Annotated in this window: 30 protein-coding genes; 23 read left to right on the plus strand and 7 right to left on the minus strand. The window is 59.4% G+C overall.

All coding sequences use genetic code 11. The features are described 5' to 3' along the window. Nucleotides 1-23 precede the first annotated feature (23 nt). Nucleotides 24-908: a sulfate ABC transporter permease subunit CysW gene (gene cysW / locus FJ426_RS29675; protein WP_140562478.1), complete on the minus strand. Its 885-nt coding sequence runs from the start codon at nucleotides 906-908 to the stop codon at nucleotides 24-26. After that, complete coding sequence (gene cysT / locus FJ426_RS29680) at nucleotides 901-1,764, minus strand: sulfate ABC transporter permease subunit CysT (protein ID WP_140498425.1); 864 nt, start codon at nucleotides 1,762-1,764, stop codon at nucleotides 901-903. Before cysT ends, cysW begins: the two co-directional genes overlap by 8 nt. Before the next feature lie 605 nt (nucleotides 1,765-2,369). Here cysT and FJ426_RS29685 point away from each other — a divergent pair. From FJ426_RS29685 to FJ426_RS29695, 3 genes are all read left to right on the plus strand, one after another. Beyond that, nucleotides 2,370-3,044 (plus strand): hypothetical protein, encoded by a 675-nt coding sequence (locus FJ426_RS29685; RefSeq protein WP_140498426.1) that lies wholly within the window; start codon nucleotides 2,370-2,372, stop codon nucleotides 3,042-3,044. Nucleotides 3,045-3,582: 538 nt separating this feature from the next. Further along, a complete protein-coding gene (locus FJ426_RS29690; protein WP_140525324.1) occupies nucleotides 3,583-4,932 on the plus strand; it encodes a UDP-glucose/GDP-mannose dehydrogenase family protein in 1,350 nt (449 codons plus the stop codon). Then, nucleotides 4,929-5,957 (plus strand): NAD-dependent epimerase/dehydratase family protein, encoded by a 1,029-nt coding sequence (locus tag FJ426_RS29695; protein WP_140561274.1) that lies wholly within the window; start codon nucleotides 4,929-4,931, stop codon nucleotides 5,955-5,957. The genes FJ426_RS29690 and FJ426_RS29695 overlap by 4 nt, the downstream gene beginning before the upstream one ends. Nucleotides 5,958-6,014: 57 nt before the next feature. On the opposite strand, the gene FJ426_RS29700 is transcribed toward FJ426_RS29695, so the two are convergent. Then, complete coding sequence (locus FJ426_RS29700; RefSeq protein WP_140498428.1) at nucleotides 6,015-6,914, minus strand: formyltransferase family protein; 900 nt, start codon at nucleotides 6,912-6,914, stop codon at nucleotides 6,015-6,017. Between the two features lie 433 nt (nucleotides 6,915-7,347). On the opposite strand from FJ426_RS29700, the gene FJ426_RS29705 reads away from it, so the two are divergent. From FJ426_RS29705 to FJ426_RS29745, 8 genes are all read left to right on the plus strand, one after another. After that, complete coding sequence (locus tag FJ426_RS29705; RefSeq protein WP_140561276.1) at nucleotides 7,348-8,331, plus strand: sulfotransferase domain-containing protein; 984 nt, start codon at nucleotides 7,348-7,350, stop codon at nucleotides 8,329-8,331. 17 nt (nucleotides 8,332-8,348) lie between these two features. Beyond that, entirely contained in the window at nucleotides 8,349-9,452 is a 1,104-nt protein-coding gene (locus FJ426_RS29710; protein WP_140561277.1) for a glycosyltransferase family 4 protein, read from the plus strand. Nucleotides 9,453-9,824: 372 nt separating this feature from the next. Beyond that, nucleotides 9,825-11,645 carry a sugar transferase gene (locus tag FJ426_RS32210; RefSeq protein ID WP_140561279.1) on the plus strand — a complete coding sequence of 607 codons (1,821 nt, stop codon included), beginning with the start codon at nucleotides 9,825-9,827 and terminating at the stop codon, nucleotides 11,643-11,645. A 288-nt stretch (nucleotides 11,646-11,933) separates the two neighbouring features. Then, nucleotides 11,934-13,337: a lipopolysaccharide biosynthesis protein gene (locus tag FJ426_RS29720; RefSeq protein WP_246675630.1), complete on the plus strand. Its 1,404-nt coding sequence runs from the start codon at nucleotides 11,934-11,936 to the stop codon at nucleotides 13,335-13,337. Further along, a complete protein-coding gene (gene cysD, locus FJ426_RS29725; RefSeq protein WP_246675631.1) occupies nucleotides 13,338-14,348 on the plus strand; it encodes a sulfate adenylyltransferase subunit CysD in 1,011 nt (336 codons plus the stop codon). Further along, the gene (gene cysN, locus FJ426_RS29730) at nucleotides 14,348-16,279 is read left to right on the plus strand and encodes a sulfate adenylyltransferase subunit CysN (protein WP_140513523.1); all 1,932 of its coding nucleotides are present in this window, start codon (nucleotides 14,348-14,350) and stop codon (nucleotides 16,277-16,279) included. Before cysD ends, cysN begins: the two co-directional genes overlap by 1 nt. A 6-nt stretch (nucleotides 16,280-16,285) precedes the next feature. Continuing rightward, nucleotides 16,286-17,503 (plus strand): glycosyltransferase family 4 protein, encoded by a 1,218-nt coding sequence (locus FJ426_RS29735; RefSeq protein ID WP_140498434.1) that lies wholly within the window; start codon nucleotides 16,286-16,288, stop codon nucleotides 17,501-17,503. A gap of 154 nt (nucleotides 17,504-17,657) precedes the next feature. Then, a complete protein-coding gene (locus FJ426_RS29745) occupies nucleotides 17,658-19,856 on the plus strand; it encodes an acyltransferase family protein (protein WP_140525321.1) in 2,199 nt (732 codons plus the stop codon). Between the two features lie 98 nt (nucleotides 19,857-19,954). On the opposite strand, the gene FJ426_RS29750 is transcribed toward FJ426_RS29745, so the two are convergent. After that, nucleotides 19,955-20,833 carry a sulfotransferase domain-containing protein gene (locus FJ426_RS29750; protein ID WP_140513519.1) on the minus strand — a complete coding sequence of 293 codons (879 nt, stop codon included), beginning with the start codon at nucleotides 20,831-20,833 and terminating at the stop codon, nucleotides 19,955-19,957. 437 nt (nucleotides 20,834-21,270) lie between these two features. Here FJ426_RS29750 and FJ426_RS29755 point away from each other — a divergent pair, with 437 nt between their 5' ends. Both FJ426_RS29755 and FJ426_RS29760 read left to right on the plus strand, forming a co-directional pair. Beyond that, the gene (locus tag FJ426_RS29755) at nucleotides 21,271-23,427 is read left to right on the plus strand and encodes a nucleoside-diphosphate sugar epimerase/dehydratase (protein WP_140557992.1); all 2,157 of its coding nucleotides are present in this window, start codon (nucleotides 21,271-21,273) and stop codon (nucleotides 23,425-23,427) included. 20 nt (nucleotides 23,428-23,447) lie between these two features. Beyond that, the gene (locus FJ426_RS29760) at nucleotides 23,448-24,902 is read left to right on the plus strand and encodes a hypothetical protein (protein ID WP_140498438.1); all 1,455 of its coding nucleotides are present in this window, start codon (nucleotides 23,448-23,450) and stop codon (nucleotides 24,900-24,902) included. Nucleotides 24,903-25,007: 105 nt separating this feature from the next. Here FJ426_RS29760 and FJ426_RS29765 read toward each other — a convergent pair whose 3' ends face one another. Next, complete coding sequence (locus FJ426_RS29765) at nucleotides 25,008-26,348, minus strand: O-antigen ligase family protein (RefSeq protein WP_181165376.1); 1,341 nt, start codon at nucleotides 26,346-26,348, stop codon at nucleotides 25,008-25,010. 279 nt (nucleotides 26,349-26,627) lie between these two features. Between FJ426_RS29765 and FJ426_RS29770 the strand changes: the two genes are divergently transcribed. Continuing rightward, nucleotides 26,628-28,925, plus strand: a complete 2,298-nt coding sequence (locus FJ426_RS29770) for a polysaccharide biosynthesis tyrosine autokinase (protein WP_181169651.1) — start codon at nucleotides 26,628-26,630, stop codon at nucleotides 28,923-28,925. A 36-nt stretch (nucleotides 28,926-28,961) separates the two neighbouring features. Here the strand turns inward: FJ426_RS29770 and FJ426_RS29775 are convergent, their stop codons facing one another. After that, nucleotides 28,962-30,092, minus strand: a complete 1,131-nt coding sequence (locus FJ426_RS29775) for a glycosyltransferase family 4 protein (protein ID WP_140498441.1) — start codon at nucleotides 30,090-30,092, stop codon at nucleotides 28,962-28,964. Nucleotides 30,093-30,158: 66 nt separating this feature from the next. Beyond that, the gene (locus FJ426_RS29780; protein WP_140561284.1) at nucleotides 30,159-31,379 is read right to left on the minus strand and encodes a glycosyltransferase; all 1,221 of its coding nucleotides are present in this window, start codon (nucleotides 31,377-31,379) and stop codon (nucleotides 30,159-30,161) included. Nucleotides 31,380-31,522: 143 nt separating this feature from the next. Between FJ426_RS29780 and FJ426_RS29785 the strand changes: the two genes are divergently transcribed. The 9 genes from FJ426_RS29785 to FJ426_RS29825 all read left to right on the plus strand — a co-directional run. Continuing rightward, nucleotides 31,523-32,884 (plus strand): polysaccharide biosynthesis/export family protein, encoded by a 1,362-nt coding sequence (locus FJ426_RS29785; RefSeq protein WP_140513511.1) that lies wholly within the window; start codon nucleotides 31,523-31,525, stop codon nucleotides 32,882-32,884. Next, nucleotides 32,881-33,543: a sugar transferase gene (locus FJ426_RS29790; RefSeq protein WP_140513509.1), complete on the plus strand. Its 663-nt coding sequence runs from the start codon at nucleotides 32,881-32,883 to the stop codon at nucleotides 33,541-33,543. The genes FJ426_RS29785 and FJ426_RS29790 overlap by 4 nt, the downstream gene beginning before the upstream one ends. Next, nucleotides 33,540-34,217: a PIG-L deacetylase family protein gene (locus FJ426_RS29795; protein ID WP_140498445.1), complete on the plus strand. Its 678-nt coding sequence runs from the start codon at nucleotides 33,540-33,542 to the stop codon at nucleotides 34,215-34,217. The genes FJ426_RS29790 and FJ426_RS29795 overlap by 4 nt, the downstream gene beginning before the upstream one ends. Before the next feature lie 22 nt (nucleotides 34,218-34,239). After that, complete coding sequence (locus FJ426_RS29800) at nucleotides 34,240-35,415, plus strand: DegT/DnrJ/EryC1/StrS aminotransferase family protein (RefSeq protein WP_140513507.1); 1,176 nt, start codon at nucleotides 34,240-34,242, stop codon at nucleotides 35,413-35,415. Then, nucleotides 35,412-36,422, plus strand: coding sequence for a thiamine pyrophosphate-dependent dehydrogenase E1 component subunit alpha (locus tag FJ426_RS29805; protein ID WP_140561286.1), 1,011 nt, complete (start codon nucleotides 35,412-35,414; stop codon nucleotides 36,420-36,422). The genes FJ426_RS29800 and FJ426_RS29805 overlap by 4 nt, the downstream gene beginning before the upstream one ends. Nucleotides 36,423-36,425: 3 nt before the next feature. Then, the gene (locus tag FJ426_RS29810) at nucleotides 36,426-37,358 is read left to right on the plus strand and encodes a transketolase C-terminal domain-containing protein (protein ID WP_140561287.1); all 933 of its coding nucleotides are present in this window, start codon (nucleotides 36,426-36,428) and stop codon (nucleotides 37,356-37,358) included. Between the two features lie 6 nt (nucleotides 37,359-37,364). Further along, a complete protein-coding gene (locus tag FJ426_RS29815; protein WP_140561289.1) occupies nucleotides 37,365-38,459 on the plus strand; it encodes a NeuD/PglB/VioB family sugar acetyltransferase in 1,095 nt (364 codons plus the stop codon). A gap of 327 nt (nucleotides 38,460-38,786) precedes the next feature. After that, nucleotides 38,787-39,971 carry an acyltransferase gene (locus FJ426_RS29820; protein ID WP_140498450.1) on the plus strand — a complete coding sequence of 395 codons (1,185 nt, stop codon included), beginning with the start codon at nucleotides 38,787-38,789 and terminating at the stop codon, nucleotides 39,969-39,971. A gap of 97 nt (nucleotides 39,972-40,068) precedes the next feature. Next, the coding region (locus FJ426_RS29825; protein ID WP_140825681.1) for a cysteine hydrolase at nucleotides 40,069-40,634 on the plus strand (566 nt) is incomplete at its 3' end.

Here is a 40,634-nt window from a genome sequence, read left to right on the forward strand (position 1 = left end):
TTTCCACTTTTGGGCGACATGCATCAATGTCCACGCGCGGCGGCGATCTCGGCGCCGTAACGCATCTCGAGCAGTGTCTTCAGGACCAGCGTCACCAGCGCCAGGCCGGCCAGCAGCGAGGCGACGGCAAAGGCGCCGACGGCGTTGTATTCATTGTAGAGGATCTCGACATGCAGCGGCATGGTGTTGGTCAGGCCGCGTATATGGCCCGACACCACCGAGACCGCGCCGAACTCGCCCATGGCGCGCGCATTGCACAAGAGCACGCCGTAAAGCAGCCCCCATTTGACGTTGGGCAGCGTCACATACCAGAAGGCCTGCCAGCCATTGGCGCCGAGCGACAGCGCGGCCTCCTCGTCGCCATTGCCCTGTTCCTGCATCAGCGGGATCAGCTCGCGGGCCACGAAGGGGAAGGTGACGAAGACGGTGGCCAGCACAATGCCGGGCACGGCGAACAGGATGACGATGCCATGCGCCTTCAGCCAGGCGCCGAGCAGCCCCTGGGCGCCGAACAGAAGCACGTAGACCAGGCCCGAGATGACCGGCGAGACCGAGAAAGGCAGGTCGATCAGCGTGGTCAGGAAGGCCTTGCCCTTGAACTCGAACTTGGCGATCGCCCAGGCGGCCGAGATGCCGAAGACGACATTGAGCGGCACCGAGATCGCCGCCACCAGCAGCGTCAGCCGGATCGCCGAGCGCGTGTCGGGATGGGCAAGCGCTTCGGTGTAGGCGCCGACGCCCTTGGCGAAGGCTTCGTTGAAGACGATGATCAGCGGCAACAGCAGGAAGATGCCGAGGAAGGCGAAGGCGATCGCCATCAGCACGGCCTGCGCCGGGCGGCTTTCGGTCACCGCCGCCGAGCGGCTGTCGTGATGAGGCTCGTAGGATTTGATCTCCGGATCAGCCATAGCGCTTGCGGCTCCATGTCTGCGCCAGGTTGACGATGAGCAGCATCAGGAACGACAAGGCCAGCATGATCGCGGCGATGGCGGTCGCCGCCGGGTAATTGTACTCCTCCAGCCGGATGACGATCAAAAGCGGCGCGATCTCGGACTTGTAGGGCAGGTTGCCGGCGATGAAGATGACCGAGCCGTATTCGCCGACGCCGCGCGCGAAGGCCAGCGCGAAACCGGTGACGATGGCCGGCGCCAGGCCGGGGAACAGCACCCGGGTGACGATCTGGAAGCGGCTGGCGCCGAGCGTGGCGGCGGCCTCCTCCACCTCCTTGTCGATCTCCTCCATGATCGGCTGCACGGTGCGCACGACGAAGGGCAGGCCGATGAAGACCAGCGCGATGACGATGCCGAGCGGGGTGTAGGCGACCTTGAGCCCAAGCGGCAGCAACAGCTTGCCGATCCAGCCATTGGGCGCGTAGAGCGTGGTCAGCGCGATGCCGGCCACCGCCGTCGGCAGCGCGAAGGGCAGGTCGACCATGGCATCGACGATGCGGCGGCCGGGAAAGCGGTAGCGCACCAGCACCCAGGCGACCAGCGTGCCGAACACGACATTGACGGCGGCCGCGACAAAGGCGGTGCCGAAGCTGATCTCCAGCGCGTTGATGGTGCGCCGGTCGGTGGCGATCGCCCAGAAATCGGTCCAGCCGAGCGCCGCGGAGCGCCAGATCAGCCCCGACAGCGGAATGAGGATGATGAGGGTAAGGTAGGCAAGCGAGAAGCCGAGCGTCAATCCGAAACCCGGAATGACGCTCGGCTGTCGAAACCGCCAACCCGCCCGAGCGGGTGCTGTGATGGCCACTGCTGTCATGGAGTTCCGGATCGCCCCACTCTTCAAGCCAGATTGCCCTTCGCTATGACTTCAAGAGCCTTGGGCGTGCAAGTTCGTTGAAAGATATGGTGCCTACTTCCATTCGCCCAAAGGCGTGTGGATTTTCTTCCTTCGTCGTCATTCGGGCTTTCTCCGGCTCTTCTGACTACTCCTTACTGCGCAGGTCTCCAGGTCTGGTTGGACGAGCACCATCACCGAAATGATAGGGTACGCGTATTCTTCAATCGTCGAAAAATTAAGCCACAAGCCTTGCATGTCGCGACCAGCGTTGGGTCCCGAGCATCCACCGCGCGCATACCGCCCGGCAGACGGCGTTCGGCGGATCGGACGGCAGAATTTGCAGACGTCGTCTTGTGGACCAGGCGACGCCGACAATGACGAAAGCGAAGCTATGGCAGCAAGTAGTAGCGAACACAATCGCGCGCGGATCAGCCGACAGTCGGAAGTGGGACCCTTGCTCAAAAGAATAGGTTGGCCACGCCACTAAGATATCTCACGCGTTCCCGTGGTGGCCTTCTACGCAATACAAAACCAACGCATCATGGAGCGCATATCAGATTAGAAATCCGCCTGGGGAGGAGGATATGAAAAACATCTCAAATGACCTGATGGAAATTGCCGGCCGAATTCGCCCTGCGCGGGAAGCCTTCGCGGAGGCGGACAGGAGGAGGGTCGAATCCGCTTTGGAGGCAGGACGACTTCTTTGCCAGGCCAAGGACGACTGCCTGCACCAGCAATGGATGGCTTTCCTGAGATGGGCCGATATGGATGAACAAGAGGCTCGAAAGCTGATGCAGCTTGCCCGCGCGGGACTGACATCGTGCGTCGTTTCGGAAATCGGCGGCATCGATGCGGCACTGGCCTATCTTGTGGAGGCAAGATTGCCCGAGCCGGAAGAGTGCCTGACCGTGGGCCGCGTAGGCTGGCCGGAAAAGAACACGCCCTTCGCGATTATCAAACCCAATGCCGCGCATCCCGGCTATTACGATATCGCCATTGCCGACATGTGGGCCAATCCAGCAACGGTTTTCTCATCGAGAAAGCCGCTTCGGGGGGAAAGCATGAGGCAAGCCGACGGGTCGTTCTTCAACAGCCTCTGGCATATTGTCGATCGTGAATTGGATGTCCCGCATTCGCAGCGCGAGTTCCAGATGATGCCGGCGGATCTGTTCTCGCGAGATGGTGCCTTCCTCTTCGCCAAGCCTGTCTCCGCGGCTGACAGTGCGACGGAAAGCGAGGCCCACAGCTACATTCTTTGAATGTTCGCCGGCAAACGCGACCGCGCAGCCCCGCAACAATTCCATTGCATGGACCGGAAAAACGCCCTGCCGGCCTCGGCGTGCTCTGCCTAGCCTTGTTCGTCACGGCAGAACACTCCAGCGCGCCGTCTCACCCGGACGAAGATCTATCAAGCTCAGGCGAGGCTGTTCGAGGGCAATTTCCTGTCTCGGCTCCCGGACGGCAAGTTGAAGCGAGAACCGAGCTACCTCTAGGAGCATGGCAAGAAGACCAAACGGCAGCCGACCGGAATTTTGACGGAAAAATGAACTCAAGCAATCGACGCGCCAATGAAGCGCCGTCAGCCGGCTTGCAGCCGAGCGTGGCTACGCGCCAGATCATCTCGTCTCGTCCATTTGCAATGGCCATCAGCACTTAGCGTTGTCAAACCGTGCCAGACGACCGTCCGGGCCCATACCAGGTCTCGGAAGTGGTAATGTCTTATCCGATTGCGCACTCCATTTTCTTGGCCGCTGCTGGCTTAATCGCGTCAGTTGTCATCATCAGAGTGGCGGTTACATGCGCATCGCGATTGTTGGTTCGGGTTACGTGGGTCTTGTATCGGGCGCTTGCCTGGCTGATTTCGGCCATCAAGTCGTCTGCGTCGATAAGGCGGAGGCCAAGATTGCCGATCTCCAGGCCGGAAGAATGCCGATCTATGAGCCAGGTCTCGACGACCTCGTCGACAAGAATTCCGCGAGCGGCCAGCTCACCTTCACCAGCACGCTTACAGCGGCAGTCGCCGATGCGGACGTGGTGTTCATTGCCGTCGGGACGCCTTCGAGGCGAGGCGACGGCCATGCCGATCTGTCCTATGTCTACGAAGCGGCCCGGGAAATCGCGGCCGCTGTTCACGGGTTCACCGTGGTGGCAATCAAATCCACGGTGCCGGTGGGCACCGGGGATGAGGTCGAACGGATCATTCGCCAATGCAATCCCCTAGCCGATGTGGCCGTCGTCTCCAACCCGGAATTCCTGCGCGAAGGAGCCGCGATCGACGACTTCAAACGACCAGACCGGATCGTTATCGGCCTCCCGTCGGACGAGCGTGGCCGGGAGGTGATGGCGGAGGTGTATCGGCCGCTCTATCTCAACCAGGCACCCATCCTGTTTACCGGCCGCCGCACGTCCGAGCTGATCAAATATGCGGCCAACGCCTTCCTGGCGCTCAAGATCACGTTCATCAACGAGATCGCGGATCTCTGCGAGAGCGTGGGCGCGAACGTGCGCGAGGTAGCGCGGGGCATCGGGCTCGACAATCGCATCGGCTCAAAGTTCCTGCACGCCGGCCCGGGCTATGGAGGATCCTGTTTTCCAAAAGACACGCTGGCTTTGGTCAAGACGGCGCAGGACAGCGGCGCGCCATTGCGCCTGATCGAAACGACGGTTGCCGTGAACGACCAGCGAAAACGCACCATGGCGCGCAAGATCGTATTTGCCTGCGGCGGAGATGTCCGCGCAAAGACAGTGGCCTTGCTGGGTCTTACCTTCAAACCCAACACCGATGACATCCGTGAAGCGCCTTCCCTCTCGATCATCCAGGCCTTGATCGATTTTGGAGCACATGTCCGAGTGTATGACCCCGAAGGCATGGAACAGGCGAAAATCGTGCTCGGCACAAGCGTAAGCTATGCCGAAGGCGCCTATGAATGCGCCGAGGGCGCCGACGCGCTGGTCATCGTGACCGAGTGGAATCAGTTCCGCGCCCTGGATTTTGAACGACTGTCCCGCACGATGTCGAAACGGGTGGTGGTCGACCTGCGCAACATTTACCGGCGGGAAGACATCTCCAAGCACGGCTTCGAGTACGTGAATATCGGTGAGGGAGCGGTCGGAGACAAGGCAGTTTTCGCCGCGGCCGCGGAATGAGGTATCTGGTCACCGGCACCGCAGGATTCATCGGTTTTCACCTTGCGCGCCGGCTGCTCGACGACGGTCATCGCGTCACCGGCTTCGACGGCATGACGCCATACTATGACATCGTCCTGAAGCAGTCCCGACACGCCCTGCTTGAAAGATACGACGCCTTTCGCGCCCATATCGGCCAACTGGAAGACCTGGATGCCCTTCGCGGCGCCGCGGACTCCGCCCGGCCCGATGTGATCGTGCATCTGGCCGCGCAGGCCGGTGTCCGCTACTCAATCGACAATCCGCGAAGTTACACGGACAGCAATCTCGTCGGCTCGTTCAACGTCCTTGAGCTTGCGCGTGATCTCAAGCCCCGGCATTTGCTCCTTGCGTCCACGAGCTCGGCCTATGGAGCGAACGACAAGATGCCATTCGTCGAAACCGACAAGGCTGATTGGCCGTTAACCTTCTATGCGGCCACGAAGAAGGCGATGGAGGCGATGGCGCACTCCTATTCACATATCTTCGGAACGCCGACCACATGCTTCCGCTTCTTCACCGTATATGGCCCCTGGGGCCGGCCCGACATGGCCCTCTTCAAATTTGTCGACGCGATCGAGAACGGCCGTCCGATCGAAGTGTATGGCGAAGGCCTGATGAAGCGCGATTTCACTTATATCGATGATCTCGTCGAAGCCATCGTCCGACTCGTCGAATGCACGCCTGCGACAGGTCGCGCGGCGTCCGCTCCCGGCGTCGTCGACACGCTGTCACCCGTCGCGCCGTGGCGTGTCGTCAACATAGGCGGCGGCGAGCCTGTCGGGCTGCTGCCTTTCATCAAGACGATCGAGAACTGCCTGGGCAAACGCGCCATCCGCAAGATGTTGCCGATGCAGGCTGGCGACATGCGGGCAACCTATGCCGACCCCCGCCTGCTGGAGGCCCTTACGGGCTTTCGCCCTTGCACCAGCGTCGAGGACGGGGTGACCGCCTTCGTACGCTGGTATCTGGAAGAACGGCCGTCGCGGCCGACAATCGCCGCCTGAAGCGCGCAGACCTGTGCTCCGTGCACGCGCCTAGGTCCTTGGCGCGACACAGGTTGGTCATGCCGAGGCCAGCTTGGCATGTATCCTGGGCCTTTCGCCATGCCAGGATGTCACCTCAATGGCGGCTCCGTCTCCACAAAGCACTGTAAAGCCGCTGTCGGTATGAGTTTGGACCTGGCCGGTCAGCCCGATATGGCGCCCAGGCGGGGCAAACATGCGCGCCTTGTCGATCACGATCTTGGCACCGGCAGTGAAAGTGAAGGCGCCCGGATAGGGATCGCCGATGGCGCGGACGAAACGAAGGACATTCTCGGCAGCATCGCTCCAGTCGATTATTCCGTCATCGGCCGTGCGCTTTGCGCAATAGCTGGCAAGGGATTCGTCCTGCGCGACGCCCACGGCCTTGTCACGACTTATCGCCGAAACGACAAGCGGCGTCATCTCGAACAGTGCCTGCTTGTGCTTGTCGTAAAGCGAGCGCGCGGTCTCGTCCGGTGCCACGGCAAAAAGCTTCTGGAGGACGATAGGGCCACTGTCGACACCCTCGTCGAGCCGGAAGAAAGTCGAGCCCGTCTCCTTTTCATTCGCAATGATCGTCCAGGGGATCACCGCCCTGCCCCGAAAACGCGGTAACGGCGCCGGGTGAAAGCCGATCGAGCCATATCGGGCGACCGAGCGAAATTCGCCGCGGCAGATTTGCGACCAGCCGACCACCATCGTCAAATCGGGCCGCTCGGCTTCGAGCCTGTCGATCGTGTCGGGCGCATTGATGTCCTTGGTCAGGTGGACCGCGGCCCCGGCCAGACGTGCCGGCCCCGCCAGATCGACGAAATCGGAATGGCGTTTGGAAGCTTCGCCCGCAAGGGTGACAAGCAGCGAAGGCGTCATGCCAGCTTCGACAAGGGCATCGAATGCGACCCGAGATCCCTCCACCGCACCGACAAAGGCTATGCGCATGAATTCAAGGCTCCAACTCACCGGCGTGAGCGATAGATGGACACAGATCTCTTCTATTGTCTGCTTCGTTTCTGCGCCCAAGTCCTCCTTTAGAGGTAAACGGCAGCCGGCGATGCATCCCTATGTGCAACTCGTCCCTTCAAAGAAAGCTGGGTATTTAGGGGTTGCGACAGCGGGATTGGAATACGCGATGGACAGCTTCGCCGGCTTGGCATTTCTGGATCGCAGCGCCACTACAGTCGGGAAGGGCGGATCTGATCTGCTACGCATGGCGATCCTGCTTTCTGGACGCCGACGCATTTGTGCTTTCGTCCCGCTACGAAGATTGCGCGGTACCACTCAAGGCCATGGCCGGCAGCCCGCCCATCGCGTCCTTCGACTGCGACGTCATACATGCTGCGCTACGATCCCCAAGGACTGAAGACCTGTCACCATGCTGACGACCACCCGTCTGACATTGCATAAGATCGACGCCCGGATCAGGATGACCTGGGCTGCGTCGGGCGCAGACGCGTTTCTTGTCTCCTATCCCGAATCCGGAGCAACCCAGCTTAGACATATCCTTTCGGAATACTTTCGTCGCCACGCCAACGGCGAAAATGTCCATCTTTCGCCAATGTTCGAGGTTCTTCCGGATTTCGATCTCGATCCGACGAGGGGCATCCCGGCTTTTCGTTACACAGATGAGCGCCATCGTGTGCCGCTCGTCCTGGTTTCGCACCTCACCTATAGACGCTCGCTTTTTCTCAACCGACCCATCATCTTCATGACTCGAGATCCGCGCGACGTAATCGTGTCAGCTTATTTCGATGCCACACGTCACAAACGCTGCTTCGAAGGCACCATGGACGCGTTCATTGCCGATCGCGAACAAGGCCTGCCGGCTCTGATAGTATATCTGAATGATTGGGGTAGAGGTCTAAAGCATCACGTAAGTGCAGTATTGGGCTATGGGGAACTGACGGAAGACCCTATGGGTGCCTGCACGCGTATCCTGAGATTTCTCGGCCACACACCGTGCGTGCGCGCGCTTCAGGATTCTATCGACGCCTCGCGTTTCGATGTAATGCGTGAGCATGAGATGGCGGGCGGCCTAGCGGCCCACGATGGCGAAAGCCAGCATGCGCGTCCCGGCAAGGTCGGCGGCTTTTCCGATCATCTTAGTGATGCGCAAGCCGAACTCATTGAGCAGACCTGCATCGACTGGCTAACTCCAGCCGCGATCGAACTGCTTGCCCGTGGCGGAACGCGGCTCGCATGCGGCTGGTATGAACTTCGCCGCCAATTCATGGATGAACACGGCCAAGGCGAGACGATCAAGAGAGATCTTCCTGTCGTCGAATCCCTTTCCACCAATCCATGCAGCAACTTGGCGGAGATCGCCGAGAAGTATGGAAATAATCCATCGACGTCCTGACGTTAAGAGGGGAGTAAATGCGACTTGCGATTGTGCAGGCGGGCCTGGGTGCAGGAGGGACGGAGCGCGTCGTCAGTCTGCTTGCCGCAGATCGATGCAGGCGCGGAGATGAAGTCCATCTATTTGCTTTCGTGGGAGAGCAAGACAAGAGCTATTTTGCCCTGCACCCGAAGGTCACCGTCCACAGACTTGTAGAGGATGGAGCTTCGCGGCTTTCGAAACTCGGATTTGTCCGCAGCTTGCGGCGCGTGGTCGTGTTGCGCGCGGAATTCAAGCAGCTTCAGCCCACTCTGATCGTTTCATTTCTAACAAAGATTAATATTCTTTGCCTGCTGGCGGCGAAAAATCTTGGCATCCGGGTTATTATCTCGGAAAGAAACAATCCCAAAGCGCAGAAAAAACACGCCGCTTGGCGGCTCGTTTCTGGCATCATACTTCGGCAGGCGGATCGGCTCGTCATGCAGACTGATGCGATTGTCAAGACGCTTCCGGATACGCTCAGAAGAAAAGCCCACGTTATCGGAAATCCTTGCGAGGTCATCGGAAATCCGTGCGAGGCGACCGATGCCTACAAAGACCATGGCAATGAGATGTTTCGCCTGGTCGCCGTCGGACGCCTGGTGGAACAGAAAGGCTTCGACACGCTGATAAAGGCGTTTGCTAAAATCACTACCGAGTTTCCGGCATGGGCGTTGACAATCTTCGGCGAGGGACCTGATCGGGTTCTTCTTCAACGTCAGATCGATGCGTTGGATTTGGAGGACAGGGTAAAGCTTGCCGGCATTACCGAGCGTCCGGGCGAATGGGCGCGCGACGCCTCCCTCTTTGTCCTGCCGTCACGCTACGAAGGCTTTCCCAACGTGCTGATCGAGGCGATGGCGGCAGGCCTGCCCGTCGTCGCAACGGACTGCGATTTCGGTCCATCCGAAATCATCGAACCAGGCGTTTCGGGTCTGCTGGTACCAGTCGACGATGTTGCCGAGTTGGCATCCGCGATGGCATGCCTGATGCGAAACAATGCTCTTCGCCACAAAATGGGTAGATCGGCCCGGAAAACGATCGATCGGTTCTCAATGCAGCAGATTGCGGAGAAATGGGACTCCGCTTTGACGAAATTCTGAAAATGAAGGCAATCGATCACGAACTCAGTTATTCAGGTGCGCGATCTACGAATGAAAAATATCCGATGCCGGACAAGAACACCTCGAGCGTTTTCAAATCTGGCGCACATATCCTGATGTTCATCCGGAGAATGATCTTTGATAGGCGCACTTTACAGCCAATGTAACTAAAAGCGGCGACCTGTCGCGCGTGGAAGGCAATGCCCGCACATCGTCCCTGATTGGGATCGGTCTCAAGACACAAGGCACATGTAGACTTCGAGATTGTGTCCCGTGGCGTGGCCTGGCTTTTGACCACTACGAAGCCTTGCGGTTGGCCAGAGGACGTATCAGCGAGCTGCGGCAGGCATGCCGATGAAAGGAGCATCGCTCATGAAACGCACGTTCGACCTGCTCGGTGCCGCCTGCCTTCTGCTGCTGATGTCGCCCTTCATCGCGGTGCTTTCAATAGCAGTCGCGCTGCTTCTTGGGCGGCCTGTTTTTTTCCGCCAGGAACGTCCCGGCCTGCACGGGAAACCATTCAAGATAATCAAGCTCAGAACGATGACCGATCGTCGGGATCGTCATGGCCGGCTGCTTCCCGATGCTGACAGGCTGACTGGCTTTGGCAGCTTTCTGCGCGCAAGCAGCCTTGATGAGCTGCCCGAATTGATCAATGTATTGCGGGGTGAGATGAGCCTCGTCGGGCCTCGTCCCCTCTTGATGGAGTATCTCCCCCGCTATAGCCCTGAGCAGGCGCGTCGTCACCAAGTCATTCCCGGCATCACAGGTTTGGCGCAGGTGAACGGCCGCAACGCACTTGATTGGGAGAACCGCTTCGTCCTGGACGTCTGGTATGTCGATCACCGGACCTTCGTACTTGACCTGAAAATTCTCTGCCTGACCTTTTACAAGATCTTCACCCGAGAGGGGATCAGCGCCGCGGGACACGCCACCATGCCCGAGTTCATGGGCTCGCAGGTTTTGCAGTCGGGCGGGCCGTTGAGGACGTCTGGATCGCGCCTGCCACGGTTGGCCGCAAGGGTTGCAGCCATCGGTATTCTGCTAGAACTTGGGACTGCCGCTTTCGTTTTTGTTGTCGATCCATATGGGATCAACCATCATCTGGAGATTCCTGATTTCAATGCCGAAAAGACACATCGCCTTTCGATCGGTACGACAGCCGAGCGCTCACTACGTCTATGGCTCACCGACTACGACACTTTGATCCTCGGCGGCTCGCGGGCGCGCGTCGGGCTTGATCCCGCCGGACCGAGCCTAGCTAGGCTGAAGGCCTACAATGCCGCGGTTCCGCATGCGAGCATGGTCGAACTCTATGACATTGGCATGTTCGCCCTGGCTCACGGCGCACCCCGCCGGATGATCGTCAATCTCGATTTCTCCATGTTTGAGGCGGACCGAACGGAAACCCAAGATTTTCCGGAGTCCGGCTTTGCCGGAGTTCCAATGCCTATCGTTTATGCGCGGTCCCTGTTCTCCCCCGAAAGCTTTATCGACGCTTTGCGGACGGTGCACGCCAACAGCATTGGATTTCGGGAGACCGACAAGGAAGACGGTTTTCACCAGATCATGTTGGCACATAATTACAGCTACAGACAGGTGTCCGACCAGAGGCTGAATCGGTTGATGGCGGAGTTTTCGTCTCCCGGCAGCTTCGATTATGACATCACCAGAATCGGCCTGTTGCATGACCTGCTGGATCGTCTCACCGCCGCTGGAGTAGACGTCACGCTCTTCATTTCGCCGATACATGCTCGTCAGATGGAAGCACTCAGGGCCATGGGGCTACTCCCGGTTTACGACCGCTGGCGTGTGGATCTGACGTATACCGTAAGTCAGGTCAACGCATCCAAGACAGCCACGTCTGAAGTGAAACTGTGGGATTTTAGCGGCTATAACTCCGTTACAATGGAAGACATTCCGGATCCGGGCGATCGTCATCAGACGATGCGGTGGTACTGGAGCTCTGCGCGTTACACTCCGGCCTTGGGAGAGTTGATGCTGGATCGCATGCTCGGCCAAGCCTATTCGGGCCCGTCGGATTTCGGCATATCTCTTACCGGATCCAACCTTAGATCAATCCTCGACCAACAGCGAAAGAGGCGCACCATATATGTCGTGCTTCATCCCGAGGAGATTAATAGGATATGGAACCGTTTGCTTTTATTTAAATTTACAAAGCCAAATATCTAGGCAATTTTCTCTTTATTAGTTCGGTATGTCTTATAGTTCTACTTTTTTGTTCCGCATATATTTAGCGATAAAACGGCCATGAAGCTGCTACCGCTAATGGGGTAGGCCATCGGTCGTAGCGGCGATCAGGTCCTAGCTTATTGGGGTTGCGACAGGACCAAACTTGGTCGTGGCGGCTTTCTGGTTTCTGCCGATGATGGATGCATCGGCAGAAACAATCCCGGAGAACGACCAAGGGACGCGTACTGCCGATCAAGAATGAGCGGGGCGACTTTGGCTACGGTTGCGATGATCGGAAGACTGGCTCGACGGGTGCTGCAAGCTGCCAGGCGCAAGAGTGCGGGCCGCACGCGCCTGGCCAATATCGCACACCTTCTGACCGGCAATTTTCTTGGCTCATTGCTGGCGCTTGTAGCCTTTACGCTTTCAGCACGAGCGCTTGGCGTGACGAACTATGGTGAGCTTGCATTGATCATCGCGTTCACAAGGGTCGTCGAGCGCGTTGTCAGCTTCCAGTCGTGGCAGCCAATTATCAAATACGCAGCCGGCATGAACGCATCCGAGGGCCACGAGAATTTGCGCGTCCTCATGAAGTTCGGCCTGCTTATCGATGTCGGCGCCGCTGTCAGCGCCTGGGTCGTCGCCATTGGCGCGGCCCTTCTCATAGCGCCGGTTTTCGGTTGGTCGACGCAAATCGTGCATCTTCTTGTTCTCTACTCCAGCGTTCTGCTGTTTCAGATTTCCGGCGTCCCCGTGGCTGTCCAACGCATGGCCGGCAACTTCCGCCTCCTCGCCTATGGGCAGTTGCTCAACGCCGTTCTGCGTGTATTGCTGTGTCTGCTCGGCGTGCTGCTCAATGGCGATCTCGCTTATTTCACGGCGGTTTGGGCCGGAACGCAGATCCTCGGCTCGCTGGCGCTCCTGACGCTGACCATGCGCGCGCTACGCAGGCAGGGTGTCCACAATGTCCTGGGCGCGCCTTTGGCCGGCATCACACGCCGCTTCCCCGGCATCTGGAATTTCGCGTGGTCGTCGAACATTTCACTCACCTTGCGCGCGAGCGCGCAAGAGCTCGATACACTGCTGGTCGGATGGCTAGCCGACCCGGCCTCGGCTGGCTTGTACCAGATCGCCAAGCGCATAGGCCGCGTCGGCCAGCAAGTAGGCCCGCAGGTGCAAAACGTTCTCTATCCCGATGTCGCCCGCCTTTGGGCAAAAGGCAGCATCGAGGAATTCAAGCGGGTGATCTTTCAGACCGAAGCCATGCTGCTCTGCTTTGGCGTCATTTGCGTCCTGGTCGTGGCGGTGCTCATCCGGCCGCTGCTCGCCTGGACCGCGGGACCGGAGTTCATAGGCGCAGCCAGCCTCGTCATCGTGCAGATGGTGGCGGTCACGTTCGTGCTTTCGGGCTCAGCCGCCCGCTCGGCGCTGCTTGCCATGGGCCGGCAACGTGAGGTGTTGCGCATTGTTGTCGTTGCCACAGCCGCCTTCCACGTGACGGCCCTCCTGCTCATCCCGCGGATCGGCGCGATGGGGGGCAATATTGCCCATATCGTCCTGGGCATTCTGTGGGCCTTCGGCCTGGCGCTTTCGTTGCGACAGGCGCTCAAGACCGCCCATCATCCCGACCGGCAAACCCCGCCCGCGGACGCTCTCAACCAAGCAAGTCTTGCCCCTTCAAAGGCGATCTAGATGTCTCTTGCACCTCAAGCTCTTGCGCCTCAAGCCCAGGCACCTCAAGCCCAGGCACCTCAAGCCCTGGTCACTTTGCCTGCAGCGCAGCGGCGCTCGCCTTCCTCTCCTTCGTCGCTCACACATCTGCAACGACTCGAGGCTGAATCAATCCATATCATTCGCGAGGTCGTCGCCGAACTGCGCAACCCGGTGATGTTGTATTCGGTGGGCAAGGACTCGGCCGTAATGCTCCATCTCGCGATGAAGGCCTTCTATCCGTCGCAACTGCCGTTCCCCCTTCTCCACATCGACACGACGTGGAAATTCAAAGAAATGATCCGTTTCCGCGACGAGACTGTCGCGCGGCTTGGCCTGAAGCTGCTGGTGCGTCGCAACGAGGCCGGCCTGGCCGAAGGGATCACGCCATTTACACATGGCTCGTCGACCTACACGCAGATCATGAAGACGGAGGCGCTGAAATCGGCACTGACCTCGCTCGGCTTCGACGCCGCTTTCGGCGGCGCGCGGCGCGACGAGGAAAAGAGCCGCGCGAAAGAACGGGTGTTTTCGCTGCGCAGCGATAGCCATGGCTGGGATCCAAAGAACCAGCGCCCGGAACTATGGAACCTCTACAACGGCCGGCTGAAACTAGGGGAGTCCGTCCGGGTCTTTCCTCTCTCGAACTGGACCGAAACCGACATATGGCAGTACATCATGAGGGAGAACATCCCCATCGTCTCGCTGTATTTCGCGGCCAAACGCCCCGTGGTGGAGCGCGACGGACAGTTGATCATGGTGGACGACGATCGTCTGCCGCTCCGCCCAGGCGAATCCCCCGAAATGCGCTCGGTACGCTTCCGCACGCTTGGCTGCTATCCCCTCACCGCGGCCACTGAAAGCACTGCCGCGTCTGTTCCCGAAGTGCTCCAGGAAATGCTTGTCGTGAGGACCTCCGAGCGATCAGGTCGGCTGATCGACCATGACGAGGCAACCTCGATGGAAAAGAAAAAGCGCGAGGGGTACTTCTGATGCTGGGTTTTGCTCAAACCGCGGAACTCGAATCTTCTTCGATAGACGAGATCACTTCGCAATATCTTGCTGTCCACGAGAAGAAGAGCCTGCTGCGATTTTTGACATGCGGCAGCGTGGACGACGGCAAGTCGACGCTGATCGGCAGGCTGCTCTACGACACGAAGCTGCTGATGGAAGACCAGCTTGCCACACTTACCCGCGATTCCCAACGCCACGGCACAACCGGCGGCGATCTCGACTTCGCCCTTCTGGTCGACGGTCTGGCCAGCGAGCGCGAACAGGGTATTACGATCGACGTGGCCTATCGTTTCTTCGCCACGGAACGGCGCAAATTCATAGTCGCCGACACGCCCGGCCATGAGCAATACACCCGCAACATGGCTACTGGCGCATCCAATGCCGACCTGGCGATCATTCTTGTCGATGCGCGGCAGGGCATTCTGACCCAGACACGCCGACATTCCTTCATCGTTTCGCTGCTCGGAATCCGGCATGTCGTCCTTGCGGTCAACAAAATCGACCTGGTCGATTATTCGCAAACGGTATTCGACGAGATCGAGGCGACCTATCGAAGCTTCGCGGAACCGCTTGGCTTCGCGTCTCTGGATGCCATCCCGCTGTCGGCGCGTTATGGCGACAATGTTCTTTCGAAAGGCGAGAACCTGCCCTGGTATCGGGGCCCGACGCTCATCGAGCATCTGGAAACCGTCGAGGTGGAACGAGACCGCCGTAGCGCGCCTTTCCGGATGCCGGTGCAATGGGTCAATCGCCCGAACCTCGACTTTCGCGGGTTTGCCGGCACCATCGCCGCCGGCGTGATCCGGCCGGGAGACCGTGTGGTCGTGGCACGATCCGGCGTGACGAGCCTGGTCAAGCGCATCGTCACCCAGGACGGAGACCTGTCGGAGGCAGCGGCCGGCGAGGCTGTCACGCTGACGCTCGAAGACGAGATCGACGTTTCTCGCGGCGACGTCCTGGCGGGGGCGGCGGAGCGCCCGGAAGTGTCAGACCAGTTTGCGGCCCATCTGCTCTGGATGCACGAGGATCCATTGATCCCCGGCCGCCCGTATCTGATCAAGCTCGCCACCAGCGTGGTGGGTGCGAGCGTTACGCAGATAAAACACCGGGTTGACATCAATAATTTTGCAAAACTGGCAGCAAAAACCCTCGAGAAGAACGACGTCGGCTTCGTCAACTTGACGACACAGGCACCGCTCGCCTTCGACCCGTTCTCCAACGTGCACGAAACCGGCGCGTTCATCGTCATCGACCGGATCAACAACCACACGGTCGGTGCCGGAATGATCGACTTCAGTCTGCGCAGGGCGAACAACGTCCATTGGCAAGCACTGGATGTCGACATGAATGCGCGGGCGATCGCCAAAGGTCAAAAGCCCGTGGTGCTGTGGTTCACAGGCCTGTCGGGCTCCGGAAAGTCGACGATCGCGAATCTCGTGGAGAAGCGCCTCCATGCGATCGGCAGGCACACCTACCTTCTGGACGGCGACAATGTTCGCCATGGCTTGAATCGAGATCTCGGCTTTACCGACGCGGATCGCGTGGAGAACATTCGTCGCGTCGCCGAGGCCGCCAAGCTGATGGTCGACGCGGGGCTGATAGCGCTCACTTCATTCATTTCGCCATTCCAGGCGGAGCGGCGGATGGCGCGCGACCTCTTCGGCCCAGGGCAGTTTATCGAGATCTTCATCGACACACCACTGGAGGTCGCTGAAAGCCGCGACCCGAAGGGCCTTTATCGACGCGCCCGAAATGGGTTGATCCAGAATTTCACGGGCATCGGCAGTCCCTATGAGCGCCCGGAAGCGCCACAGATCACGGTTACGCCGGATCTGAGCGCCGAGGAGGCCGCGGAAGTGATCGTCAGCTACCTCGAACGAGGCAGCTACCTCGGAACCGCGACCGGGTAACAGGCGATGGTTGGAGGAGCTAGCCAAGGGCCGATACGGGTTTGCTTTCCATTTATCGGTGATGATGTCGGTGGAAGCCACATCTCGGCGCTCAAGCTCATCCAGAACCTCGATACATCGAAGGTCGTTCCGATTCTGGTGCTTCAGGAAACGGCCGGGCCTCTGGCGGCCTTTCTGCAAATGGAGGGCCAGCCCTTCACGGGTTTTCCGCTGCCGACGACTTCGCCTGGAAAGGGAATAATCCCCGGCGATGTCATGACCTATCTGACCAGTACGCTTCCGCGCATGCGGCGTTTCATCAAGGAGCAGAAGTTCGATATCGTTCACACCAATGACGGCAGGACGCATGTGAATTGGGGCATTGCGGCGAGGCTGGCAGGTGCTCGGCTGGTTTGGCATCATCGCGGCGACCCCGACGCCAAGGGCGCTAACGTGCTTGCGCCGCTCATCGCGCATCGCATGGTGACGGTGTCGCGATTTTCGCGACCGCGGCATCCGATCAGATCCCTCAAGGGACGGCTCAGCGTCATCCATAGTCCCTTCGACCATCCGTCGACTGTGCCTGACAGGATCGCGGCCAAGGCCGCACTTCTGGACGAGCTAGGCCTTGCACCAGGAACACGCGTCCTGAGCTTCATCGGCGGGCTGATCGAACGAAAGCGGCCGCTCCTCTTCATCGATATCCTTGATCGTTTCGTGCGGGAGCATCCGCAAATCCCGGTCGTCGGCTGCGTGTTCGGGAATTCACCCGCGGGCTCGCAAGATCTTGAAGCGGCCGCCCGCGTGCGCTGCGCCGAGCGCGGGCTCGGCCAAACGGTGCGCTTCATGGGTTTTCGCAACCCGATCGAACCTTTCCTCGCGGCAACGGATGTTCTGGTGGTTCCCGCCATGGGAGAGCCCTTCGGCCGAACCCTTATCGAGGCGATGTTTCTTGGGACGCCGGTGGTTGCAACCGATCATGGCGGCAATCCGGAAGCTATCGAGAACGGGCGGACCGGATTTCTGGTCACACCGGAAGACGCCGGGGCCTTCATGGAGCCGCTATCGCGGTTGCTGTCCAATCCGCCGCTCTGGGCCCGGATCAGCGATGCAGCCCGCGACCACGCCTTCTTCTCCTACAGCACGCACCGCCATGTCGAAAATGTCATGAAGATCTATGACAGGGCGCTTTGCTCCCGCAAAGCCGGCTTGGCGACCGACCTAACCAGCGAAATCGGCGGTTAAAGGATTTTCGCAATGCGGGTGAGCACATCGATTTCCTTGTCATCGGAGCCGCAAAAAGCACAACGACCTGGCTGCAGCAGCAGCTTCAGGCCGATCCGAGCGTCAGCACGCCGGCATCCTGATAGACGCATCCAAGGGAAGGGCCTCCTTTGACATGAGTGAGTTTCACGAAAAGTCAGCTGCGCCATTGACATATGGTTCCCTCGGCATTGATCGAGGTCTGCCGTACGAAGCCCATCATCCTGCTCGCAATGCGAATCAAGACACGGGAGCTGCCCAGAGTGGGATCGTGGCCACGACCCCGGCCGGTCAAGTTGGATATCGCCGCGAAATTGACGGCCTGAGGGCGATCGCAGTCGTTCTGGTGATCCTCTACCATTCAGGGCTTCGCGTCGCGGGCCTTGACCCCTTTGCGGGCGGTTTTATTGGCGTTGATGTCTTTTTTGTTATTAGCGGCTATCTGATTGGCTCGATTGTACAGCGGGAAGTCATGGATGGGACTTTCTCGTTCGCCAATTTTTACGAGCGTCGCGCGAGACGGATCCTACCTGCGCTGTATACCGTCTTAGCAGTAACGATCCCCTTCGCTTGGCTATATATGCTGCCGAGTGCCTTTAGAGACTATTCGGCGAGCCTTTTGGCAACCGTGTTTTCAGCCTCCAATCTATATTTCTGGCATGTTGCGAGCTATGACGCAGCCGACAATCTTTTTCGTCCATTAATTCACACCTGGAGCTTGGGGGTCGAAGAACAGTTCTACGTGATCTTCCCTTGCTTTCTTCTACTGGTGTGGAAATTTTCTCGGAAATTTTTAACAGCCATCCTGTGCATTGGGCTCGTCGTTTCGTTCATTCTTGCGGAGTGGATGACGCGGCATTTCCCGGACGCATCTTTTTTTCTACTGCCAACCCGAATCTGGGAACTAGGGTTGGGGGTGTTTCTGGCAAGACGTGAATTGACTGGCGGCCGGCTTGTGTCGATGCGCTCTTCGCGAGTCGCGCCTGCGGTCGGTTTGGCGCTCCTGATCTGCTCGGTGCCGCTGATGAGGCCGCAGTGGCATCACCCAGGACTTGTAACGTTGATCCCGGTTGCAGGAACGGCATTGCTTATCTGGTATACAGGGCACGGCGATCCCATTACACGAGCGCTTTCCTCCCAGCCATTTGTATTTGTCGGCCTGATATCATATTCCCTCTACCTTTGGCACCAGCCGATATTTGCTTTCGGCAGATTGAGTGTGACCAATTCTGTCGATGGAACGATGGTATTTTGTTGGATTTTGATGTCTGTCATACTTGCCACTGCGACTTACCGCTTCGTTGAGATGCCGACTCGCAGCAGAAAGCGAACCAGCAAGCGCGTTATATGGCTGATTGCCTCACTGGGGGCCGTGTTACTCAGCGGCGGCGGATACTACTGGTATGTCCAAAATGGCATGCCAAGCCGTTTTGCGGACGGCCTGGCCCCGATTGCCGCTGCATCCGATATTCGCGAGGCTCAGATCTTTCAGAACGGGAAGAGCTGTCTCAACTTTGCGCCTGAACAGGGCCCTTGTACCTTTCATGGCTCGAATCCCGAGGGCTATGCTCTTGTTAGTTTAGGTGACTCTCACGCTCGCACTCTGCTTGGTCCGATGCGAGACAGCCTCGATGACTACCGAGATATCGCCTCGTTCACACCGCTCAATCGAGGCGGCTGCGTATTTCTCCTCGGTCTGCAAAGGGTTGACGTGGACCAACCGGGTTGTCCAGGCGACTACAATGACAAGAGGCTCGACTACGTAGGCAGGCTGAAGCGACCGATAGCCGTGCTCTTGTGGCGTCTCCCCATTCTCGTGGAGCAGAGCCGTTACAACAATGGCGAGGGGGGAATCGAGCCGGGCGACGATCACCCGCATTTGGCCAAGCTGGGTGAAACCGGGCCCGCCGATCCGGCTGCAGTCGCCACGGCCATTTCCCGCACCATAAACACACTTCTGGAGCGCGGGGTGAAAGTTGTCTTAGTCTATCCTGTCCCGGAGATGGGTTGGAACGTCCCGCAGGTGCTTCTCATGCGGGCCAGACGCCAGAACGATCCTGCAGCTTATATGCAGGCGGACCCGATTTCGGTTTCCTACGGGGATTTCCGCCGGCGAACGCAACGGACATACGCATTATACGATAATGTCGGATCCGATCCAAATCTCGTGCGTGTGTATCCGGAGAAGGCCTTCTGCGATCAACAGCGCTGTTTCGCCAATCGAGGCTCTCAGATTTTTTATCGGGACGATAACCATCTCAGCGAGACCGGGGCGTCCAAGCTCAACGTTTTGATCATGGACGCCATCAAAGCACGGTGGGGAAATGACCGATGACAGGCGAAGGAAGAGCCGTGGACTTTTTCGACCGGGAAGTCTTATGCGACGTCCCAGCACGGAAGCGACAAGGCTTCCCCTTGCAGTAGAGCTCGACGCTATGCCTTGCGGTGGTATATTTCGAAATACGGGTCCAAAGAGCTGGAAATTCTCTCATCCATGTAAGCGATCTCGTCTCTGTTGAAATAGTCGACATAACCGCCAATTTTACCCCGGCGCACCTTAAAACTGTCGGGATTCGACTGGTCCGTCGGGCGCATTCTTTCGTGACCGAAAGCGTCTGCCATTTCGATCTTTCGCAAATTCTCGAAAGAGCCAAAGGTTGTCGCCTCATCGAGGATCATCTCCGGCACGCCCTGAATGCCCAGAAAATCTAGCGCCGTGCGAAGCGCCGATTTTGGAGCTTGGCGCATATGTTCGTAGGACAGCATTTGAAATGCCTTCACCTTATCGCGGTTGTGCGCCCAAGCGTTGTAGAACGCTATGATGGAATCAATGCTGCCGACATCCTGGGCAAGAAACTCACTGATCGTTCCGTCAAACACCTTCATTCGGTGCGTTGCGTCGAAATAATATGAAACAAGCACGTCTCTCGGATCCCGAACCAGAAATAGGATCTTTTTTCCTGAATATTTTGACTTATCGACCTGGATTTCGCTGGGACGCTTAAGGTTTGGGCTGTCGTCGTGAGAAAAGCCGATGCAGGGAATATTCGATGAGATCTTCCAGAAATGCTGGATTTCCATCGGATTCTGCAGGTTAAGGCCGTAGTGTTTGTCGATGACGCGGCCAACCATGGTGCGCAGCCACGTTCTACCGCATTTCGGGTATGAAAGCACAAAGGAGTCTCGCGACCAAAAGATCATCTGGCGGCGCAACGCTCCCAGGGGACCCGAGTAGCGTATTTTCTTTGGAACGACGGCTTCGCCAAGGAAAAAGGTAGCGTCGCGAAGATTGTTCTTCAACTGTCCGAGCATAGAAAGCTTCCTCTGCTAGCGTGAGTTTGGCGCATTGGCGGCGTCAACAATGAAGTGCCCGAAGAACGGGACCGCCGGACCGAAACTCAAGCGACCATTTTAATCTCCGCCATTGTAAGCCATTGCGTCGGTGCAGCGAGACCTAGCTAGCTGGCTGGCCCGGACTGATGGGAGTACCTCTTTGGATTAACGCGGCAAAGTCCGCTTGCAGTTCCGATAGCCCCCCATGCACAAAAGCATGTGTTGCTTAGAAAGCGGGTAAAGCGCCCCATAGCAGCGATAAGATCGTAGCCTCGAATCCGAACGATTGCAGGCCAACCTGTTCTTGATTGAGCAAGGGACTGGCAGGCACGGATTTGTGCCTGCGAGTTCAAACAGCCGCATCTCTTGACGCGCTCTCTTGGGGCGCGGCGGCTAAGCTTTGTCGAGGTCTAGAAATGAGCCAGTCAGATCAGCCGTTTGAGGCAATCAGTCCACTGGGAGGCCAATCCCTTTTGCTGGCCACTGCGATCGCTCTCGGCCGTCTCGTCAGCAAACCGCGGACGATTGTTCATGTGCTGTCTTACTTGCGCCGGCGGGTGACCGGGCGCGCCAAGGCCGTTGGCAAGAACCTTCATCTCTACATCATCGATCTGGCCCTGGCGCTGGCGGCACTGTCGTTTGCTTCATTCATGCGATTGGGCCTTGATGGAGAATTCACCGGTCCGGAAAGCCACGCTTCGTTGCTCTTCGCACTCCCTTGCTTCCTGCTTACATGCGCCGTGGTCTTCCCGGTGACTTGCCTCTACACCCGCAACTGGCGATATGCTTCTGTCGGCGACATGCTCGGTATCGTTCGCGCGGCATTCGTCACATCGCTGGCCTTCGTGTTCCTGATGTTTGTGGCTACACGGCTCGATTCGATCCCGCGCTCGGTGATAGTGATCCAGTTTCTGTTGCTCGTGCCGCTGCTTATTTCAGTTCGCATCCGCTCCAAGCTCGTTGAGCTAAGCCGCTTTGGTCCGACTGCGAACAGAGCGAGAAACGGACGCGACGTGGTCCCTGTGCTGCTGATCGGTGCAGGCGATGCGGCCGATCTTTATATTCGCGCGCTGCAGCGGGATCCGAATGCACGCCATTGGCCGGTCGGCGTGCTCGATAATGGCGCAACGACAGAGGGCTATTTCCTGCGCGGCGTGCCGGTTCTGGGCAGCATCGAAGACTTCGACATGGTCATCGGCGATCTGGAAGGTCGCGGCATCAAGCCCCGCCACGTGATTTTCACCGAAAGGGTGCCTGGCCTCGTCGACCCGATGCTTGAAGCGCTGATCGACCGGGCCGACCGTCTGGGCATCGCTGTCTCTCGCCCCGCCCCGGTCCTGGAACTGCGCAATCCTAAATATCAGAGTCGCTTCGACTTGCGCCCCATCGAACTTACCGACCTTCTGGAGAGGCCGCAGGCGGTTCTTGATAAAGATGCGTTGTCCCGAATGATCGAAAACAGGCGCATCGTCGTCACCGGCGCCGGAGGCTCGATCGGCGGAGAGCTCACGCAGCAGATTGCCGCGCTCGGCCCCACCGAAGTGGTCCTGATCGATAACAGCGAGTACAATCTGTACGCCATCGATCTGGAATTGGCGGAGAAATTCCCTAATGTGCGCCGGAAGCCATATATCTGCGACGTACGCGACCCTGTTCGCCTGGGCGAGATTTTCCGACGCCATCGCGTTGACCTGGTCTTCCACGCGGCGGCGCTCAAACATGTGCCGATGGTCGAGTTGAATCCCTGTGAGGGCATTCTTACCAACGTCATCGGTACTATGAACGTGGCAGAAGCGACCCGCCTTTGCGGCGCCAAGGCAATGGTCCAGATATCCACCGACAAGGTTGTGAACACGACCAGTGTCATGGGCGCTACCAAGCGCCTAGCGGAACTCTACTGCCAGTCCCTGGACCTCGCCTTCACCGCCGGCGATACCCCCGTCCGCTTCATGACCGTTCGTTTCGGCAATGTTCTGGGTTCAAGCGGGTCGCTGATCCCGCTGTTCAAGCGCCAACTCGCCCACGGCGGTCCGCTGACCGTGACCGACATGGAGATGAAGCGCTTCTTCATGACAATACGCGAGGCGGTTGAACTGACCTTGCAGGCATCGGCCCATGGTCTGGAGAAAAAACTCGGACAGGGCGAAATCTTCGTTCTCGACATGGGTGCGCCAATCAAGATCATCGACATGGCGCGCCGCATGATCAAGCTCGCGGGATTTCGGCCGGATGAGGACATCAAGATCAAGATTGTCGGCTGCCGGCCGGGAGAAAAGCTGTTCGAGGAACTCTTCGACGAAAGCGAAAGACGTGTCGACGTTCCGATTTCCGGAGTCTTGGGCGCCGTGCCCAACGCGATGCCGCTTGACACGCTTCGCAAGGGATTTTCGCAATTGCGTCGCTTGGCGAGGGCCGGCGACACTGAGGGAGTGTTAAATCTTGTTGCGGATATGCTTCCCAGTTACCGCAGAGACGAAGCCAAGCCTGCGGCGGTGGTGACGGCGCCATTCGTGCCTCATGTGATCCTCGGTTCAGCCAAGGCAACCACGCGTCCACACGAGGCGGCCGCTTGAGGCCCAGCGGGAGCGCTGCCGTGCTAAGGCATATTGCCTCGGCTCTGTTTGTCGCGCTGTCGTGCGGCACTGCACTGGCCGGGGCGCCTCAATCTCAGCCGACAGTGGCCGAGGCACGGGAGGCGATCGAGGCTGCCGGGGCCTATTTCCGCGATCATCTCGGTGTAGCGGGAACTTATGTATGGAAATATTCCCTCGACGGCCAAAAGAGGGTGGGCGAAGGCGGTACCGTGCCCGCGAGCGTTGGCTGGGTGCAGCCGCCTGGTACGCCGGCTGTCGGCGCTGCGTTCCTGCGCATTTTCGAGGTTACCGGCGACAAGCAATGGCTTCAGTCTGCCCAGGTCGTGGCAACCGCTCTGGTCAAGACTCAGCTGGAATCCGGCGGATGGTTTTACAAGATCGAGACCGACCCGCAAAAGGCGGCGACATGGTGCTACCGCGCACTGAAGGTAGGCGGGAATATCTGTCGCGATATCAAGGACAATCCGCAACGCAACGAGACTGTCCTCGATGACAACAACACACAGAGCGTGCTGAATTTTCTGATGTGGTTCGACCTGGCGAGCGGCGGTTCGGATCCGGACGTCCGTTCCTGCATCGACAGGGCGCTTCATCGATTGATGCGGGTGCAATACCCGAATGGGGCCTTCCCGGTCTTCTTCAAGGGAGCCGCGCCTGGGGCGGATGTAAAGGCTGCGGCCAAGGCGAGTATTCCGGCCAGTTGGTCTCACGAGTGGCAGAAGCCTGATCGTCCGCCCTATTTCATCGTCAATGACAATCTTCCCCGCGATATGGGTCGTCTCTTTCTCAACGCCTACCGCACATATCACGATCCCGCATATCTCAAGACGGCGGAGAAGGTCGGTGATTTTCTCCTTGCAGCCCAGTTGCCCGCGCCACAACAGGGCTGGGCTCAGGGTTACGATCGTTCCATGCAGCCGGTTTGGGGACGCAGGTTTGAGCCGCCAGCGGTCGTCTCGCGCGAAACCGCCGGCAATATCGATTACCTGATCGAGTTGAACGAGCAAAACAGGGATGCGCGGTTGCTGCACGCGGCGACGACTGCAGCCACCTGGCTACAGGCGGCGCGCCTGTCCGACGGCAGTTGGGCACGTTTCTACGAACTCAACACCAACCGGCCGCTTTACATCGATGAGGGCGGCCAAGTGACGTTCGACGACATGGACCTCCTGAAACACTACGGCATGAAAACCGGTGCAGAGATCGAGCCGGTGTTCGCTCGACTCGAGAGTGCAACGCGGGGGCAGAGAGTTTCACGTCAACGACTGTGGATCAGTGCCGCGGATGAGTTGAGTACTGGCGAACTGAATTCAAAGGTGCGTCAGCTCGTCGACAGTCAGGATACCCAGGGACGCTGGGTTGAGGGCCGGTTTATCGAGGGAGAAGACTTCGTCGAGGGCGTGTTCGCCCTCGCTCGTTTCATCTCCGCGCAAGCATCAGAGCCGGCGAAATAGCTTCTATATATCGCTCGCTCTTGCCATGGGGAGACTCTGACCAGATCTTCCGGGTGCGCCGATTTTAGCCTTTGTAGGAGCTGGAAAGCTCGGCTGGTGGGCCCCTTAGATCGGCCTGCGTAGGAAAGGCCGCGAACGACCGTACTTGGAGCGAGTACCGCGAAGAAAGCGCGTGACCGTTCTTGAAGCTGGGCCGTCGCGCAAAATCGCAACACTGGGCGCCATTCCAAGCAGCAGAGGCACGAGAAAGAAACGACTGTAAAGATGCGGTAGCGCATTGGCCAGCGCCGCGAAGAGGAGAACTGTCGTCGCCGTGCAAATGGCGGATACCTTGCCTTCACGACTCCGAGCGGCAAGGATGGCGATGGTGATGCCTGCCACGAGCAGGAGCAGAAAACCGATGAATCCGGGCAGCCCTGCCTCGACCCATATGAGGAGGTAGGTGTTGTGGACCGGGGCGTGCAATTCGCTGACCTGCCGATACTGGTCGGCACCGATACCAAGCAGTGAATTATTGTCCGCTTTGCCAATGGCCTCATGGATGAGCCGCATACGGTCTGCAAACGTGCCAGCCTCATCGAGGTCACCATTCTGCAGCGCATTCAGCACGCGGTGTTGGAAGACCTCGGGCAAGAAGTCGCGGCCCCAGGTAACGGCAATGAAGAATGCGGCGAGCGAGGTCACCGCTAAAGAAATGATGCGGCGCCACGAGCCCGTCGCGACTACGAAGATGGTGACCGCAAAGACAAGGCCGATCAGGCCGGTATTGGATCCTGTCAAAATAATGCCATAGCCAAAAAGCGGCAGTCCGACCCAAAGCCAGCGAGGCCTTATGCAGCCTGACGCCACCAGCCACAACATTAGCGGGACAGAGAGCGCTATCAGCGTTGCGCATTCATTCTCGCGTTCCACCCAACCCTGAAAACGACCATTGCCGCTGACAAAGACGGTGCCGCGTTGCTTGAGGATGTCGATTATCACTATCCCCTGCAGACACATCACGGCGATCGAGCAAAGAAATGATTTCATCAAGAGAACGATTTCGGCCCAGGGCCTCGACACGATCATGAAGGCCAGGAGAAAGTAGGCGTACAGATATTGCGCCGAGATGATGAAGCCTCGCTGCGGATCTCCGTGGATCAGACTGCTTAGCAGCAGCATCCCGCATAGTAGGGCGATGCCGATGTTCCATAGAAACGTCCCCGCGCCCAAGGGAGAGATCGAAAAGGATTTCCCGAGTATGGCTGCGAATACGGCCGCGAGAGCGAAGCCGTCGCTGATGGTAAAATAGAATGCATCAAACCGAAGAATATTGAAGGGCGTGAGAAAGACGGACGCCACGGCGAACCAGAGCCCGAGTCTCCCGGCTACCTCTGGCAACGATGTGACGGCCGGTTTGGGGCCGGGCCTTGTCCAATAATGGCGAGGAGCCCTGGCGTAGTTCATCCTCACTCCTGAATCTGCTTGAGAGTCCTTTTCGCCAGCCCTCATTGGGCCTGCAGTTCAGCCTATCTGCCAAGATAGGGCCCGGGCCGGTTACGCTATCCTTTTGGATGATGTCGCCTTTGCGGCTAAGCCTCTTGAGCGCGATTGCGGCCGCGCAACCATGTTAAAACTGTCGTCGCGGTAAGTCGCGAATTCGATGTTGGGTAGCCTCCAGGTCCGATGTGGCAGGGCCGGCTTGGACCAGTCGAAGACAAACAAAAAGGGGCGGGATCTGTGAGCTTGATAGACGACAACAGCGTGTGGAGCCGTCTGGAACCATTTCTTCAAGAGCCGATCGAGCCGTCGAAGGAACGCACTTTCGGCCCGCGCGAGCTCTACACGCTTTTCCGAAGGCGCCTCCCCTTGATCCTTGCGGTCGTGACTACCGGCACCGCTCTCGCGCTCATCACGGCCGTGGAACTTCCCAAGACGTACACCGCTCGCTCGATGATCGTTGTCGAATCCGACGATCCCAATCCTCTCGACACCGCACAAGCGCAGCCTAATCAACAGCCCGACAAGTCGCGAATGGACACCGAGGCGGATCTGATCACCTCTCGTGTCTTTGCCAGCCTGGTCGTCGACAGACTGGACCTCATCAAGGACCCGGACTTCAACACCTATCTGAAACCAGCCGCGAGCCGAGCTTCCCCTTCGGATTCGGGCCCTGGACTGCTGTCACAGGCCGTCGGCTTGATCGTCTCGATACCGCGAGCGCTATGGAGCCTTGTCGCCGGCGCCGACCCGCAGGATCCCGCGTCGCTGCCATCGAAGGGGGTTCAGCAAGATCGGGCGATTTCATCGTATCTGTCGAGCGTTTCGGTTGACCGGTCCGGAGAGAGCTCGGCGATGACGATCTCCTTTTTCAATGACGACGCGTCGAGGGCGGCCCTGATAGCCAATGCGACGGCCAAACTGTTCGTGGAATGGTCCCGGGACAACAAGCGGCAGGACATCAAGGACGCCGTTAGCTTTCTGAGGCAGCAATCGACGGAGCTTGCGTCACGGATAGCCGCCATAGAAGGCCAGATCGCCCAGTATGCGCGAGAACACGGCGTATCCAGCGATCCACGCGATGATCTGCTGCGCGCCTCGATCCAGCAAAGCAACGAGCAGCTCAGCACCGCTAGAGGTGAATACACGCAAGCGCAGGCGCGCCTCGCCCAGGTCAGGCTGGCGGCCAAGACCGGCGACGCGGGCGCCAACGTCGATCCCCTGCTCTCATCGGACTTCCTGACGTCCCTGCGCAACGACGAAGCGACGGCGATGAGGGATCGCGCGCAACTGGCCAGCAACTACGGGCGCAATCATCCCTTGGTCCAGGAGGCGGATGCAAAAGTAGCGGCCGTCCGCGCGATGATCTCTCAGGAGATGCTGCGTACGATCGCAATCTTGGAAAACGACGTCCGCGTCAACGAAGGCAGGGTCAACCAACTCGCGAAGACTTTGGAGGAGTCCAACGAGCAACTACGGCAAAGGAGCCTGGCGGAAGCGAAGCTTCGGGAACTGAACAACCAATTGTCGACCGAGCAGAAGCTCTACGACCTCGTATCAGGCAGGCTTGGCAGCCTCGATCCGTTTTCCGAGGCGGTCGAGCCCGGCGTGCGGACGGTTTCCGCTGCCGAGATTCCGACGAGCCCTTCCTTTCCCAAACTTCGTTTGATGACGGCAGGCGGTTTCGCCGCGTCGCTGATCCTAGCCCTGATCCTTGTGCTGACGCTTGAAAGCATGGATGTGAGAATACGCGAGTCACAACGGGTATCGAAGCTTATCCGTGCGCCACTGCTGGCGTCGATTCCGCAACTGCCCAAGAAATTCCTGCAACGCGCCACGCCTCCTCTTGAAACCTTGTTGTCGCAACCACGGTCGGCCTTCTCCGATGCCTTCCGGTCGCTGTACATGGCCTGCACCCGGATGAACGGTGGCCGGAGCAAACAGGTGATCCTGGTCAGTTCAGGACTACCACAGGAAGGCAAGACAACGACGGCCATGGGCCTCGCCGTGGCAGCTGGAATGGACGGCGCCCTGACAGCGCTGATTGATCTGGATTTGCGAACCCGCAGCATCCATAGCGCCATGCAGTTTGGGCCCGCCGACAAGACACTCAACGACTACCTACATGGTGGTTGCACCCTGGCAGAGATCGTTCAGACGCTTCCTGAAGTTCCGCGACTGGATGTGCTGGCGCCATCTGCCGACGACCAGACCTTGCCTGAATTCCTCAATTCCAGCCAATTCGCGAAATTGCTGGAGGCGTTCCGGCTCGAATACGACGTGGTGATCATCGACGCGCCGCCTGTGCTCGTCGTCGAAGACGCAATCAGGATTGCCGCCTCGGTGGATACCGTCGTGGTCGTGGCCGCGTGGGACAACACCACGCAAGAGGCTCTCTCCCAGGTTGTCGAGCGCCTGCGGTTCGCCGGCGGTCCATCGATCGGCTGGGTGTTCAACCGCGTCGACCCCTTCCGACAGGCCCGTGGTGCCCTGCGGAAAGCCTATTTGAAACGGCAGCAGATTCGTCGTTATTTTCCTGCTTGACCGCCATCGGCCGCGCGGCCGATCAGGCGCGGCCGACTATATCCCCATCGCCTCGAGCAGGGTTTGGTTCACCTTGTGAACATCGAACCGGTCTTCCGCGAGCTTTCTTGAGTTGGCGCCCATCTTTGCGGCGAGTTCCTCATCCTCGAGAAAAGCCCGCTGCGCCGAGGCGAGAGCTTCCACGTCTCGCGGCTCGACCCGGAAACCGTTCTCGCCCTCGATCACCGTTTCTTGACAGCCAGGGGCGTTGGTCGTGATTATCGGCCGACCGGTCGACAAGGCTTCCAGCGCGCTGCGGGGAATGCCCTCCCTGTAATAGGACGGCAACACGAACACGGTGGACGCGGTCAAATAGGGACCGACGTCGTGTGTTTCGCCGAGATATTCAACGGCGCCTTCCTTGGTCCACTGGTCCATTTCGGCTTTCGAGATGGAGAGGGGACTGGGATCGAAGGGCCCGAGAATCTGAAAGCGTGCAGCGCGGTACTTGGTCTTCAGGATACGCGCGGCGGCAGCAAACTCGGCAATTCCCTTTTCGCGAAGCAAGCGAGCGATCAGAAGGAAGACGGGAGGCCCTGAAGGTGGGGGGCTTGCGGCAAACAGTGTCAGGTCCACTCCTGAACCCGGGATCATGATCACCGGCGTCGTCGCAGAAACCATCCCATGGCGCCGGATGTCGGAAGCGTCGGCGTCATTGTAAGCGAAAACTGCTTCGCAGCCGACCAGAGCCGAGCGGTAGAGACCAATACTCAACCGGCGCAAAATGGTTGCGCGCAGTCCCGTCATGCTGCCGCTGAATATGAAGCCGAAGCCTGTAAAGAGCGCAAACCGGCGCGGTACACGGGCAAGGCGGGCAGCCAATCCACCATAGATGATCGGCTTCATCGTATACGCCAGGACGATTTCGGGCGCCAAGCCGCGGATGAGCTTGTAAAGCGCCTTGAGCGTTCGCAAATCGGCCAGCGGACTGGTACCCGTCCTGGCCATCGGAATCTGTCGGAAGGTCACGCCAATTGCCTTGAGACCGGCGATCGCCCGCTCATCTTCATCGGGGGCGAGCGCAATGACATCATGCCCCGCAGCGACCATGGCCTTCAACAATTCGAGACGAAAGTTGACAAGCGAACGCGTCAGGCTCGCAATGACGACGATGCGCTTGCGGCGCATCGCATAGTCCACAGGGGCGCGAGGAGAATCTCGACCATTCATGTGCACAGCAACCACCAGCCGCTCCTATCGGATATGGCGAAGACGCCCTAGAGCTGCTTCGTAGAGTTCCAGGTGCCTGCCGACGTAAAGGGAAAGCGAGAAGTTCTCCATGACGCGACGACGCGCTTGTTGACCCAAGGCGCGGCGCTCGGCCGGTTCAAGGCTGACAAGCCTGATCAATCCGGCGGCCAGAGCTTCACTATCTCCCGGTGGAACGACCACGCCGCTGTCGCCGACCAGCCAGCCGGAGTCGCCGACCGCGGTAACCACCGCCGGCACGCCGCTGGCCATCGCCTCGCCTACGGCAAGGGAAAATGCCTCGCCCCAAGCCGAGCAAAGCGCGTAGACGTCGAAGCCCGGCATGAGGTCGGCGATGTCAGCGCGGATGCCCGGCGTGGTAATGCGGTCGTCTATGCCGAGCTCACGGGCGGTGCGCCGCACCGGGCCGTCGGCATGTCCCTCCCCGATAAATATGCCCTGAACGTCGTATCCCTGTTCCAGGAGCCGGCTGATGGCGCGGACCAGGCTAACCTGGTCCTTCATGGGATGGAAGCGTGCCACATGGCCGATCATCAGCCGTCCGGGCGGCAAGCCGAACAGGCGGCGCAGCTTCGCACCGGCGTCGGCCGAGGGGGAAAATTGATCGCAATCCGTCCCGTTCGGGATAACCACCCTCCGGCGCGGATCAAAGCCCAGGCGCTCGTGATCATCGGCGGCGACGCGCGAGCAATATGAGATCGCGCTGGTGCGCCTCGACAGGCGGGCCGAGAGCCGTATCAATTGGCGCGTCAATGGTTTCTCGTCGGCGAGATCTCGAACCGTGTGATGGATGCTCCAGATGACCGGCGAGAAATTGAGCCCTAGCATCGAGCCGAGCGTTGCCGCGACGTTGCCGTGATACATCCATCCGTGAAGAAGATCAGGGGCCGCCCGTCTTATCGACCGCGTCAGCCGAACGACATCGCGCGGTCGCGGCCGTTCCGTCATGTCGAGCGAAACGAGCCCCGATCTTGTATATTCTACGTTTGCAGCCACCGGACCGGGTGAAAGCAGGGACAGAACTGAAGTCGAGAAGCGATTTTGGTCGACCTGGCCAAGAAAACGGGCAAGCATGACCTGAGCGCCGCCGACGTCGAGACTGGTAATGGTGTGAAGAACACTTGTGTGCACGCAAGCTTCCCAGCTGTCTGCAACGCTCCGCCCTGAGGAAGCATTCAATCGTCCGACAGTATCCAGCCGCACCATACGTTGGTTGCAGTCGACATCCAGTTAGCCAAATTAGGTGGGAACCAGACCGAAGGTTGTCACCGCTCCACCAAAGGTATGACTCATTGTCCTCGCGCAGGTGTCGCTAGGGTCTTTGCAGGAAAATTCTATGGTGGGCTTCCATGGCATCTTATTGCAATGCGGCGCGGAGCAGGCGATCGACAGGCGCGTGGACCAGTACATTCCTTGCGAAAGCACTGGGATCCGCCAGTATTGCGATCCTTGCGGTTGCAGCGATTCTGATTTCCCAGCTTGATGCCTGGGCCGCGGCGGACGATGACTACAAGGTTTCGGTCGGCGATGTGGTGTCGTTTGACTTCATCGACGACGCGCTTCCCGCCGAACAACTCACGGTCGCCAGCGATGGCGCGATCAACATTCCGCTGATCGGCAGCTTTGAAGTCGGCGGCCTGACGGTGCCCGACGCCTTGAGTCGTATCCGTAAGGCATTCATCGAGCGTGAACTCTTCAATGACCCGCATATAGCTCTTGCGGTGGTGAGCTTCCGCCCGATCTTCGTCCTTGGGGATGTAAAGGCGCCGGGCTCGTTTCCTTACCAGCCGGCACTGAACGTGGAGCAGGCGGTGGCGCTTGCGGGCGGCCAGTCGACCGGGGGAGCCACGGCGGAGGATCGCGTCGTAACACGCGCCCGGTTGCGCGGAGCTCTTGATGAAAGCGTGGTGGAGATCGCCAAGGAGGCGGTCGCCGCTGCGCGCATCAAGGCCCAATTGGCAAACAGCGACAAGATCTCGGAACTGGATCTGCCTGCCAAGATCAAGGGCCTCATGAACGCCAACCTGCTCGCGACGCTGCTTCCTACCGAGCAGCGCATCCTTGAAGCAGATCAACATGCGCTGACGACACGTCGCAAGCAGCTCTCGGCGGGGATCGAAGAAGTGAATGTTGCCCTCGCCAATGTTCAACAGCTTTCGGACATACAAAAGACAGTGATCGCTTCGGCACAGGCGGATCTCGATCGCATCAGGGGCCTTAACAAGAAAGGTCTCGTCACAATCACAGACCTCTCGAACGCCGAGCGCGAAGCGACCACGCAGCAATCCCATCTGCTTGAAATCTACAATCAGGCATCAACGGTGCGCCGCGAATTGAGCCAGTTGCAGCGCGACCTGGATGACGCCACCCAGACCTGGACACACACGGCGTTGACGGATCTCCAGGCCCACAACTCTGAAATCGAGCGCCTGATCGCGGTTCGAGAATCGACCGAGGAACAGATCCTGCTGTTGAGCTCGCTGGCCGCGGAGCAGACACGCAGCAACAACTCCATCACGTTCACCTACCAGATCCGCCGCAAGGTAAATGGCCAGACCGCCACAAAGGTGGCGACCCTCGACGATCCGGTTGCGGCCGGAGATACGATCCTTGTGTCAATAAACCGCCTGGATAGCGCCCAGGACACGACAAGCCGTTCAGCCACTGCCTTGGCGACGACCTCTTCCGTCCAGGTCGGACCGTCGCAATGATCGGCCTCAGCACCCCAACAGCACGTTCCGGCGGCTGGACTGCGCGCGTTCCGCTTGGCCGGGCCATACCAAGCCGTATCGCAGCGGTGATCCTTTTGGTTCTCAGCCTGCCGCTATGGCTCGTGGCTGCTGCCATTGTCTGGGTTAGTGTCGGCCGTCCATTGTTTTTCCGCCAGTCTCGCAGCGGGCTGGAAGGTCGCCCGTTCGTGATCTGCAAGTTTCGTACGATGCACGAAGGGCGAGACGGAAATGGCATGCTGCTCCCCGACGCCTTGCGTGAGACGCCGGCCACGCGGCTGATGCGCTCCGTCCGCATCGATGAGCTGCCGCAGCTTCTCTCGATCGCCAGGGGGGACATGGCCTTCATGGGGCCCCGTCCGTTGCTCCCGGCCACCATCGCCGAATTCGGCGAGCTGGGGCGTATTCGCGGCACGGTCCGCCCCGGCCTGTCCGGATGGGCACAGGTGAACGGCAATACCCGCCTCACCAACAGCGAAAAGCTAGCGCTCGACCTCTGGTATGTGCGCAACCGCAGCCTGTGGCTCGATCTGCACATACTGGTTCTGACTGTCCAAGTGGCACTGTTGGGCGAACGTGTCGACCGCCGCCATGTCGACCATGCTTTGAAGGCTATGCCCGCCGGGACGGTCCGGCCATGAACCCAGCACTCGGTCGACTTCTGGTGATCGCACCGCATCCTGATGATGAGGTCTTGGGGTGTGGCGGCACGATAGCCCGGATGGCTGCGCAAGGCGCAGAAGTTCATGTCGCAGTGGTTACGCGAGGCAGCCCGCCCGCCTTCACAGAGGAGATGACGGAACGGGTTCGCAGCGAGGCCAAGGCGGCGCATGCCTGTTTGGGCGTGCAACAGACGCATTGGCTTGATCTGCCGGCTGCGCAGATCGCCGAGACGCCGCACGCGACGCTCAACAGGGCGCTGCTGACCCTGTTGCGGGATGTCGTGCCGGATACGTTGCTCATCCCTTTCGTCGGTGATGTGCACATGGACCACCAGCTGATCTTCCTGTCATCGCTGGTAGCGGCTCGCCCGACCCAATCTCAATATCCGCGGACGATCATGGCTTACGAGACCGTCTCCGAAACGAACTGGAATGCCCCCTATGTGACGCCGAGCTTCGTGCCGAACGTCTTCATAGACATCGCATCGACGCTGGACCGCAAACTCGAAGCTGCGTCGATGTTCGCCTCACAGATCAGAGATTTCCCGCATGAGCGTTCGATCGAAACCTTGCGGGCGCTTGCGATCGTCAGGGGCACCGCCGCCCATCTGAGGGCGGCCGAGGCCTTTGTCCTTCTGCGAAACGTCATTTGAATCCTAGCTGGAGTATTCTGCGATGAAACGCTGGCCAATCTACGACGAAGAACAAATAACCGATGTGGTAGAGGTTTTGCGATCCGGCCAGGTGAACGCCTGGACCGGCGACCATGTGAAGACCTTCGAACGCGCCTATGCGCGCAGCCTCGGCCGACGTCACGCGGTGGCGCTGGCCAACGGCTCGCTCGCGCTGGATCTTGCGATGAAGATTCTCCACATCGGCGCCGGTGACGAGGTGATCGTCACGCCCCGCAGTTTCGTCGCCTCCGCCGCCTGCGTCATGTTTGCCGGCGCCACGCCCGTTTTCGCGGATGTCGACCCGAGTTCGGGCAACCTTTCCGCCGAGACGATTGCGCCGAAGATAACGGCTCGAACAAAGGCAGTGATCGTCGTGCATATTGCCGGCTGGCCGTGCGACATGGCGCCGATCATGGAACTCGCAAAGCGCAGCGGCATAAAAGTCATCGAAGATTGCGCCCAGGCGCATGGAGCCGAATACAACGGACGACCGATTGGCTCCTTCGGCGACATAGCGGCGTTCTCGTTCTGCCAGGACAAGATCATCACGACGGGCGGCGAAGGTGGGCTTGTCGCAATGGACGACAAGAAATTGTGGCTCGCTGCCTGGAGCCTCAAGGACCACGGCAAGAACTACGATCTGGTCTTTGCCCCCCATAGGGCGACAGGGTTTCGCTGGCTGCATGACAGCATCGGCACCAACTGGCGCATGACATCAATCCAGGCAGTGCTTGGCTTGCGGCAGCTCGAGCGCCTACCCGACTGGACTCGCCAACGCGAGCGAAATGCCAGCATCTGGATGAGGACGCTTGCTGAATTGCCGATGCTGCACGCGCCCCAGCTCGGTTCGGAGCATAAGCATGCCTGGTACCGATGCTATTTCTATATCAAGCCCGAGATGCTGTCCCCCGGATGGTCGCGCGACGAGTTGATTGCGGCTATCAATGCGGCCGGCGTCCCATGCTTCTCGGGAAGCTGCTCTGAGATCTATCTTGAACATGCCTTCGCGGACGCCGGGGTAGCGCCGCCCGAACGTCTGCCGATCGCACGGCAGCTCGGTGAAACGAGTATGGCTTTTCTGGTCGACCCGTCCTGGACGACCGAGGAGACCATGGCTGCCGCGTCGACGGCGCGGTCAATCCTTGTTACGGCTTCGCGCCAGCTCGAGGCAGCATGACAAAGGAACGCGCGATCAGGAAGGATGAAACCGTTCCAGCGTCTTCTCTGGCAGAGCTGCAGATAGTGACGTCGTCAGCAGCGCGGAACCTCACCCTTGCCCCTACAGAGCGTGGTTTGCTCGGATTCGAACTGCCAGCCGCGGCTCGATTTTATCAGCAGATGATGCTCATCCGGCTCGTGGAGGAGCGCTTGCTCGATCTTTTTTCCCAAGGTCTCCTGTTCGGCACGACGCACACGTCCATTGGACAGGAAGCCAATGCGGTTGGCGTGATAAACGCTCTTGACCGGGACCGCGACATTGTCTGGAGCAACCACCGCTGCCACGGTCATTTCATTGCCTATTCGGGCGAAGTCGAGGGCCTGATAGCCGAGATCATGGGGCGTGTAACCGGCATTTGCGGCGGACGCGGCGGCAGCCAGCACCTGTGCTTCCGCAACTTCCACTCCAATGGCATCCAAGGAGGCATCGCACCCGTCGCGGTTGGTAGTGCGCTGGCGCGAAAGGACGAAGGCGCCGTCGCAGTGGTCTTTCTCGGCGACGGCACGATGGGCGAGGGAGCCGTATACGAGAGCCTTAACCTTGCGTCTGTTTTCGCCGCCCCGGTGGTCTTTGTGATCGAGGACAACGAGATCGCCCAGACGACGCCCAAGCATCTGACCGTCTCCGGTTCGATCGTCGCCAGGGCCGAGCCGTTCGGCGTCCGCACATTCGCCTATGACGGCAACGATCCGGTCGCGATATATGAGCTCGCCCAAGAAGCCGTAGGCTATGTACGCGCCGAATCCCGCCCTTGCTGGCTCTACTTGCGAACCGAACGGATCGGCCCCCACAGCAAGGGAGATGATACGAGGCCGGCGGAGCGTCTTGAGCAAGCTCGAGCCAGAGATCCCATACCCCCGATGCGCCGGCGCGTTGCGAACGCCGATGAGATCGACGCCTACTGCCTGAATGTCGTGGACAGCGCGGTCGAATCCGCCGCCGCGGCCGCCTTGGCGCGGGGCTGATCCATGCGTGTCGTCGAATCTATCAACCGCGCGCTACACGATCTCATGGGAGCCGATCTCCGTCTGGTGATTTTGGGTGAGGATGTCCTTGACCCCTACGGTGGCGCCTTCAAAGTCACCAAGGGTCTTTCGTCAGCCTATAAGGACCGTGTCTGGACCACGCCGATCAGCGAAGGCGGCATTGTTGGCATGGCGGCAGGCATGGCCATCAAAGGCCGGCCTGTGATCGTCGAACTCATGTTCGGAGACTTCATAGCCCTTGCTGCCGACCAGATCATCAATCACGTCGCCAAGTTCCGCTGGATGTACAACGATCAGGTTGAGGTCCCCGTCATCATCCGCGCTCCCATGGGCGGACGGCGCGGCTATGGGCCGACGCACTCGCAAAGTCTGGAAAAGCATTTTTGCGGCGTGCCCGGGCTGACGGTGCTTGCCACTCACGAGTATGCCGATCCTGGCACGCTTCTGCATCGGGCCTTCGCGTCGCGATCCCCTCACCTGATCATCGAAAACAAGGTGATGTATTCCAGGCCCGTGCTCGGACCCGACGCGCTTCCACGCCCGGCGGATGCAGATGTCGTGATCCTGACATATGGGGGTTGCGTCGAGCACGCTGTCGCGGCCGCAAAGAAACTCGCGCAAGAGGAGGAAATCGCGACCACCGTGGTGGCCGTCGAACAGCTGTCGCCCTTCCCTGGCGATGAGGTCCGAAGCCAGGTCGGCAACTGCACGCGTGTGGTCGCGGTGGAGGAAGGCTCTCCCGGCTGGGGCTTCGCGTCGGAGTGTGCGCGCGCGCTGATCGGCCGGGTCAGGCACTTCAGCGCATTGACCGGGCCCGATCACCCCATTCCCTCAAGCCGCGACTGGGAGGACGATCTGCTGCCGGGTGTGAACGCCATCCAGGCGGCCTGCATCGACCTGTTCCAGAAAGGCTAAGCGTACATGACCGTGCTTGTCGAAGCCCCGCGGGTTAACGCCAACGAGGACAATCTCCAGCTCATCGAGATTCGGGTCGCACAAGGTGAAAGGGTCGAACAAGGCACCATTCTTTTCGTGCTTGAGACCACCAAGGCCGCAGTCGAGGTAGATGCTCCGGAGGCAGGAACTGTCGGCCTGCTGGACATCAAGGTCGGTGACTTCGTTCCTGTCGGCGCAACGCTTTGCAAAATCATCGACGAAAATTCGAATGTCGTTGTCGGGGAGACCAGCGCGGCCGATGTCGGGGCCAGCGAAGTCGCGATAACGGCTAAAGCCCGCAAGGCCGCATCCGAGCTCGGGGTCAACCTTGCGGACGTCATTCCGTCCAATGGCCGCATTGGCGAAGCCGAGGTGCGCGCTGCTGCCGGTCGCCGATCCGCCGCCAAGAGAGCCGAACCGGGCGAGCCGAGTTCCGTCGCCTTCTCCAGGCGGGCCGTCATCATCGGCGGCGGCGGCCACGCCGCCTGTTTGATCGATGCTCTCGATGGTGCCGGATACGATATCCTGGGCTGCACCGATCAAGCGTTGCCCGCCGGCCACCACGTCTGCGGCGGTATTTCGGTGATCGGCACGGAAGACTGCCTGGAGCGTTTGCTTTCCGAGGGCACGCGCTATGCTTTCATCGGCATCGGAGGCGCCCAGTCAAGCCAGGTGAGGCGGGCAATGTATGAACGCGCCACCGCAATGGGCTTCGTTCTGCCGCCTGTGATCCATCCTTCCGCGATCGTCTCCAAGGCGACCAGGATTGGACATGGCTGCCATATTCTGGCCGGCGCGAGCATCGGTCCGCGCTGTACGATCGGTAACAACGTCATCGTCAATCAGGGGACTATAGTCTGCCACGACAGCGTCGTTCAGGATAATGCGCACCTAACACCAGGCGCCATCCTGGCCGGCGGAGTGGGCATCGGAGCCATGACCGTCGTGGGCATGGGCGCAACGGTGCTCCTGGGCGTCCAGATCGGCGCCGACTGCCTGATCCACAACGGCGCGCACATCAGCGCCAATGTCGCAGACAACACCATCGTCGACGCGCAGGGCCGCCGCCATCTCCGCTAATGCATGTCGCCCAAAGGCGATCTCCGGCTCGAGAAAGCGACATGGCGGGGCGGTTCGACGGGGCGGCTCTCGTGGCTGCGGCCGAGGGTTCGCCAATTCCGATCGGTGTCAGTCAAGCCGTACTTCGGTTGCGGTCCAGCGATCGCCCGCAATCAGCATCGGGCCTGGGTTAAGTCAGTCCCGCAATGCGGCTGTTAGTCATCCGGTGGAGTTTTTCTGCGGCAGCCCACTACTTTTGGGCGGGGGTGTCCTTCGAATTCCCGAGCATTGCGAGACCTGGGATGGTGTACGGTGAAATGGTCTGCGGGATCCAACTTGAAGGCTCAGATGACCGTTGCACATCTCCATCCTCAGAACTCATCGGGTCCGCAGCATTTTCCCGTCGAAGCGTCAGCGAAGCCGGCTGGCGACAATTCGTTCAATGTAGCCGCGCATGGGTTGCGCGGCATTGCTTCTCTTATGGTCTTCTTCGCTCACCTCCTGGGCGGCACGGCGGAGCACGTCTACGCCTCCAATTCGGCCTATGTCGACCGCATTACGCCCTTCTGGAATTTCGGCACCTTCGGAGTCTGCCTTTTCTTCGTAATCAGTGGCTTCGTCATCCTGCCCAGTGCGATACGCTATAGTCCCGCTCAGTTTGCTGCCCGACGGTTCCTGCGCCTCTACCCTCTGTTTTTCGCGCTAAGCCTGCTTTTCATCTTGCTGAACGCAACCACCAACTTTTATCCCGAAACCAACAATCTCACAGCGGTTCTGGCAGGACTGACATTCCTGAACCTTGCAACCCATACCGAGCAATTGACGCCGAACGCGTGGAGCCTGACCTTCGAGGTCTGGTTCTATGTGTTTACGGCAGCGTTCGTTTTCCTGACGGTTCGTCGCCCAACCAGACTCGGCACAATTGCGCTCGGTCTTCTCGCGGCGCTCTTTATCGCCCGGTACCCGATCGCCTTGTATTTTCTTGCCGGCGGGCTGATCCGCCTTGCCTACGACCGATTTGAATGGGTAAACCGGGGCCGCCATCGGCTTGCCGAGAGCGGGGCGCTGGCAGCTTGCGTCTTTCTGGCCAGCCGCGGCCATTATGACTATCACTGGTCCGATTTCCAAAATGCCGAGCTTCCCTTGCTCATGGTCGCGACGGGGCTCTACTTCTGCCTTGCAGTGTCGCGGAACAGCTTGACGGCACTACTCCTTGGCAATCGGCTGCTTCGATACTTCGGAACGGTGAGCTACAGCCTGTATCTGGTGCATCCCTACACGTATCTTCTGACACGCTCGCTGTTTTCCCGCGCCCATCTTTTTTCCGGCAATGTTGTCCTATCGATGAGCGCCTTCATTTTGGCGGCGGCGGCGATCACCTGGGTGCTGACGCATTTCGCGAACCGAACGCTTGAGCTGTGGCCCTATGAGTTTGTCTATCATCAGAAGATCTATCGCTCGGCCTCGCAGCCAAGCGCGATGCGGCTTTGGCTGGCGTCAAATGCCAAACGTGCGGCATGGCTAAGGGGGTAGGATCGCCGTTGCGCGGCGGCCTGCGGCTTTTGAGGCGGATAGATAGCAGACTGGTCGTAACCACTGTTGTTAGGCTGCAAGCAGGGATGAGGACGAAATGCATCCATTTGTCATCGACGCCAAGCCTCAACCTATTTCAATTGATCCCGCTGACGCCGCCGTACTCGTCGTGGACATGCAGAATGACTTCGGCTCCAACGGTGGAATGTTCGACAGAGCCGGAATCGATATCTCCGGGATTCAACGGGCTGTAGGCCCTACTGCCAGCGTAATAGCTGCCGCTCGCGAATTGAGCATGCCCATCGTCTACCTGAAGATGGGATATCATCGCGACCTCTCGGACCTTGGAACGTCGGACGCCCCCAACCGTATTCGACATCTCCAGATCTTCGGGGTGGGCGCGAACATGACAGCCCCGGATGGCAGCGAGAGCCGGATTCTGATCCGCGACACCTGGGGAACAGAGGTCGTCAACGGCCTCAAGCCACAGGCTGGGGATGTCGTCCTCTATAAAACGCGATTCAGCGGTTTCTACGAAACCGAACTCGATTCTGTTCTGAAATCCGCAGGCGTCAAACACCTCATCGTAAGCGGTGTTCTCAGGCCACGGCCTTTAGCTCAGGCGCCCGGATGTAGGCCCACGGCAGCAGGTCGTCGATCTGG

The organism is Mesorhizobium sp. B2-6-4 (assembly GCF_006441495.1).
Classification (GTDB): domain Bacteria; phylum Pseudomonadota; class Alphaproteobacteria; order Rhizobiales; family Rhizobiaceae; genus Mesorhizobium.

What these genes read in the sequence shown, in the direction of transcription:
- cysW (WP_140562478.1), bottom strand. Translation starts at nt 908, where the DNA reads ATGGCTGATCCGGAGATCAAATCCTACGAGCCTCATCACGACAGCCGC.
- cysT (WP_140498425.1), bottom strand. Translation starts at nt 1,764, where the DNA reads ATGACAGCAGTGGCCATCACAGCACCCGCTCGGGCGGGTTGGCGGTTT.
- FJ426_RS29685 (WP_140498426.1), top strand. Translation starts at nt 2,370, where the DNA reads ATGAAAAACATCTCAAATGACCTGATGGAAATTGCCGGCCGAATTCGC.
- FJ426_RS29690 (WP_140525324.1), top strand. Translation starts at nt 3,583, where the DNA reads ATGCGCATCGCGATTGTTGGTTCGGGTTACGTGGGTCTTGTATCGGGC.
- FJ426_RS29695 (WP_140561274.1), top strand. Translation starts at nt 4,929, where the DNA reads ATGAGGTATCTGGTCACCGGCACCGCAGGATTCATCGGTTTTCACCTT.
- FJ426_RS29700 (WP_140498428.1), bottom strand. Translation starts at nt 6,914, where the DNA reads ATGCGCATAGCCTTTGTCGGTGCGGTGGAGGGATCTCGGGTCGCATTC.
- FJ426_RS29705 (WP_140561276.1), top strand. Translation starts at nt 7,348, where the DNA reads ATGCTGACGACCACCCGTCTGACATTGCATAAGATCGACGCCCGGATC.
- FJ426_RS29710 (WP_140561277.1), top strand. Translation starts at nt 8,349, where the DNA reads ATGCGACTTGCGATTGTGCAGGCGGGCCTGGGTGCAGGAGGGACGGAG.
- FJ426_RS32210 (WP_140561279.1), top strand. Translation starts at nt 9,825, where the DNA reads ATGAAACGCACGTTCGACCTGCTCGGTGCCGCCTGCCTTCTGCTGCTG.
- FJ426_RS29720 (WP_246675630.1), top strand. Translation starts at nt 11,934, where the DNA reads ATGATCGGAAGACTGGCTCGACGGGTGCTGCAAGCTGCCAGGCGCAAG.
- cysD (WP_246675631.1), top strand. Translation starts at nt 13,338, where the DNA reads ATGTCTCTTGCACCTCAAGCTCTTGCGCCTCAAGCCCAGGCACCTCAA.
- cysN (WP_140513523.1), top strand. Translation starts at nt 14,348, where the DNA reads ATGCTGGGTTTTGCTCAAACCGCGGAACTCGAATCTTCTTCGATAGAC.
- FJ426_RS29735 (WP_140498434.1), top strand. Translation starts at nt 16,286, where the DNA reads ATGGTTGGAGGAGCTAGCCAAGGGCCGATACGGGTTTGCTTTCCATTT.
- FJ426_RS29745 (WP_140525321.1), top strand. Translation starts at nt 17,658, where the DNA reads ATGAGTGAGTTTCACGAAAAGTCAGCTGCGCCATTGACATATGGTTCC.
- FJ426_RS29750 (WP_140513519.1), bottom strand. Translation starts at nt 20,833, where the DNA reads ATGCTCGGACAGTTGAAGAACAATCTTCGCGACGCTACCTTTTTCCTT.
- FJ426_RS29755 (WP_140557992.1), top strand. Translation starts at nt 21,271, where the DNA reads ATGAGCCAGTCAGATCAGCCGTTTGAGGCAATCAGTCCACTGGGAGGC.
- FJ426_RS29765 (WP_181165376.1), bottom strand. Translation starts at nt 26,348, where the DNA reads ATGAACTACGCCAGGGCTCCTCGCCATTATTGGACAAGGCCCGGCCCC.
- FJ426_RS29775 (WP_140498441.1), bottom strand. Translation starts at nt 30,092, where the DNA reads ATGCGCCGCAAGCGCATCGTCGTCATTGCGAGCCTGACGCGTTCGCTT.
- FJ426_RS29780 (WP_140561284.1), bottom strand. Translation starts at nt 31,379, where the DNA reads ATGGTGCGGCTGGATACTGTCGGACGATTGAATGCTTCCTCAGGGCGG.
- FJ426_RS29785 (WP_140513511.1), top strand. Translation starts at nt 31,523, where the DNA reads ATGGCATCTTATTGCAATGCGGCGCGGAGCAGGCGATCGACAGGCGCG.
- FJ426_RS29790 (WP_140513509.1), top strand. Translation starts at nt 32,881, where the DNA reads ATGATCGGCCTCAGCACCCCAACAGCACGTTCCGGCGGCTGGACTGCG.
- FJ426_RS29795 (WP_140498445.1), top strand. Translation starts at nt 33,540, where the DNA reads ATGAACCCAGCACTCGGTCGACTTCTGGTGATCGCACCGCATCCTGAT.
- FJ426_RS29800 (WP_140513507.1), top strand. Translation starts at nt 34,240, where the DNA reads ATGAAACGCTGGCCAATCTACGACGAAGAACAAATAACCGATGTGGTA.
- FJ426_RS29805 (WP_140561286.1), top strand. Translation starts at nt 35,412, where the DNA reads ATGACAAAGGAACGCGCGATCAGGAAGGATGAAACCGTTCCAGCGTCT.
- FJ426_RS29810 (WP_140561287.1), top strand. Translation starts at nt 36,426, where the DNA reads ATGCGTGTCGTCGAATCTATCAACCGCGCGCTACACGATCTCATGGGA.
- FJ426_RS29815 (WP_140561289.1), top strand. Translation starts at nt 37,365, where the DNA reads ATGACCGTGCTTGTCGAAGCCCCGCGGGTTAACGCCAACGAGGACAAT.
- FJ426_RS29820 (WP_140498450.1), top strand. Translation starts at nt 38,787, where the DNA reads ATGACCGTTGCACATCTCCATCCTCAGAACTCATCGGGTCCGCAGCAT.